Here is a 57,671-nt window from a genome sequence, read left to right as displayed (position 1 = left end):
GCTAACGGCAGGTGCTCGACATCGGCCAATAAATACGATACCCGTTCACCGCAACGTAGCGCAGCTTGCTCCAGCATCGGGGCTGACAAGTCTGCCGCACACACGTCAAACCCGCGTTGGGCGAGCTGCTCACTGAAATATCCGGTTCCGCAACCAACATCCAACACACGGCTTTGGGCCGCCTGTAACGGAGGGAGCTTAGCTAACAAATGCTGCCCCACGGTGCGCTGAAATTCAGCGGCCTGATCGTAACGCTTAGCCGCTTTACCAAACGCTCTGGCAATGGCTTGTTTATCGCAACGCTGTCCGTCTGAAACAGACTGCGTTATCACCCTGTTCTCATTCACGATAAAATACCTCATTGATCGCGATAGCTAACCGTTTTACATCCTGTTGCTGATGCACCGCTGTCAGGGTGATCCGCAATCGCGCGGTGTGCTGCGGCACCGTCGGCGGCCGAATCGCACTCACCCAGAAACCTTGTTCCCGTAATGCATCGGCATAGGTCAGCGCGCGTTGGCTGTCACCCAGCACTAAGGGCTTGATCGGCGTCGTTGTCGCCGTGAAAGGGATCGCCGAATCCAACGTTTCCGCGAAAAGGCCCCCTAACTCACTCAGCGCTTCTCGGCGCCAATCATCTTGCTGAATTAATCGGCATGCATGCGACAGCGCATACGCCTGTGCAGGGGGCATCGCGGTGGAATAAATATAGTGACGGGCGAATTGGATCAAGTATTCAGCCATCGTGTGATCACACAAGATAGCCGCCCCTTGCATGCCAAACGCTTTGCCAAACGTCACCACCAAGATATCCGGTTTGATCCCTGCCAAGTCACAACTGCCCCGACCTTGCTCACCCAACACACCGCAACCGTGCGCATCATCCACCATCAGCAAGGCCTGCGGTGAAGCCACACGATGTATCTCTGCTAACGGAGCAAGATCCCCGTCCATGCTAAAGACCCCTTCCGTCACCACCAGCGTATTCGCTGAAAGGGCAGATTCACTGTCTGTGCGAGAGGCCTGTGCAACTAAGCGTGCTAACGCGACGGGGTCGTTATGGGCAAAGCGTCGCATGGTCGCGTCACTGAGCATGCCCGCTTCCATTAACGATGCATGGTTAAGCTTGTCTTGCAGTAACACATCGCCTTTTTGCAGCAAGGTAAATAACAGTGCCTGATTGGCACTGAACCCACTGTTAAACAGCAACGCACGGTCATACCCTAGCCAATCGGCCAACTGAGCTTCCAGTTCGCGGTGAGGCGAGTGATAACCGGTCACCAATGGCGAGGCACCACTGCCCGCCCCATACCGGCTTAGCCCATCTTGCCATGCCGCCAGTAAGGCCGGCGATTGCGCCAGCCCCAAGTAATCGTTACTGGAAAAATTCACATACGATTGCTGTTGTGCGACGCGCCCCTGCGCCTGCCGTGCTAACGGCGTACGCTGACGGTACAAGCCTTGCTCGGCCCGTGCTGTCAGTGCCTGTTCAATACGGGCGTTAAACGGATGCATCGTAAAACAGATCGTCTTTTGTCGGACGGGCAGCGACACGTTGTGCCACTTGTCCCAACAATTCTTGTGCTTGCACCTCATCGGGCTTGGCGGCTTGCTCTTCGCGGTTAATACCCAACTTGGCAAATAACTGCATGTCTTTGTCTTCACCTGGGTTCGGCGTGGTGAGCAACTTACAGCCATAAAACACCGAGTTTGCCCCCGCCATGAAGCACAAGGCTTGCATTTGCTCATTCATGTCTTCGCGGCCTGCAGATAAACGCACGGCAGATTCAGGCATGATAATGCGGGCAACGGCGATAATACGGACGAAATCAAACGGGTCGACATCATCCACCGCTTCCAGTGGTGTTCCCTTCACTTTCACCAACATGTTGATGGGCACACTTTCTGGATGCGTTGGCAGGTTTGCCAACTCTACCAGCAAACCTGCACGGTCACGGGCACTTTCACCCATACCGATGATCCCACCTGAACAGATTTTCATGCCGGCATCACGCACATGGCTCAAGGTGTCTAAGCGGTCTTGGTAGGTGCGGGTTGTAATGATGTTGCCGTAGAATTCCGGCGAAGTGTCGAGGTTGTGGTTGTAGTAGTCCAAGCCTGCAGTGGCTAATTCACTGGCTTGATCGCCCGTGATCATCCCCAGCGTCATGCAGGTTTCTAGTCCCATGGACTTCACGCCTTTCACCATTTCCAGCAAATACGGCATATCGCGTTCTTTCGGATTTTTCCACGCCGCGCCCATACAGAAACGGGTCGCGCCAGACGACTTGGCTTTTTCCGCCGCATCCAAAACGCGTTCCACTTCCAATAAACGCTCACGCTCAACATCCGTACGGTAGTGCGCACTTTGCGGGCAATATTTGCAATCTTCTGGGCAGGCACCGGTTTTGATCGACAGCAAGGTGCTGACTTGTACCTGATTCGGCTGGTGATACTGACGGTGTACTTGCTGTGCCGCAAAGATCAAATCCATGAACGGCTTTTCAAATAATGCTTGTACTTCCCTGACGGTCCAGTCGTGACGAACTTCCACGTGTCATATCCTCTTTTTCTTTTATTTTTCCTAGCTCACAGCGTTGGGCTGGGCCTTGCTCGTAACACCATTCCCAACAAGCTAAAAGCGTAATATCTGATTTCAGTGACTTGGCTAGTCTACGTAGAGTGAGTAAACTGTCAACCACCAACAAGGAGCGAGGTTTACACTTGTGCAAAAATTGAACACAGCTATCGATCTTGAATTTGACCAGCAACATATCTGGCACCCTTATACATCTACCCTACATCCATTACGTTGCTATCCCGTTACGCGGGCAGAAGGCGTGCATCTGGAACTTGAAGACGGCCGCCAGTTGGTGGACGGCATGTCTTCATGGTGGTCGACCATTCACGGCTATAACCACCCCGCACTCAACGAAGCCGCCAAAGCGCAAATTGATAACATGTCACATGTCATGTTTGGGGGGATCACCCACCAGCCTGCTGTTGAGCTGTGCCGTAAGTTAGTCGCCATGACACCCGATCCGCTGCAACATGTATTTCTGGCTGATTCTGGCTCTGTGGCGGTGGAAGTGGCGCTAAAAATGGCCTTGCAGTATTGGCAGGCCAAAGGGGAAAAACGGCCGAAATTTTTAACCGTGAAACACGGCTATCACGGCGATACGTTTGCAGCGATGTCAGTGACCGATCCGAACAACTCCATGCACAGCCTGTACAAAGGTTTCTTACCTGAGCACATTTTTGCCGAGTCGCCGCAGTGTGGATTCTTTGATGAATGGGATGACGCCGATATGGCGGACTTTGCGCAAAAGATGGGAGAACACCGCGATGACATTGCCGCCGTCATCATTGAGCCGATTGTGCAGGGAGCAGGCGGCATGCGGATCTACCACCCACAGTTCCTTAAACGGGTACGTGAACTGTGTGATCAGCACGGCATTTTGCTCATTGCTGATGAAATTGCCACTGGATTTGGTCGTACTGGCAAATTATTTGCCTGTGAACACGCCAATATCAGCCCTGATATTTTGTGTCTCGGAAAAGCACTGACTGGCGGGTATATGACACTCTCTGCCACATTAGCGACACAGCATGTCGCAAATACGGTATGCGGCGGGGATGCCGGTTGCTTCATGCATGGGCCCACGTTTATGGGTAACCCACTGGCCTGTGCCGTCGCCAATGCGAGCCTTGATATACTGGCGTTGAACCATTGGCAAAATCAAGTAAAAAACATTGAAAATCAATTGGCTGCATCGTTACCTGAACTGGAAAAACTCGACCGCGTCAAGACCGTTCGATGGCTGGGCGCGATCGGTGTGGTGGAGCTGCATGAGCCCGTTGATATGGAAAGTATTCAGCAGACATTTGTCGACAACGGTGTATGGATTCGCCCTTTTGGCACACTTGTATACATAATGCCTCCTTTTATCATTAATCAACAAGAACTTAGCCAACTCACATCCGCCATCCACCTTGCATTGAGCTAGTATCGAAAAGCAGACAACACCCCGACGTTGTCTGCTTATACTTTTCCTGAACGTTATAGCAACTTCCGTTCCGTACCCACCGTATAACGGTATAAAACCGGAACCCACTCATAATCAATAACGTCAGTAAGGCTAGTACTATGCAACTACCATTATTCCCACTCGAGATCTACGTGCTACCCGGCGGGATCAGCAAACTACGGATCTTTGAACCGCGGTATACCCGACTGGTAAAGTTGGCCATGGCGGCCAGTGAAGGCTTTGGCTTGTGCATGAAAGACGGTGACACGCTGTGCCATTTTGGTACCCGTGCCATCATCACCGACTTCGAACAGTTACCCGATGGTTTGCTGGGAGTCACGATTAAAGGCGTGGAGAAGTTTCTGATCAAAAAGCACTGGAAAGAAGACGACGGGCTTCGCTTCGGTGATGTCACCACCATGTCAAATTGGACGCCCACCGATATCAAATTTGTAGATCGTGATATTTCCAATTGCCTGAAAGCCCTGTTTGAGGAATACCCCGAACATGCTTCACAATATCCCCTGCCGGATTACAATGACATGACATGGGTTTGCCAACGCTGGCTCGAGTTACTTCCGCTTGAAACCAATCAAAAACAATGGTTTATGAGCAGAAATGATCATCGCGCTGCACTGTCTTTCCTACACAATGTGATTGATGAACAATTAAATAAAGACCATTAGTTTGCTGCCATCATCATGTCTGTGGATGTTATGTTTAACAAAGGCATGATTTTCTTTTATACCGCAGCACTACCATCACATTACCCGCACACAGCACGTTATCTTGCAGATAATCATTGACGACGGTGTATTCTTACCAATACGTCACTGTCTCGTGTTGATCATCACTAGAGTTAATACAACTAGGACAGCTCATACCCAACGGAGTGCGACTTATCATGCGTTGAGGACGCGAAGAATGAAAAAACTGCTTCTAATTTTAACGTTAAACTGCCTGCCCTTTGTCATTTATGCGGCCGTGGGTTTCCAGCCAGATCATCTGCCAGCATCCTACCGTGATGCCCTGTTTCATTCACTAGGCGGCCACACACAATGCCTCTCGCAAACACCCAATACGCCCACGCCACCTCGCTTAACGCATCAAATAACAGGTCAAATAACGGGTCAAATTGTGCATCTGCCCCACACGCTCACATAAAGAACAGGTTGGACGAATAACTGCGACGAAATCGTCTAGGCTTATGATCAGACAGGGGTAAATAAGGAATGCAGAATGGAACGGCTGCTAGGACCATTAGGATACATCGTTGCCGCACTCGGCTTTACCCTGATCTTTTTATTGATACTGGCCACCAAACGGAAAAAACATCTGCAGAAGCGCCTTTTACAAGGCTTATGTATATTGGGCACAGCATGGTGTGGGATCACAGCCTGGCAACTCCTCTATGCGCAATCTCGGGTGCCATCACTGCTGACAGAAAGCCTGTTCAATTTGTGTTTGATCTTATTGATCACCTCTTCGCTCACCGACAGTCATCGACTTTCTCAGTTACTGAAAAAACGCAGTGATCTGTGGTTTTGTGCTTTTATTTCGGTGACCGCCAGTCTGGAAACACTCCGTCTCTTTCTGCCTCTTTTTCACCAAAAAGTGTATTTTTTTCTCCATCTCGGCCAAGCCATTATCGGTTTATGGTTCATTGAAAACCTCTATCGCAACAGCCAATACACCGCACGCGATGCCATTAAACCCTTAAGCCTCGGGCTGGGGTTAATTTTTGGCTACAACTTTGCCCTGTATGCCGATGCCGTACTCACTAACTCGCTCACTGCCACCTTCTGGCAAGGACGCGGCTGGGTCATCGCCATGGCGATCCCTTTTCTGTTACTGGCCATTAAACGGTTAAACCAATGGGAAAGCCGCGTTTATATCTCTCGTGACATTGTTTATCACAGTACCCTGATCATGGCGGCGGGCATGTATTTGTTAACCATGGCCGCGGTCAGTTACCTGATCAAAATCGCCGGTTTCCACTGGGCAGATACCGCACAAACCCTCTTTTTTGCGTTAAGCGGCGTGGTATTAGCGAGCCTGTTTTTATCTGAATCCTTACGCAAACAACTCAAGGTATTTATTGCCAAACACTTTTTTGCCAACAAATACGAATACCGTCAGGAATGGATGCAGTTTTGCGCCGCGTTAGAAGCACCCAATCGGTCCCCGTATGACAATGCACTCGCGGCGGCCATGCGCCCTTTTGGCTGTGAATACGGCGTGTTAGTCCTTAAGAAAAAAGGCCATTTACGCCCCGTCACCAGCCTGCATTGCTCCTTAAAACACCCGGATATCACCCCAACGCTGGATGCCATTGGTGAGCTCGCCATTGAACATCAATGGATCACGGAACTGAATACCCTAAGCCACGGCATTGAGACACCCCCTTTTTCTGTGCCCCATGTCGATTTAATTTATCCCAACCACTTTTCGTTGCTCATTCCGTTTGACTCATCCGGCCACTATCAAGGGCTGTTGTTGCTATCTAAACCCACCTCAAGCGACAGTGTAAATTGGGAAGACAGGGATTTAATGCGAGCCATTAGCCAACAGCTCGGGGTCTATCTGGCGATGTATGAAGCCAATCAGCAACTGGCAGAAAGCCAACAGTTCGACACGTTTAACCGAATGTCCTCTTTTCTTGTGCACGACATCAAAAATGTCACCGCACAGCTGCAATTACTCAGCCGAAATGCCGAACAACATAAACACAACCCTGCGTTTATTGACGATGCGTTTGAAACGGTCGATCACGCCATTGAGCGGCTCAATAAAATGAGCGCTCAGCTACGTAAAAAACAGATTGAGGTTGAAAGCCCACAATCTTTTGATCTGACCGCCATGCTGGTGCACGTTTGTCAAACCCGCAGTATTCAGCGGCCTATTCCACAATTTTTCCCACCTCACACATCCGCCGTGGCGATCTCCCATGCGGCCTCAAGTGATACCACTGCATCGCGTATATGCTTGCATGCCAGTAAAGAGCGCTTTGAAAATATCCTCTGTCACTTGGTACAAAATGCACAAGACGCGACCCCTGATGACGGACGGGTTGAGATACATCTGACGGTGAATGGCCAACACGCGCATTTGACTATCAGCGATAGTGGCCACGGCATGAGTGAAGCCTTCATTCAAGAGCGGCTATTTAAACCGTTTGATACCACCAAGGGCAATGCTGGTATGGGGATTGGCGCCTATGACGCGAAGAATATGATTGAGCAACTGGGTGGGCATATTGAAGTCCAGTCAATCACAGAACAAGGCACGCAATTTCACTTATCTATCCCACTCAGTAAAAAAACTGCCGATATCAGCTAACGGATATCGGTTGATATAAATAAGCACCGTCACACACAAAGAAGCACCACTATACTCAAATAAACACCACAAAAAAGAGACAATGCATGGACACACTGCTCGTTATTGAAGACGATCTTGGCATTCAAAAACAACTCAAATGGAGCCTTGCAGATTACCACGTCATTTTTGCGGCCAATCGGCAAGATGCCATCAACGCACTGCGCAGACATGAACCGCATGTTGTGACCCTTGATCTTGGTCTTCCTCCCGATCCGACCAATGCCTCTGAAGGCTTGCAGACACTACAAGAAATCATGGCGTTGTCACCCAGTACCAAAGTTATCGTCATCACCGGTAATGACGACAAAGAAAACGCCCTGAAAGCAATTGCCTTGGGGGCGCATGATTTCTACCAAAAGCCGATCGACAGCGACATTTTGAACGTCATTGTCGAGCGGGCCTTTATTCTGACCAAGCTTGAAAAAGAAAATATTCAACTGCGTCAATCCTCAATGGATAACCACGGTTTCATCGGAAACTGCCCTAAAATTCAGCATGTCTGCCGCATGGTAGAGCGCATTGCGGCGACGGAAATTTCAACCCTGATCTTAGGGGAAAGCGGCACGGGTAAAGAGGTAATAGCCCGAGCGATCCATAATCAAAGTCCACGCCGTGACGCGCCTTTTATTGCGATAAACTGTGCATCGATCCCCGAGCACTTGCTGGAAAGTGAACTGTTTGGCTTTGAAAAAGGCGCCTTTACCGGTGCCCATAAAACCACCATAGGGAAAATTGAATTCGCCAATGGCGGTACCCTCTTCCTGGATGAAATTGGCGACATGCCTTACACCTTGCAAGCCAAGATTTTGCGCTTTTTACAAGAGAAAGTCATTGAACGTGTAGGGGGACGAACGGAAATACCGGTGGATGTAAAAATCGTCTGTGCCACCCACCAAAATTTGCAGCAAATGATGGCAGACAAAAGCTTCCGTGAAGATTTATTTTTCCGCGTCAGCGAGATCACCATTGAGAATCCGCCGTTACGTGAACGTGGCAGCGATATTATTCTATTGGCCAAATACTTTTTGCACATCGCCAACCAACAAACACAACGTAACATCAACGGATTCACGGAAGAGGCCTTGCAGGCACTGTGCCATCATCAGTGGCCCGGCAATATTCGTGAACTGCAAAATAAGATCAAATCTGCGGCGATCATGGCGGATGGAAAAATGATCAGCGAGCTTGATCTCGCCCTCATGCCTGTCGACCCAGCCAGTAAAGAAACACTGGCACTCAACCTGCGTCAAGTAAGGGAGTCGGCAGAAAAACAAGCCATTAAACAAGCACTGGCCATATGCAATAACACCATTTCTCAAGCGTCTAATTTATTAGGCATTACTCGTCCCACTCTGTATGCCTTGCTTGAAAAATATTCGATGATGGAGGAATACAAAGCGCAAAGTGAAAGCAGCGCGGAATAACAATACGCCCGTCATTAGGGATGGGGAATTTGATAGCAAATAGCACCGAAGAAGAAAAAAGAAGAACAGCACCCTTAGGTGCTGTTCTTCTTTTTTCTTCTCTATGAATCATCGCATTATTGTTGTTGTCATCCGTTGTTATTCATCAACTGTCTTTCATTAATTGCTTAAACCAATGTTTATTCTTTAACGTACCATTATTTACGATATTTACGGCATTCGCGTTGTCCGAATCCAACGGCGTTTCACATTGTTCTAATGCCCCGTCGGCCACTCTGTCAGCCGCCCCATCATCACCAAGAATACTTTCATCAGCGGCATAACTATCACGAGCGGAAGAGGCAGCCTCAGACGGTGCTGGCGCATTGTACTGGCGCCGCTTTTTAATGAGTTGCGCATCCAAGTAACGAATGGTCGCCACTTTGCGCTCAATCACTTTATCCAGCACCTCAGTCACATCCTCGAGTGTTTTAAATAGCTTTTCCGTTTCATGTTCCGACCATGTTCGCGACGTTTGGAAGCGAGATCCCCCGTCATTCTGATCGTCCCCCTCTACAGGCCCTAATGCGTTAGCCGTAGACAGCGCACCAGAGAACTCCTCCCCCATTTCCGCCAATACCTGTGTGATCGCCATTTCTGTTACCACTGGCATTTCTTCCAAAAAAGCAAACAGCAATACACGATCCATCAATATATTGATCTTACGAGGGATCCCTGCGGTATGATCACAAATAACCGAAAAAATACCGTCCTCTAACGCCGGATTCCCACACCACCCCACTTGCTGTAAACGGTGCAGCACATACTCTTTCGTTTGATCGCTGTCAAAGGACTGCAAATGGCACGAAGCAATCACTCGCTGACGAAATTGCTCCATATCGGGTCGCGCTAAAATGGCTTTCAACTCTTCTTGCCCTAACAAAAAGCTTTGTAGCAACGGTTTGTCATCTTGCTGGAAGTTTGACAGCATCCGCAACTCTTCCACGGTTTCCGCGGGCAAATTTTGGGCTTCATCCACCAGCAGTAAGACTTGTAACCCTTTGGCATGTAGCGATAAAAAGCACTGCTCTAAACGCTTTAAAATGTCCGCTTTTGTCAGCCCTTCGACAGGAATATCAAATTTTGCCGCGACCAATCGCACCAATTCATCAGGGCTCAAACACGTTGTGGCGATTTGAACGGCAACCACCGAATCATCAAGATTGGCTAACAAATGGCGGGCAATCATGGTTTTTCCTGACCCAATCGGCCCTGTCACCACAATGAACCCCTCCCCGGACGACAAGCCATATTGTAAATATGACGCCGCTTTCTCATGATGCGGGCTGGCAAAGAAAAAACGGGGATCAGGGCTCAGCCTAAACGGTTTATCGGATAGTCCAAAATACGCTTCATACATGATTATAAATCCACACTTAATTCGAGATAGATTCGGTTCTCATCATAGCCATCATCCGGTAACGATGATGACCGCGTGTTATGCTCAACACCGGCGGTCAGCACTACCTCAGGGTTGATGGTATAGCTGCCATCAATAGAGAAGGTCCAATAATGATCATCTTGATCGGGTGTATCGAGGTTTTTAAAATGGTAGTCGCTGTAATCAATAAGGGCTGACACAGTAAACCGGCGCGACAAACGATGATCAGCGGCGAAACTTGCACCATAACCAGACTCGTCCCCCTCATTGTTGGTGGTATTCAGCGCATCCAGCTCAAACCGATAGAGGGAAAAAATAAAGGTTGAACGCCGCGCCTCGAGGGTTGATTGCCAAGTAAGACGTCGCTCTAACGTGGCTTCCGCAATATTGGCACCACTGACAAACGTATTACGGTCAAAATTCGTCACCTCTTCTTCATACGTAATTTCGTTGGTCAACCGACGAGAACGGTGTGACAACAAGAAGAAATACGCATCGCCAAAAGTCCGCTTATCATAAGATGCTCTAAGCAAGGTGCGGGGAGAAGGACGCAAGTAAATCGCCCCCGCCCAAAAGTCTGATTGGTTACCGGTTTCCGTAAAGTTATAACTCAATTCAAAGTACGAGGTTTTCGTCCAAAAATAGCGAAACGCGGGCCCCCAACTGAGCATGTCATCGCTATCCGCGTCGGTGATGCCGGAATAGTTTTCATAGTTCAAACGCACAAACGGTACCCAGCGATAAATCGTTTGAAAACCAATTTCTTCTCGCAGAATAACAAACGATGTATTGGGATCGTCACCCTGACTCTGTTTGTAGTCGTAGGTGCCCTCAATCAACCAAAACATGTCACGCACATTCGGCCCATTGGAAAAACTGAGGCTCGCACCGATGCCATCATAGTTACCAATGTCATCTTCGTTATTGATGACAATCCCAAATATACGGGCACTCAGGTTACTGTCGCTTAGCGGGTTACTCTGATAGCTCAACCCAATTTCAGCTTGTCTACTCTCTATGGTGTCACCCGAGAAAATATCTGCATTGGCATTTTCGTCTATTGCCGCCGCAATATTCTCTATCGATGCCAATGCATCCACACGAAAGCCGTTGCCGATGCCTTTATCTGCTTCAAACTGTAACGTTTGATACAAGGAATTTTCATTGCCGTCATGGCTATAAAATAGCTGGCTAAGCCCATAAGTCAGCAGTAACGCATTACCATCAACGCCTATTACATCGATTCCAACATCGGCATTCACAGTGGTAATTAAACTGCCCTGTCGATCAGAAGCCGTTTGATCAACATTATCGGTAAAGACCAGGCCACTTCCGACACTGGACGACACCGAAACATCAGCAGCCAAAGCCAACGGCGCGAGCAAGCACAATGCCGTCAGCGTAACATTAGTCGGTATTGGTCGTTTTCCCATAGCCATATCCATATCCGTATTGGCTATAATTGCCGTGGGTTGCCTTATTGATGATAAATCCCATCGCTATATCCCGATTGAGCATCGAAACAGCCTCATCAATACTCGACAAGCTGGTTTTTGACTGCTCCACCACAATCATGGCTTGTCCCATAAACTTAGACACAGTGATCGTTTCAATCACGCCTAATAACGGCGGGCAATCGAAAATCATCATGCGATCGCTATAACGGGTCGCCAGCTCCTGCGCCAGCGCCGCCATTTTGTCACTGGATAACAATTCATTACTTAAATGGTGTGCAGCACCCGCCGGTAAAATACGCAGATGCGGTATATTGGTGTCATAGATAACATCTGCAATATCATCCACATCCCCCAACAGGTAATCGATCAAGCCTTTACAAGGTTTAATGCCTAACATGGTAGACACACTCGGCTTCAACACATCAGCATCCACCAGCAAGACCGTTTTATCTTTTTCAGATGCGACACTTAACGCTAAATTCACCGATGTAAACGTCTTCCCCTCATTGGGTGAGGTACTCGATACCATGACCATATTACTGTGCGTAATCGTTTCCGCCGCAGGACCAAATGCGTTATATAAAATCTTATGTTTTATCGAACGATATTCATTGGTCATTTCAGGGTTGGCTTGGTCATTGTCGTGCGAAACCATGCCTTTACGCTTGAGTGCGTCAGTATCAATCGTAAACACAACATCATGACTATCGACATCAGACGCAATGCGCGATTTCCGCTTTTTCACTTGCTTCACTGCCGTCGTCAGTGACGACGAATGCACGGGATCCACTGCTGTATCGGTGTGATTGGTATCGGTCTCGGCTTGTCGCTTGGCCTCTTCCGATGCCATCACACGCCCTATCAGGCTTTTTTTCTTCGTCGCTTTCTGTCGCCCTTTATGGAATGCCTTTTGAATGGTATTCATAATAGCTCCTTCGCTTGCAGTACCTGCTCATGAATGGAAGGCGTTATATTGATGACAATGAAGGCCACAAACAGCATGCCTAATGCACCGCACAGCGCGACATAGCGAATAACCTGTTTACGTTTGGCCTGCTTCAATCCAGACACCTCTGTGGCAGAAACCACACCAAAAACAGGCACCTCCGTGTGTTTGAACAGCTGCGTTGGCGAAATAACCACAGGCCAAATTTGGCTGGCTAAAAAGGCCAGACACACACCCGCACCCAATGACAAAATCAGAACAATGGTTAAAAACAAAGGACGCATCGGCCCAGATGGCTCTCTGGGTAACAACGGCGGATCAATGATACGGAACGAAATCTGATCAGCAGAATCACCAATGTTTTGCGAAATCATCGCGGATTCACGGCGTGACAACAGCATGTCATACTGGCTTTTCGTCACGTCATAATTGCGCATCATGTGCGTCAATTGTGCTTCCACTGCCGGCAAGTCACTCAGTTTTTTCTCTATAAACGTAATTTTCGTCACTAAGCCTTCTTCGCGCACCACCAACGAAGCGACTTGGTTTTCTAGCTCGCTGACAATCAACTTCATTTCTTGCAGCACCACATTGTCGTTATCGACATTGGTGCCTTGCGCAATGACCGTACTTTTAAGCTGCTGTAATTCCACAATTTGGCGACGTGTTTCACGCACATCCGGATGCTTTTCAGTAAATCGGAACAGTAAGGCATCAAGGCGAGCCTTCAGCACATCGAGTCGATCATCGTATTCCGTCCGATTATTTCGCCCTTGACGTCTTATCTCCATCATTTCACGATTAAGCTGATCACGCGCAGATGCTAAACGTGATCTCGCCTCTTGCAGCTCTAAACGGGTCGTTTCCAGTGTGCGCTTTAACTCCTCCGCCATGCTGAAATAACCGCTTTCAGAGCCAGGCATATAACCGGCATTGGTACGCTTAAAATTGGCGAGTTTCGCTTCCGCATCGATCAGACGCTCTTCATACACCGTAAGCTGCGTTTCAATGAAGACATTGGCTTGTTCCGTATCGTCCTTTTTCTGCCCCACCGCATTTTCGACAAATACATCCAACGAAGCCTGCACGACATCTCTCACAAATTTGGGGTCTTCTCCTGAATAACTAATTTTGAAAAGGTTTTCCTTCCCTGCTGAACTGATTTTTATTTTAGACTTCAGGTTATCAAGTGCATCTTCGTAATCATCTTGCGTCTTCGCTTTGACATCGGCATCGGTATAACGAGCGATGGTTTCTAAGTTTTTACGGCTAAGCAGCGTTTTTACCATCAAACGCAGTTCTTGAGAGGGATCGTTATCAATGGCGATCCCCTGCAGCAGAGGTTGCAAAATGGTACGGGTATCCGCATATACCCGCGCGTTGGAGGTATATTGGTTGGACATCAATGTCACCGCAATCCAACCTAACGGGCAAAGAAGCCAAGCCGTAATGATAATCCAGCGACGGCGATGCCAAATGCCATAGAGATAATGCAGCAGCAGCTCTAACTGTTCCTTCATGCCTTAGTCTCCTCTAAAACCAAGCTTCCGGAATAATAATGATGTCGCCGGGCAAGATATCGATGTTGGCGTAAATATCACCGTCTCGGACTAAATCGGCCATCTTGAGATTAAACTGCTTTTGCTGGCCGTTGATCACGCGGATGAGGCGTGCATCATTGCCATCGGCATATTCTGTTAGCCCGCCCACTTCGACCATCACATCCAGTAACGTCATATTTTCTCGGTAGTTAATTGCTTGCGGCGAAGAGGCCTCACCAATAACACGCACCTGCTCACTGTAAGGCCCGACAAAACCAGAGATCATCACACTCACAATCGGGTCGCGCACATATTCGGATAATTGCGCTTCAAGGCTACGCGCCAAATCTGTCGGTGTGCGGCCAGAGGCGGGAAGATCATCCACCAAAGACGTTGAAATCATGCCATCGGGACGTACGACGTAACTGCCCGATATTTCAGGGTTACCCCAGACAAAAATGGACAGGCTATCACCAGGGCCAATTAAGTATTTGTAATCATTTATATTTTTTGTAAGTGATGACTGCGGCGTTGCCGATGGCAAAAGCGGTAAATCATTCGAGCTACAGCCTGACATCGCCATCACTAATGCCACGCATGCACATGTTACATACTTCACTTTAACAGCCTGTTCATTCATATCCATATCCACCCTGCGCCGTTACCCTTGAGTTCTCGAGTGCTCACTAATAACCATTTGAAGCATTTACTGTTATATGACTAATTTGTGGTACTAATTTAACTATATATGATTTTTTTATTTTGCAGATTTTTTCTACTCATCAATAATTCAGGAAGTACCTAACGAAATAAAATCAGCATCAATATAAATAGGGATCGTTTATGGCAAACTCGCGTTTTCACGATTTAAACTTGAGTAACGCAACACTCATTGTCACTGATATTGTGATTTTGGCTGCGATCTATTTTTTTGCTTCTCACTATTTATCAAGTATTTACCCGTCACCGCCTGCTGCATTTGATCTGAGAACCGTCGTTCATCTGTTTTTCTTTACCTTTCCAATACAACTGACATTATTGGCGGTCGGGCTCTACAATGAAAAGTTACGTGAGAATTTTCGTGGGGTCACCATACGCATCACCGTGGCGATCATCTTGGCCTATTTACTGACATTCACCCTGGCTATTTTTATTCCGCACCTTACTTTGGCCGGATTCAGTAAAGAAATCATGTACGCCACAGCCTTGCTGGTATTAGTCGTCGCCCGCTATGTGGCCATTACGAACAATTATGAGCACATCGGCCGTCGCCGCGTGGTGCTGCTTGGACACGGCAAAAGGGCGCAACTCATCAACACCAGTATGCGTCGCAAAGCAGACCGCGTGCATTGTGAAATTGTCGGCTATATCAATGTACCGGGCGATCATTGTGAAGCACCAGACAATATCCCGCTTCTCTCGCTGAAACAGCCACTGGAAGAATATGTTCGTGAAGAAAGCATTGATGAAATCGTCATTGCCGTCGACGAACGCCGGGGTAACTTACCCATTGAAAGCTTATTCAAATGCAAAATGCAACGCGTTCTTATCACGGATGTGATTGATTTTATTGAACGAGAAACGGGCCAAATTGCCGTTAATCATATTCATCCCTCGTTTGTTATCTACAACAACAATGCCTCCGGAAACACACTATCCGCATTGTTTAGTTGGCTGTTCAACAGCTTGATTGCCGTTATTATTCTATCTGTCAGTTGGCCGCTGATTATTGCCGCGTTTATTGGTATTAAACTTGAGGATGGCCTATTTGCACCAGTGTTGTACTCACAAAAAAGAGTGGGATTACAAGGCAAAATATTTTCCATTTATAAATTCAGAAGCATGCGGATTGATGCAGAAAAGCATGGTGCGCAAATGGCCGCGAAAGCTGATAACCGTATCACCAAGGTAGGCCACATCCTGCGAAAATACCGCATTGATGAACTCCCTCAATTGGTTAACGTATTGCGCGGCGACATGTGCTTTGTCGGACCTCGTCCGGAACGCCCTTTGTTTTCCGACCAATTTACCAATGACATTCCCTTTTATTCTCACCGCCATGATGTAAAACCGGGCTTAACCGGTTGGGCGCAACTCAAATACCCTTACGGGGATGGATTGGATGATGCCATTGAAAAACTGAAATTTGATCTCTACTACATCAAGCATCGCAGTCTACGATTGGACTTACTGATCCTCATTAGAACATCGGAAATTGTGCTCTTCGGTAAAGGACGCTGATTATGGAAAACCCGGTAACGCCGACACAACCATCGCCAGCCAAGGTGCATGCGATGACCAATGCCATGACCATTGATGTCGAGGACTATTTTCATGTTTCGGCATTATCCTCTGTGGTTAAACGGCAAGATTGGGGCACCACTTATCCTCTGCGGGTAGAAGCCAGCACCTACCGCATCTTGCAAATTCTGGCGCAGCACGACACCAAAGCCACCTTCTTCGTATTGGGTTGGGTGGCAGAAGCGTGTCCACAACTGATCAAAGACATTGCCAAGGCCGGCCATGAGGTGGCCTGTCACGGGTTCGCCCACCAGCGGGCCAACCAACAGACTCAAGCGGTATTTCACGATGATGTCGCCAAATCAAAAGCCTTACTGGAATCCCTGACGGGTCAACGAGTCTATGGATACCGCGCCCCCAGTTTCTCTATCGATGAGTCCAACCCTTGGGCGTTTGAAACGTTAGCTGAACTCGGGTTTGTTTACTCCAGCAGCACCTATCCGGTTAAGCATGATCTCTACGGTGTGCCTGATTGGCCACGTTTTAAATACCGCCGCCCAGAAGGGGTGATAGAGGTACCGATCCCCACGTTGACGCAATGGGGGCGCAACATTCCCATTGGCGGCGGAGGCTATTTTCGGTTCTACCCCTATTTGCTAAGCCGTCACTTAATAAAAACGTATCTCGAGCGAACGGGGCAGCCCTACAGTTTCTATTTTCACCCTTGGGAAATCGACCCTGATCAACCCAGAGTCACGGGAATATCCCGAAAGTCACAATTTAGGCATTACCTCAATTTAGATCGAATGGAGCAGCGCTTAACGCGGTTATTGCAAGATTTCAACTGGCATTCAATGAATCACGTTTATCAACTCTATGGGCATGACAATCATGGACAATCTGACAATACGGAAATTATCAAAGCACCAACACCCAGCGTGGGACACGTACGTTGATCACCATCCGGATGGCAGTTTTTTCCACCTATCGGGTTGGCTTGATGTCATCCATTCGGTCTTCGGCCACCAACACCACTATTTACTGGCCGAACAAGATGATGCGCTTGTCGGTGTACTGCCTTTATTTGAACAAAAAAGTTGGTTATTTGGCCACGCGCTCATTTCTACGCCCTTTTGTGTGTATGGCGGCGCCCTGACAGATAGCCCATCCGTCAGAGAAAAATTAGAAGAAGCCGCTTATGAGTTAGGCTGCAAACTGAACGTTGATTACGTCGAGTTACGCGATAAACATCCAGTCGAGAATACGGGTCCATGGATTACACACAGCCATCACACCGCTTTTCAGTGTGCGCTGCCTGCTGAGTCGGATGCCATTCTCACCACCATAAAGCGTAAACAGCGTGCGGTGATCCGGCATTCACAAAAAAACGATCTGCAATGGGACAACAGCGACAACCCCCAAGGCTGTTTTGATTTATACGCCGAAAGTGTACGTAATCTTGGCACGCCTGTGTTTTCCGATAAATTATTTTCAGCATTGAAAAAGACGTTCGGGGAGCGCTGTGAAACGCTGATCATCCACGACAAAGCGAATCAGCCAGTGTCTGGCGTGTTGAGTTTTTACTACAAGAACCAAGTGTTGCCCTATTACGGCGGTGGGAAGCATGAAGCCCGCGATCTGAAAAGTAATGATTTTATGTACTTTCAACTGATGCACATCGCACAACAGAAAGGCATGACGTCATTCGACTTCGGCCGCAGCAAAGTGGATTCCGGCGCCTACAAGTACAAAAAGCATTGGGGAATGGAAGAAATCCCGCTGCACTACCGCATCGCACTCGTGAAAGCGAAGGCGTTGCCGAACTTGTCACCCAACAATCCTAAATACAAATATTTCATCCAAGCCTGGCAAAAGCTCCCTCTCAGCGTGAGTCGACACCTGGGTCCATTTCTGTCTAAGTACTTAGGATAAGCCTATGAAAGAGCCACTCCTTTACCTTTGTCATCGTATCCCCTTTCCCCCCAATAAAGGGGATAAGATCACGACGTACAATGTCCTGAAATACTTGCAGCAACATTATGACATTCACTTAGGGTGCTTTGTCGATGATGCTTTTGATACGCGCTATCAAGACGATGTGGCCCAATTTTGTGTCAGCAGCCATTGTATCCCCTTGTCACGTGCTTACAGCAAGCTCAAAGGGCTGACAGCCTTACTGAAAGGCGATCCCATTACACTGCCCTTTTACGCGCGGCAAGCCATGCAGCAATGGGTCGATCGCACCTTGGCGCAATACAATATTCGTAAAGCATTTGTGTATTCAGGGTGCATGGCGCAATACGTCATCTCCCACTCTGCCCACCTGCATACGGTGATGCATTTCGCCGATATCGACTCCGATAAATGGCGGCAGTATGCTTTAAAATCACACGGGATCATGAAGGCCATTTACCAGCGTGAACACAAAACGTTGGAAGAGTACGAAATCGCGGTGGCTCATGCCCTCAATGTCAGTTGCTTTGTCACGCAGACAGAAACGGATGCGTTCAAAGCCCTGCTCGAACCGCGGGTACAAGGCAAAATCATGCCGCTGGAAAACGGCCTCGACAGCGACTATTTCTCTCCTTCTGCGAACACCACGCTCGGTGAATCTTACCCGCTGGAAAGCGATAACTACATTGTGTTCACAGGCGCAATGGACTATTGGGCCAATGCCGATGCGGTCACTTGGTTTACCCAACAAGTGTGGCCTTTAGTGACCCAAACATTGCCGGAAGCCAAATTGTATCTGGTGGGCAGCTCCCCAGGGCCAGACGTTGAAGCCTTAGCGCAGCAAGACAGTGTCATCGTGACAGGACGAGTGGAAGACGTTCGACCGTATTTGCAACACGCCAAAGCCGCTATCGCGCCCATGCAAATTGCCCGAGGTGTGCAAAACAAACTGCTGGAAGCCATGGCAATGGCTAAACCCATCATTGTTTCACCGCTCACCATTGAAGGAATGGAAGACTACCCAACGGAACACCTCGCCATTGCCGATGCCCCCGAAGATATCGCTCGCTGGTTGATTAACAAATTACAGGCACCCGCGATTGAGGCGCATTCGTCACGCGAATGGATTGAACAACACTATAGTTGGGAAGCCAAATTGAAACCGCTGCTCGGTTACCTCAATCCCCCGCCCATTGGGGAGGTGACGGTATGATACGAAACAGAACCACGTTAATGTTGATCCCCATGTTCTGTTGGGGATTGATTTTCTACAGCAGTGTGATCGATATGGTCACTGTATGGAGTCAATCCAAAACCTATGAGCACTGCTTTTTGATCTTGCCGATTTTTTTCTGGCTGGTCTGGCAAAAACGTCATGCCTTACAAGAACAACCGCAAGACATTGCTCTGGTTCCCATCATATTGATCCCTCTACCGGGCTTGCTCTGGCTGGTTGGCAAAACGGCGAGTGTCAGCCTGTTTGAACACGCTGCGGCTATATTCAGTTTACAGTTGCTGATTTGGGCACTGCTCGGTACCGCTCGCGCCAAGCAAATTTGGTTTCCCATTTGTTATTTAGTGTTCTGTATTCCCTTTGGTGAAGAACTGGTACCGGCGCTGCAAGATATTACTGCCGATCTGTCCATGATCATGCTGTCATTATCAGGCATTGCCGCTTATCGCGATGGACTCTACATTACTATCCCGAATGGGCAATTTGTGGTGGCAGAAGCCTGTTCAGGCATCCGATTTTTGATTTCCAGTTTGGCGCTGGGCACCCTCTTTGCGTACCTACAGTTCACTAAGCTCTGGAAGCGTGTCGCGTTCGTGGGCTTTTCGTTTATTTTTCCCATCATTGCAAACGGCATTCGCGCCTACGGTATTATTGTCATTGGTTATTTAAGTGACATGAAACATGCGACGGGGGCAGATCACTTAGTATACGGGTGGCTGTTCTTTAGTATCGTGATTGTCTGTATCTTTATGACCGCCAGTTTTTTTGCCGATCCTCCCGAAGCAACGTCTCAACATGCGGTATCTAACAACGCGCAAAGTCAACACAACAGCAAGTCTATCGGGCTCTTGTCGGCCTTGCTTGTGTGTATTGCGCTTTGGGGCCAAAGCATTCAACAGCCTACCGCTCAAGTGGACGATACCTCCGCTTTATTGGCTGAAACGCTGGTCACGAAAGATCACCTTCCTCGTGCCTACTGGGGGATCCAATTCCCCTATTCCAGCCATGATAAACTCGCCACCAATGAAAACGGCGACACCTATTTTTACACCGCTCGCTATGCCCTCAATCAAACCCAGGGCGAGCTAATCAGCAGTGAAAATAGCCTGTATGACAAGGAATCCTGGTCGCTTCATTCTACCCAACATCTTCCTTTGGATAACAATACAGACGCAACAACCCTCTCGCTAATCGACCAAAATGGTCGAACGATGGAAGTGATCTACTGGTATTGCATCAATGATTTTTGTACTAGCGATCCTTTAGCACTAAAACTGTATAAGGCAGGGCATCTTATTACCGGTGGTGATGGGTATGCCGATGTGTTTGCGATTGCGAGCCGAAAAGGCGCACAAGCACAGCATTATGCCAAACGCTGGCAACAAGCCGCGAAACGCACGGCGGAGTAACCGCAACATACGGATCAATGCTATCGGCTATCGCGTCAAGGAGGAATACCATGTGTGGCATTTCAGGCATTTTCAACCTACATTGCTCTCAGCCCATCGATGGTGAGTTACTGAAGCGCATTAACCGACTACAACAACATCGCGGCCCAGACGATGAAGGCTACTATGTGGATCCCCATGTGGCACTCGCCCATCGACGCCTCTCTATTATCGATCTATCCGGCGGCCACCAACCGCTATTTAACGAAGATAACAGCGTGGTCGTGGTGTTTAACGGGGAAATTTACAACTTCCGTGAATTGGCCGATGAACTGAAGGCACTAGGACACCAATTTCGCACCTTAAGTGATACCGAAGTGATTGTGCACGCTTGGGAAGCATGGGGGGAAGACTGTGTCCGCCGCTTCAGGGGGATGTTTGCGTTTGCCGTCTGGGATAGCAATACCCGTACCCTCTTTCTTGGGCGTGATCGGCTGGGCAAGAAGCCCCTGTTTTACACAGTTACCGAACAGGGGCAATGTGTGTTTGCCTCTGAACTAAAAGTGCTTATCGGTCATCCGGCAGTGAATAAACAGCTACGCCCTGAAATGGCGGAAGAGTTTTTCATGTATGGCTATATCCCCGACCCATTCAGTGCTTATCAGCATATTTTCAAACTGGAGGCTGGGCACACTATGACCCTGCACCCCAACAGCACGGTTGCCTCCACACAATATTGGGATTTAACGACGCCCTCTCACATACTCAGTTGGGAAGACACCCAGCAATCACTGGTCGAAAAACTCAGAGAAGCGGTCAACATACGTTTAATGGCGGATGTTCCACTCGGGGCCTTTTTATCTGGCGGGGTAGATTCCAGTGCCATTGTTGCACTGATGGCTGAACTGCAATCCACCCCCGTCAACACCTGCTCGATTGGGTTTGATGAACGTGACTTTGATGAAAGCACCTACGCGCAACAAGTCGCAGAACGCCATCACACGCATCATTGGCAAGAAATAGCCAGTCCGCATGATGTCAGCCTGATTGATAAATTGGCTGACATTTATGATGAACCCTACGCAGACAGTTCAGCCCTGCCAACTTACAAAGTGTGTCAGCTCGCCCGTCAGCAGGTAAAGGTCGCGCTATCTGGGGATGGGGGGGATGAAATTTTCGGCGGCTATCGTCGTCATCGCATGCACCTTGCCGAACAACGATTGCGTAACGCCATCCCGCAGCCTATTCGTAAACCCTTATTCGGCACCCTTGGTTGCCTTTACCCCAAAGCCGATTGGGCACCACAGCCTTTGCGCGCGAAAACGACGTTTCAATCATTAGCGATGGACATGGTGGAAGGCTATGCCAGCAGTGTTTCAAAAATCCGTGCCGCAGAACGGCATAAACTCTTCAGTCCGGCGTATAACCGACAATTAAACGGCTATAACGGCATCGATATTTTACATCAGCATGCCAAACATTTACCAACGGATGACCCACTCAAGCAGATCCAATATTTGGATTTTAAAACCTGGCTGCCTGGCGATATTCTCACGAAAGTCGACCGAGCCAGCATGGCGCATGGCCTCGAGGTTCGCGCCCCTTTGCTCGATCATGAATTCATTGAGTGGGCCTACAGCATCAATAGCCGCAACAACATCAAAGGCAACGAGGGTAAGTACGCCTTCAAAAAATCGCTTGAAGGCCGCGTTAGCGATGACATTCTGTATCGACCCAAAATGGGCTTTGGCATGCCCATTGCGCACTGGTTTCGGACAACGCTACAACCCAGCCTGCACCAAAACGTCCTGTCTGAGGCCATGTGTGACAGCGGATTCTTTAATGTGGATTGGCTAAAAAAAATGGTGCATGACCACCAGCACGGTTATCGCGATCACGGCGTCTCTCTCTGGTGCTTACTGATGTTTTCTCAATTTATGGTGAGGCAATAAGTATGCGATTACTCACAATCACCACGTTATACCCCAATACTAACGATACGAAGCACGGTATCTTTGTGGAAAATCGGCTTCGCCATCTGCAAAAGCACCACCCGGATGTTGAGTGCACCGTCATTGCGCCAGTACCTTGGTTTCCGTCCAGTCACCCGCGCTTTGGGGAATATGCCCGTTATGCCAATGTGCCACAAAAAGAAACCCGGCATGGCATCACGATTTATCACCCTCGTTATTTGGTTATTCCCAAAGTCGGGATGCAATTGCAGCCCATGACACTTCACCATTGCATCCTCAAACAGGTTCGCGCCCTGTTACAACAAGGGGAGCAATTTGACTGTATTGATGGGCACTATTTTTATCCTGAAGGGGTCGCCGTGGAAAAAGTGGCTGCACAGGTCAACCTGCCGTTTACCATGACAGCACGCGGCACCGATATAAATCTTATCCCGTCTTTCCCTCGCCCCCTTCGGCAGATACAGCAGGTATTTAGACACAGTCATCATAATCTGGCGGTGTGCGAAGCCTTACGGCAAACCATGATATTGCACGGCGCCAATCCAGCCTCGACCACCACGGCCCGCAATGGCGTAGATTTAGCGTTATTTCCGTTTGTCGATCACCACCAACAACGCACATTACGCACTGAATTAAACTTGCCCGTTGATCGCCCTCTCTTTATTTCCGTTGGCTGGCTCATTGAACGAAAAGGGCACCATTTGGTGATTGAGGCCATGCAGTCTCACCCTGATGCCATGTTACTGATCGCTGGCACCGGCCCCAATGAAAAAGCCTTGAAACAGCAAGCTCAGCAGCAAGGAATAGACGATCGTATTCGCTTTCTTGGCGGGGTCGACCAACCTACCTTGGCCCGCTATTTTGCCGCGTGCGACCTCTCCATTCTGGCGTCAGACCGAGAAGGCTGGGCCAATGTATTGTTAGAGTCGATGGCCTGTGGCACACCCGTGGTCGCCACCAATATTTGGGGCACACCGGAAGTGGTTAACTGCCCAGAAGCCGGTGTGTTGGTTGAACGTGATGCAGCCAGTTTGGCCAAGGGCATCAAAACACTATTACATCAACGCCCCAATCGCCAAGCGACGCGCCATCATGCAGAACGGTATTCTTGGGAGGATACCGCCCACTTGCTCTATCACCTTTTTGAACAAATCATAGTCTCCAGGACGCCCTCATCATCAGCGGCACCGCACGCCACGGCTCCTTCAACGCATAAGGATATGGCCTCATGAAAATTCTTTATCACCATCGTGTTGCATCACGAGATGGTCAGTTTGTTCACATCGAAGCCATCATTCACGCCTTACGACAACAAGGCCATGAAGTGATCGTGGTTTCACCAGAGATCAGTGAGAATACGGATTTTGGAGATAATGGCGGCTGGGTGTCCACATTGCGCCGTCGGTTACCTGGTGCAGTGGCGGAGCTGTTGGAATTTGGCTATAGCCTGTATGATTTTATTGCGTTATATCGCGCCATTAAACAGCATCAACCTGACGCCATTTACGAGCGTTATAACCTCTTTTTACCCTCCGGCATTTGGGCAAAAACCTGGTTTAATCTCCCCTTAATCCTTGAGGTCAATTCCCCGTTATTCCAAGAGCGTCACGATTACACGGGCATTCATCTACCCATGTTAGCGCGCTGGTCGGAATACTATACGTGGCGTAACGCCGATCATGTTTTGCCCGTCAGCCATGTGCTTGCGGGGTACTTGTATGATGCAGGGGTGCCCACCTCTCGCGTGACCGTGATCCCCAATGGTATTGACACGGCACACTTCCATCCTGACTTAGTGGCCCCTCGGATGGCGGAATTTGACGGAAAAACCGTCATTGGCTTTGTCGGTTTTTGTCGGGAATGGCACCGCTTAGATGCGGTTATGGCGCGTATCGCCGCATTAAATGACCCGACCATCCAGTTACTGATCATTGGTGACGGCCCTGTACTCGACGATCTCAAAGCGCAAGCCAAAGCCCTTCGTATCACCGCACAAACCCATATCACCGGCTTGGTGCCTCGCGATGCCATGCCTCAATGGCTGGCGCAAATTGACATTGCCTTGCAACCGGCAGTCACCCCTTGGTGCTCTCCCTTAAAACTCATCGAATATTTGGCGGCAGGGAAAGCCATTGTGGCGCCGGATGCCGATAACATCAAAGAGCTGCTCACCGATGATCACAACGCCTTGTTGTTTAAAAATGGCGACATGGAAAGCATGCTAGATGCCATCGAGGTGCTGATCACCTCTCTAGCATTGCGCGACCGTCTACGTCAACAAGCCAGCCAAACCATTCAAGATAAGCAGTTAACCTGGGACAGTAACGGCCAAAAGATCGTCCACTTGCTGACACAGGCATGCACGAAATCCGCGATCACGATTGAGCAACGCTCATAAGGATGCATCATGACCCAATCAGTGGTTCACATTGTTCACGGCTTTCACATTGGTGGATTGGAAAAATTAATCGTTAACTGTATCAACAAGATGGGCGAACAGTATCAGCACACCATTATCAGCCTGACGACCGCCGGTGATGATATTGTTCAGCAACTGCTCTACCCTGTCACGGTGATAGCATTGCATAAACCGGCCGGTAACAGTGTGCGGTTATATCCAACGATCTACCGCCACCTCCGCCAAATCCAACCCGATATCGTACAAACTTATAACCTTGCCACTATTGAATACCAATGCGTGGCAGCGGCGGCGCGTGTCCCTGTGCGTATTCATGCCGAACATGGCCGTGACACCTACGACCCTTTTGGTAAAGTCAAAAAATACCGCTACCTCCGCCGACTGTGCGCCAGTGTCATTCATCGCGTGGTGGCCGTCTCTGATGATCTTTACCAATGGCTCGCCCACGATGTGGGCATACCGAAAAAGAAACTCATTCTGATCCGTAATGGGATCAATACCGATCACTTTCAGCCGGCGATGCCGTTAGCCGACCCCGTGCTTGAACATGAGCATGAGCATGAGCATGAGCATGAGCATAAAAATGTCACGACGTTCCCCCCGACATTTACTTTTGGGCATGTCGCCAGGCTGCAAAGTGTTAAAAACCAGCAACTGCTCATTGGCGCTTATCAGGAAGCATGTCGCCACAGCCCTACGTTTGCCCAAGACACCCAATTAGTGTTGGTGGGCGATGGCGATCAACGGCCTTATTTAGAACAACTCGTGGCGCAATCTCCCCCTGGCACGCACATCCATTTCGCCGGTAGCCAAACCGACATGCGAGAGCAATATGCCCGTTTTGATGCCTTTGTGTTGTCCTCTATTGCTGAAGGGATACCACTGACGTTATTGGAGTCAATGTCGATGGGTATTCCTCACATCGTGACCAATGTGGGGGGAATTGGTGAAGTGATCGTCGAAGGCTGCACCGGTACCGGCGTGCCCTCTGAAAACCAAGATGCCCTAACAACGGCACTGTTGGAGTTTTATCATCAGAAAAATCAATTACCAAATATGGGTGCCTCAGCTCGCCGCCGGATAGAGCAAGACTTCAGTGAACGCAACATGGTGGAAGCGTATAAATCGCTTTACCACGCTTAGTATCAATGGGCCCGATGCCCTGCCCTTATTACCCAATATCAAAACCAATAAAAACCAAAGCCAACAACTTGTCGGCTTTGGTTTTTCAGCTTCGGTGATCAATAGCGCTATTATCAATGCCGTTCATGCATCACATTATCGTGTTGCTTGAAATATTCATTCGCCAACATGTAGTCATCAAAGATACCGATATCAATAAAGTAACTGTCTGACTTCTGACTGACTACCTCAAGAGATCGTGCTGCCGCTCCCTCAAGAAACGCTTTTTCAAACGAGAACGTCTGCAATGGGCTCGACGAAAACTCACTGCCACGCAGCAAATAAATCCCCGCATTGATGTAACCCGACGTACTGCGCTTTTTCTCTAAAAAGCCAATCACACGGCCTTCTTGATCCAACTGGGTTGTGCCATAGCGACTGGTGTTATGGAGATATTTAATGACCATCACGATATTGGCATCTGCCAACTGTCGGCGCATCCCGCTCAAATCAAATTCACAGTAACTGTCACCGTTCACGACCAGCAAGGTTTTCTCTTCGAGTTGGCATTGGCGCACCGCATTCACAATCGCGCCCCCCGTCCCTAGTGGTTCATCTTCCACACTATACTCGATGGCAACACCGCGGTATGAGGCACCAAAATAACGCTCAATCACATCCCGCAAGTAGGACACAGCAAGCACAATGCGTGATACATTTTGCTCGACTAAATTATCTAACACGCGCTCAATGAAAGGCCGGCCAGCCACATCCACCATAGGCTTCGGCTGGGATTTCGTCATATCCCCTAACCGCGTGCCGAGCCCACCACAAAGTACGATGGCAACAATGTCATCCTGTGTAGCCATTGAAATACTCCTTCTCCACATAACCACAAATCATGTGGCCAATCAGAATATGGGACTCTTGGATACGAGGCGTATCGGATGATGGCACAGCAATGCACAAATCACTGGCATGTTGTATTTCACCACCTTGTCCCGCTAACCCGACAGCCGTGATCCCATGCTCACGCGCATACGCCATGGCCTTGAGAATGTTAGGTGAATTGCCCGATGTGGTAATACCAATGAAAATATCCCCCGGCTGGCCACTGGCTTGCAACTGCCGTTCAAACAACTTCTCGAACCCGTAGTCGTTCCCTATCGCCGTGAGCACCGAGGTGTCGGTGGTTAATGCCATCGACGGTAAACCGGGGCGGTCAAAGTTAAATCGACTAACAAACTCCGCCGCAATATGTTGCGCATCGGCAGCACTGCCCCCGTTACCCGCCAAAATCACTTTATTTCCACGCTTATAGGCCGCTAAACAGAGATCCGCGACTTCCCCGATGGTCGCCATCACTTCAGGGGATTCCACCAACCGTTGTTTCACCGCAATCGACTGAACAATGCTTTGCTGAAAATACGTTAAACTTTCCATGATTGGGTTCCTTCTTGGGTAAATTTAAACGGATGGACCGTCCCTTCTAAATCCTCTAGCGCATTTTCAACCGCGATACGTTTCAGTGGATCCACAAAAAGCATCATAAATCCGCCGCCACCTGCCCCTGAGATTTTCAGCGACGTCGCCCCCGCACTCATGGCACGATCTTCAATTTGCTCAATCAAAGGCGTTGATATCGCAGGCGATGTGGCTTTTTTGGCCACCCATGACTCCTGAAATAAATGCGACATACCGGATATATCGGAATGCAATAATCGCTCTTTCATCTCAAACGCCAATTGCTTCACCTCATGCATGGCCTGCAAGGGTTTCTCTGTATTCCCCGATGTGGTTTTTACCTGATCATCAATGATTTTCGCTGATGAACGAGACACGCCGGTAAAATATAATAACAACTGGGTTTCCAACTCATTCAAAATGGATCGGCGGATCCGTAACGGATTCACCAACACTTTATTTTCATCGTAAAATTCCATGAAATTGAAGCCACCAAACGTAGTGGCATATTGGTCCTGCTTCCCGCCAGAGAGTTGGCAATCAACCCGTTCAATGTCATACGCCAGACGCGCAATGTCATATTCACCCAACGGTAAATTCAGCAATTTTTGATAAGCGCTGATCATGGTGACAACCATGGTCGATGAGGAGCCCAGTCCACTCCCTGGGGGAGCATCGCAGTGGGTATAGACTTTGAGTGATAACGGGTTGCCATCGTTATATTCAGAAATAACACGGTTATAAACCGCTTTGTGCAATAATAATCGACCGTCTAATGGCAATTGTCCCGTTAAATCAGAATGGAAATGTTCATCAATATCTTGCGCATAAAAGGAGACGCCTTCAATAGTATCATCCATTTCAATGGTACAGTGGGCATACATGTCAATGGTCGCATTGAGCACGCACCCCCCGTATTTATCACAGTAAGGGGACAAATCGGTCCCTCCGCCTGCTAATCCTAATCTCAGTGGTGAACGTGAGCGTACAATCATTGACAAGTCCTCTGTCAGTGTTAAATAAATGACAAGACCACAAAAAATTACAACAACTATTTTAGAGTGGTAGAGCAAATCCATTTATGCAAGAAAATGTCTAGTGATAGCGAGTACGGGTTTATTCATCCTTGAATACAACAAACCCGCCCTTTTATCCCGCATGCTGAGGTTGCTTTAACGCTGGCTTAGATGCCGGGGCGCGATTTTTTTCTTTTTTGATTTCATCGAGTGACTCTCGCATCGATAAATCCAATGCAATCGCGACGGCAATAAACGACCAACACGCTTCCGCATAAGGTAGCGACAACGCGGCGCCTGACACACAATACGCCACAATGGATAATTTCAGCATACCTGCAAGGTTGTATTGCCATCGCAGTCGCTCAAGATCTTTTACTTTTCGCATAATATTACTTAACGTGAAATACGCGACGCTAATGACCCCCAGGAAGAGGCCTAAACCCAAGAAGCCATGATCCCCAAGCACCTGGAAATAGATACTGTGTGCTGCCCACCCTTTTTCGCCGGGTTCAGGGGATTCAATGAAGGATAACTTGTCAAAATCCCCCGCCACCGAACGCCAAACATAGCCAAACTGCATCGAGCGGAATCCGCCCCCTACCATAGGGCGCTCTATGGCCATTAACGTGTACATTTTCCACGCTTTCACCCGAATCATAAACGATCCATCTTCTTCCGCATTTTCTATTGTATTCATGCGGTTGAACCACTTTTCAGGTAAAAATTGTAGGGCAAGAAGCGTTAATACGCCAAACCCGATCAACGTCAGTATTTTCCGTTTACTCTTGATCCAGAAGAACCCACCCACACACGTTAACCCGATAAATCCGCCTCGCGATTGGGTGCCCAATACCGCTAAGACGCACAAAATCAAGATGGTGATAAGACCAATGCGGTACAGTTTCTGCTTGTATTGTCCCAAGAGATAAACCACGACAGGCATCACCATACAAAGGGCTAATGCAAAGTGATTATTGTCAGATAAAATATTATTACTTGGTCCCTTTATGTGGTGTCCCCCTGCCGTGGCCATAAATTTAAGCCCTTCGACAACCCCCATAAATCCCAATGAGAATACATATGCCATCAATAAGTAGTTGAAGTGATTTCTTGATTTAATAATCAAAAACATAAACAACATCATTAATATTGTTTTAGAGAACTTAACCCACTCATTAAACACATAGTCTGGATCGGCCACCGTAAACACCGTTGTCAGTGTAACGTGGGCGAAGAACAGAAAAAATACAATCAATAACGGCGTTGACCGTAACGCACGCTTATCCGGTGAGGCCACGTACATAATAAAGGTCAATAACACAAAGAGGCTATTGAAACTGATACCCGCAGCAAAACCATGCAACCAGTATTTAGGGACAAAAAGTCCCGTCCACAACCATAGCGTTACCGCGACATAAGGCTTACGCAGCGCTAAAATAACCAAACAGACAATGACAAGTACAAATACGAGGTCTCTCATTCGTTATCATCCTTATCATCATCTTTTATCGACAAATAAGTCACTAGGATGAAAGCGATCAAGGCAACTAAAAAGAGAATAGATTCCATTCAATTCTCCTTTTGAAGTTTTATACTGATTTTTTTATGGAGATACGTATAGGTAAAATCACAGCATTCCCAGTAATAGACAAATTTTTTCCGAAACATGTATGCCAATAAACCGAACATGCCAATGTACAATATAATCCCAGCCAGTATCGCAAAGACTAATTGTGCAATGGCGTTATCCATCGACATCACCACTTCATGTGCACCCAAATACATCACGACACTCGCCGCCAATGGAATCGCGAACAGGGATAACAAATCAAACACGGAGATATTCAAGATCCGGTAATTCAGAAACAGTAACCACCCTAAAAAGCCGACCCCGACCCACATTCTTAACTCGGCTAATTCTTGTACGGTGGATGAACGGTGCAGCATAAATACCGTGGCGATCACAACAATGGCGATAATGTCGGATAACATCAAAACGCCCAATTTCTTTTTCACGGTTAACGCGGTATTGATCAATCCGTGCGTGGCCATCACAATCATCAAACATGAGATGCTCACAATCAGGGCCTCAGCATCCTGCCATTCATCGCCCAAAATAATATCGGTAAAAGGTCCGGCGATGGCCATCATGCCAAAAGCGCAGGGAATCACGATCAGCAAATTTAAACTCATCTGCTTCAATAATCGGTACTGAAACATTAATGGGTTGTCATGCAACTTGGCTAAAACGGCAAATAATCCCCGGTTAATTGGGCCAACGATTTCGACATAAGATAGCCAAGCAAATTCCGTCGATACATTGTAGACACCCACACTGCGGGTACCGACAATGTTGCCGAGAATCAACACATCGATACGGGAACGCAAGTAACCAAAAATAGATGAAAAATACAGCCATTTTGAGAAGTTCCACTGCTTGTGCCAATAACGGCATGACAACTTTGGCCAATAGGGGCACATGACATAGCCCAGTATAATCTCCGTGGTATTGAGGGCTATCACCCCAATGATCAGCGCCCAGTAGGACTGTAAATAAATGGCCAAGCTGATAGAAACCACCGTACCCACGGTTTTGGCAATCATGGTATTAACCAGCAGCAATTTAAAATTATAATTTTTTTCCTCTACATCAAGCGCCACATTACGCAGCCCCAATAACAAGGGAATAAAAGAGGTCGCCCGTATCACATCTCCCATCGCCGCATTATTGACATAATCAGCGATGAGATCGGCAGAACAAAATAAGGTAACGGACGCCACACCTTTCAGTACCAACCCTAACGTCCATACACTGTCCAATTCCCGTTTTGACATCTTGCCCTGTGTGATGACAAATTTATTGGTTCCCATGTGGGAAAAGGCTTCAAATAACGACACAAAAAAAGTGGCCAGCGCGGCGATACCGAAATCTTCTGTCCCCAGTAATTTCAGTAAGATAAGCGTATTAACGAGACCGATACCTCGGCTATACCAATTACAGATCAATGCCCATTTAGCACTGTGCATCAGCCCGTCGTGATCGGATATTGCCATTCATCTTCCCTATTGATTGGTGTCATTCATACCGATGGGTAGGGCCACTGATCTCATGCCAGATCCTGCATGGCTTGCGTCGCAATACGCCGATATGTGCCTCTCTGGTATCGACACGTCCCCATAAAATGAATCAGTGATGCTTCATCGTGCGGGTGCTCTGTAGGGGGAAACATAAACGTCTGATATTTCGGCCAAGGCAAGACATGGGCTCCTTTCGCCGACGAGACGATCACATTGGAAGCAACTTGTTCTGATCCCCACGTGTTCCATTTATCTTCGCCTAACGCCTGAGTCATCTGCGCGGAAAATTGCCTCAACATCGGCAAATATTGAGTCCCCGCAGGCAAACCAACAAACGCGGCACACCCCCGAAAATACGAGGCGGTCGTCTGTTGAAAAAGCGGTAGACCCGAAAACTCTTGCTCTGAGCGCCCTTGAATATGGCACTCTCCCCAATGTTTGGCGATCGAGGACATCTCATTGATTGACAGTGCGACAGACCATTCTGGGGATCCCAATAAAAAGGCATCATTGTGCGCAATGGCCACCAGCACTTCAGCCATATCGCCATTCACCACAATGTCAGCATCCAATTGGATCACGTAGTGATCTTCCGCCAAGGTTAACAACGTCACCAGACGCTCCCAACAGTTCCCCCTAGGCAACCCAGTCATATCCACATCGGCATATTCATGAATCACTACGTGCGGCAAGTGATGCTGTAGCGTTGCCCTGTCGCCGGTTGTTAATGATCCATCATTTAAGATGTGCACTTGTGACACAGGACAGCGCAGTAAAAGCGTTTTAACTGCCACCAAATAGTCATTCACTACCCGATGCCCAATCATAGAAAACACCAAGACTGGCGTTTCCGACTGACACGTTGCCGGTTCAGAGTGAAGAATTTTGACCAACTGTTTGTCACAAAATACTTTACCGACTGTGCGCGTTATTTTGTCAATCCAATGGTGCATCATGCCGCCCTCCATGCCACTGACGCACAGATGGAAAACATCAAATTAGCGTCATTTTTAAGCATGGCACAAAACAAAAAAACACCATAATGCAACGCCTCATATTATGGGGCATTGGTATATATTTGTTAGATGGCGTGTAATCCGCGCGCTTGTTTCTTGCAGAGATAAACCAATCAAAAGGCAAAAACATGAAAAAATACGTTAAAAAATATGTCTTTGTCTGTGGTGTGCTGTTTAATATCCTACTGCTCGCTGTCAGCGTAAAAGGCGCTGCGCATGTCGGGAGCCGTGTGAATAATTTAGGCGAGCTATTCCATTATTCGGCAGAATGGGTAAAGCCCTACTCCGCCTCATCCGCCCAATTATTACTGTCGCTGTCAGAGCGCGTCACGACCCATTATGCATTTGAACAGCCCTTTACGCCGCGTACTTGGCCCAATATAGGCCCGGCCACGAACCCGGTTCCCCTTCCGCCTCTTTCAATGATCACGGTGAATACCAGTCAGGCGCTGCTGACTGCCTTGCGTGATGCACTTCCGGGGCAAACCATTGTGATTGAAAATGGCCGTTATGAACTAAAAGGTAAGCGCTTCAACGTCAGCCAAAAAACAGCCAGCGCTTCTGCACCGATTCGGGTTATAGCAGCCACTCGTGGCCAAGTCACCCTCGCACTCAGTAGCCGAGAAGGCATTGTCATTAACCAACCACATTGGCAGATTGAAGGCATTCAGTTTATCGGCGCCTGTGAACAACATAGTCAGTGTGATCATGCCTTACATATCGTCGGCGATGCTGATTACACACAAGTGGCACACAACACGTTTTATGATTTTAATGCTGCCATAAAAATCAACCAGCAAGATGCCCAATATCCGGATAATGGCGTGATCAGTAACAATGTGTTTGGCGCCACCGCCCCACGAAACACTCACCTTTCTGTCACCCCTATCAACCTTGACCATGGCAGTGACTGGGTCATCAAAAAGAACATCATTCATGATTTCATTAAATTGGGTGGCAACCGCGTCAGTTATGGGGCGTACATGAAAGGGGGCATTAAGGGAGGCGTATTTGAACAAAACCTTGTGATCTGCAACACGGGACAAGAAAGCTATCCGGGCAGTCAGGTCGGGATCTCATTTGGTGGTGGGGGGATGCAACAAGATCACCGCAGAGGGAAAGCCGACTATGAAGTAACAGACGCGGTAATGCGTAACAATCTTATTCTACACTGCAATGATGTCGGTATTTATAGCCAGCGCGCATCGTCAATCACGATTAATAACAATATCCTCTATAACACCGCAGGCATCGATGTACGCTTTCCAATATCGAGCGCCACCATATACAACAACATTTTAAACGGACGCATTAAACCACGTGATGCGGCCCATATCGACACCATGAACAACCTTGTGTCGCCGGCGTCCTTTATGCGACAAAGCAATACCCTCAATGCTATTTTTACCGCGCCACAAAATGGGGTGTTTTCTGTTACCAACCCTGATGCGTTATTTGATTACGCGTTAGATGCCAAACCCACTACGCAGACGGTGTATGATTTTTGCGGTAATCGCGTTCATCAGGGCACCGCCTACATAGGGGCGATTTATCAAGATAAAGCCTGCTTTTCGGCTAACTGACCGTCGTGACGGGCTCTACCCCCTCACTGACCCAGCTGCGGCTTTTCAGCAATGTGCGGCAACGCACATACGCATCCTGACATTGCTGCAGTAATTCCTCATCGATATCCAGTGCGGTGCTGTCCCCTTTCTTTTTTAGCACTTTGCCAGAGAGAATGTTCTCTGAACTGTCTCCGGCCGTTTTCTTTCCGGTCTGCGCAAACTGTTTATAGGTGGTTTCAAAAGGGGAATCCAAACCAATATAGCGTTGGATCTCGCCCAATACCGTTTCTGTATCAGAGATCAACGCCTCCGCATCGTAGTACAAATACGTATTGTCCCCTTCAAAGGCCATCGCAAAATCTATGATCCCCTGAATGCGCTCACAATAATACACCGCGGCATTATGCTGCTCTGTGAACGGGTGTTCTGGGTGCTTTGCACGGTACAGCTTCACAATGCTATTAATGGTTGCGACGGGCTCCCTGATTGAAAATAGGCATTTCACATTTTGATGGTCAAGCAGAGCCGGATTAACGCCATGATCATTGTGTAGCAACTTATCAAAATAAATAGGGGTTAACGGTTCTGACTCATTTTGCTCGTGGAATTTAAACTTCTGATTAATAAAACTTTTCCAGCTGTAGTAGCCAATGTGCATTTCATAGTACCCAGAAATATCATCATGGCTGCCGATTAAGTGGGACACAACACTGGTATTGGCCCGCATGTGGCTGATCAAAAAGACATGCTGTGTCGGCAATAACAACCGTGCTTTGGTAACGGCATCTTTTACATCAATCATGTTTATCGTCCCTCTTCAATGGCCGCGGAATGACTTTTATGGGTAAACAATTTTCTTCCCGCTAAGTAATGGCAATACAATAACCACTTGATTGAGAAGCCATCGGCCAGTGCCTGCCAGGCATAGGAAAAGGCGCGGTGATACTCTCCCTGTTCAGCAAATGCTTCCGCAATAAACTTGAACTGAACACTTTTCCCATAGCGACAATGTTGAATGATTTCAGGTCGCACACTGTGCAATATGCCTTTCTCATACACCCTTAATTGATAAAGCCGCTTTTCAAACACAGTGACAGCGGTCGACATGTTTTTATCATCATTTTTGTCGGGGATATTGTGGTATGAAACAAAGGCCGGATCATAAAGAATATAATCCGCGTTATCGATGGCACGGATATAAATATCACGGTCACATTCATAACGAATATTTTCATCCATACCGCCGATATACTGGTAAAAATCACGCTTAAATATGGAGCAATTCAGGTGCGCAAACCCCTGACTATCAAGTAAGGTTTGGGTATCTACGGGGTAAGCACTGTGGTTTTCTTTCGGGATAAACTCTTTCTTTTCAATCAGATCTTCAATCCAGACGTTACTCTCATTCTGCGTACCATCGGAAAAGAACGCCTTTTGATTGGAGTAATACAAATCAATCCGCTTTCCTAACAAATTGCTGTTAGCGCGCGACAAGTAGTCATAGTCGGTCCAGTAGTCATCATCATCCAAGAAGCAGAGATACTCCCCTTTGGCGATTTGTGCACCAAAATTCATTGAATAGCTTTGTCCATGACCATTGGCGCGCTGAACCAACGAGTAGAACGTCACATTGGCATGTTTTTCAATGATCGCTTCGTACTGCGCAACATACTCATCATCACTGCCATCATTCACGACGATAACTTCTTTGTCTTCAAAGTGCTGGTTTAGCACTGAATTTAACGCTAACTCAAATAATACGGGTCGATTACGCGTAGGAATGATCACTGAAAAAAAAGGAGAATGCGATTTAACCATAATGCCCTCCGGTAGCATTGAGATTGGCCGGCGTCACCATTTCCGAATTCGGTACACCCTTAAACCATTTAATGAAGTCAACCGTTGTGTTGGTAAACGCTTGCTGCTCATCCACACTAGAAACATAAGGCGTCATGCCCGGTTTCACCGTGGGAGAATGAAAAGACATAATGAGGTGCTCATGGCCCAGACGAAGTTGATTTTCAACCGCCGTGATCATATCGGCTAACCCCGTTCCCTCTGGCGATAAACGGTACGTTTTGACCCCGAGCAATTTCTTTACTACTCGGCTCGCCAAATCATTGTTATTGAGTAACGTCGGGGTGCTATTGAGTACCTTCGTTAATGGTGGGAAAGCCGAGTACCGACAGCAGGTATGCGGGAGGTAAGTGATCGCACCCTCTTGAAACATTTGATTGTTATAGTGCCGGAAATCAGGCCCCTCTTGATGGGTAAAATCAGTAAACGCACTGATGCTGAGATCGACACGGTAGCCTAATCGCTTCAAAATACCCGCGGTGTTGTAACCAATCCCGTAACGCCCAGCCAAATACGTCACGGGGCGTTGCCCAGTCACCGCTTCTATCGCATCCGTCAGTGTTTTGAGTTTTTCATATTCCAATTCCGCCGTCAGGTTACCCGGATAAGAAAGCACATTGGCCACTTCACCGTTTTTACTGTGTTCATCAAACGGGGGCGTCACCCAAGGGTGTAAATGCGCGGCAAATTCAATGTGTGCTTTGCCGTAACGTTGACAGTGGGCAATCACTTGTTGGCCACCGTCACTGGTAACAAACGGATAATCCATCGCTAACGTCACTTTGGCCCCCACCGCCAGCATGTCATCAATTAACGTGATTAATTCAACATGGTGTGTGACTTGGTCTTGATGTTGTTTAAACCCTCCCGACCAATCAAACTCTTCTTCTGCATGAATAACAACAGCAAGTTTAGCGACCATACACATCCCTCTGATAGCATCTCAACAAGTAGGCAATAGCACGTTCAATTTGGGTATAACAGGTTGTGACGCCCTCCATTCCATGGCCATAAGGGTCTGCAACCTCATGCAGCATAGGCGCGCGCAACGGGATCAAATCGGCCAGGCAAAAGGCATTCGCAATATCGTAACTGGCGGCGATTGTGCTGCCATTTCGCTCATCAAAATAGAAAACAATGTCATCATCAAGCAGATCGCACTGACGCAAACATTTCGACCGATGCTGATCGAGGCGGTAGTTAAAATGCTGTGCCGCCGCTTGGGCTTCCTCAGGACTTTGTCGATTTTCAGGCACATGAAAGCCAAAGGATTCGACATCACACACGGCCCTATCACGTTCAAACAGTGATTTGCACACCTGCTCAGCAAATGGGCTTCGCATAATGTTGCCGTAGCAAATAAACAGTATCCGACGATGGGGATTGGCCTTAAACAGCGCTTTTAATCGCGACTGTGTACGCATACTGCGGTATTTCAATAACAGCGGGAAACGGCGGCATACACCCAATGCAATTTGCGCTGCAATCGCCATCACCTCGCTAAAAAAGGGGGCGGGATCTCGCCACGTAAAACTGTCAATGCGCTCTCGACCTAAGGCGATCCGCCCATATTGCATCAGTCGCTGACTGATCGTCCGTATACCGGATTCACGCCGTAGCTGGTAAAAATCGGCGGTTAACGCACGGGCGTAACGGTGCAAGGGATACGTCATGATCGGTTGGCTTGGCAATTGACCGTTCAGCAGGTATTGCGCATACACCGCAGGGAAATCGACACCGCAGTAAGCCGCTAATGGCAGTGATCCCCAAAAGCGGGCATTCACCTCCACCAAGATCCAGGCGTGCGTGTCCGGGTTGCGCCGAAACTCAAACATGGCGACACCGGTAAAAGCGGTTTCACGACACATCGCCGCCACCGCAGCCAGTTGTTCTGGATCATGCGGGATGCTTTTTCGATAAGAACTCCCGCCCCCATGCTTAGGTTCGGCTTCACGTTGATGCGAAAATGCCATCTGAATTTGGCCATCCACCGAGAACACCGATACCCCTTCGCCGCAACCGGAGAAGAACGCCTCTACCATCACGGTATCCGCCGCCGATGACACCTGATTAAAGTCCTCATCATTGTGAATAATGCTGACATTCTGGCGTTTATTGAGCCCCTCTTCATCAAACGACTGCAGCGGCTTAATCACAAAACTGTCGCCAAATTCATCCGCCAAACGGGAATAATTTTCTTCTGGTAGGGTGACTAATCGGCCTTGTGCAACAGGTACGTCGCATTTCATTGCCAGCTGTTTGGTTTTCCATTTATCAAACAACGCCGTTAATGCGTGATCGTTCGCAATCGCCAGTTTTGTCTTTTCCGGCAAGGTCTCTTTGACTGACCACAAGGGATAAATCGACCGTTCATCACAGGGAATAATCACGTCAAACTGATACCGTTCAATCAGTTGCTGCACGGCGTCTAACCACTGCGATTGAGAATACGCTTGGTAGTTATAAAATTTTGCCATCGTGATATACCGGCTCGCCAGCGCGGGACTGGTGCGGTCGTAACACACAACGTGCACCGCATATCCCGCCTCCCCGAGAGAGCGGATCACACTTAAAAAACTGCGGGTGTCTTCACCGAGTATGAGTACCGTCGGCTTTCGTCCTTGTTCTGTGCTCATGTTTCCACCTTGGCAACGGCGTCGCTTTGCGCTTTGTACTAGTCAGTCAATGACAATCGATGTTTGAGATCGCGGATGGTGTTTTCAACGTGCAGCGCCATCGTCGGCTGCTGAAAGGCATACACCGCCAGTCCTGATTCTGTATTGGCAAACGTGCGTTTATATCGCGTCGCTCCCCCCATAAAATCGTAACGTTCAGCGCCTTGTGATAACGCCTGATTAATCAGTAAATAATGGGCAACCAAGCCTGGCTTCGCGTGTTTAATCGGCAAGTCATAATTCAATGCGCTCAAATAGAAATACACCCGTCCTTGCCAATGAATATTATAAATAATGCCCACGGTGTGCTTGCCTGCCATGATCTTACTCACGGCCATCACATCATGATTTTGTTCATTCATGTGACGATGAAAACGCATAAAATCCGGATTCATAAAGCCGCTTTGCCCGGCCTTATCCCCCCATCGCTTCACATGAAAAGGACGCGCTTCATCAAAATACTGCTCCACCTCTTCCGTAGACTGCGCTGTTGTTACCGTCAGTACGCCCAATGCGGCATATTGACGAATACTGCGATGAATCTGATAACGGGCACTGCGGGAAATGGCGCGATCTAAGGTTCCGTGCTGTGCTTTCAGCCGCTCAAGATCAAGCATATATGTCGTTGTTTCCCACAAGCACTGCCGTGCAAAATGAGGAAGGAATGTCCCATTGAAGACCTCACTGTCGCAAGCTCCGATCACAAAAATGTCTTTTTTAATCAGGGTGCGCATCACCGTTGACATCATTTGTTGCCTAACAACCTCTGTGTACTCCGCATTCAACAAGAAGTCGTTGTATTCAATCCAAATTTGGTCATGTTGGGGGACACCGGTTCGGTGCAAATAATAACGTTTCTTTTGTCCTATGCCTGTTTTCCCGGCGGCTTCGACAATGATACCAAGACCAACAATATTGCTACCTTGCCGTGCTTCTACAAGGTAAAAATTATCAACAAAACACTCAATCCAGCACCCAATCCATTTCCAAGAAAGAAAGAAATTACGCGGCGCTTGCTGCTCCAGTGAATGCCACACCTTTGCGACCCACGCCCGGTCTGGATTAAAAAAAATCTCACATTGAATGTTATTTTTTTGTCTATCCATCATTGTTCCCTGTTTATGACATTCACATGGTCATAGCTACCTGAGTCATCAGTAAGAATAGACAGGATTATGAGTGATGAACAAATCCCCTAACCGAGATGTATAGAATAAATTTATCTCTTCATATGTGATTATTCTTACTAAGATTACTTGAAGTGAACTTTTTTATTATTACGTGAGGTATCTATGGAATGTCGGTTACTTTCGTTTCTAAAAGCAAGCAGCACGGCCATTGCCTTTTCACTTATCCTTACCGCTTGTAATTCAGAAACGCCAGAGCAGCATATTTCTAATGCGAAGGACTACCTTTCAAAAGGGGATATCAATGCCGCCATTCTTGAATTGAAAAATGCCATTCAACAGGCACCAGAAAACATCCAGTCGCGACACCTATTAGCAGAGACCTATCTACGGCTGGGTAATTTCGCAACAGCAGAAAAAGAATTTAGCCGAGCGATACGTAATGGCGGTGACGTCAATCTCCTCACACCATTGCTGGCTCAGGCACTATTTGGTCAAAGCGACATTCACGCGTTGAATCAATTGGTTGCGAAATCGACACTGGATGATCCCACCGCGATGGCCAACGTCTTGGCCATCAAATCCATCGTTCAGCTTCAACATGGCAAAGCCGATGACGCTGAGGCCATGATAAAAAAAGCCCAGACCTTCGATCGTGAAGCTTATTATGTGATACTCGCGCACAGCAGTTTGCTGGCCGAACAGCAACAGTTAGAGCAGGCACGCGCACAATTGAATGCGTTACATCGCACCTATGGCGACAGCAGTGATCTATTGCTGATCATCGGGCACCTTGAGTTGGCCGCGGGTGAGCATGATGAAGCGATAAAAGCGTATAGCAAAGCGGTTGAACTGACCCCGCTCGCGGTGCATTACAACTTGTTTCTGGCACAAGCATTAGTCAGGGATCAACAATACATCAAAGCAGAACCTTATGTGGATCGCCTACTGATTGTTCACCAAGCACATGCACTGGCCAATGAACTGAAGGCCATTATTCTTTATGATCGTGAAGAATACGATGCGGCAAAATCCCATGCCGACGTGGCAATACAAAATGGCTCACAAAACCATGGTGCCATGATCATTTCAGGGGTCACCGCCTATAAACAAGGCAATTATGACGAAGCTAATCGTCACTTTTCACGGGTCGCCCCCTTTGTCGATAGCAACCATTTCGTGAAACGGTTATTCGCTTCGACCCAGTTTCAACTGGGGAATATGGACGGTGCATTATCGACACTGGACGCGTTTGATCTCTCGATTGAAGAGAACAACGATTTCACCACAGAAATGAGCTTAGAGTTTGCCCGCATAGGCCGAAAAACCGATGCCGTCGCATTAGCCGCGAAAGCGAACAGCCATGAAATTGACAATGCCGCATTACGTTTAGGGCTCATTCAATTGGGTAACAATGATGAACGTGGTATTGCGCAACTTAACAAAGTACTGGCCAAGCAGCCCGCCTCTACGGATGCTAATCTTGGGCTTATTTACTACTACCTCAATAATGAGAATAACGCTGAAGCGGCAACAGCCGTGGATAACTGGCTGGCTGCTGCACCCGATGAACCCGTCGCTATTATGTTGAAAGGCCATATGGCGATTCAAAAAAGCGATTACACAAACGCAGAGCAATACTTTAAAAAAGCCGCCAAGCTTTCCCCTGATAACATCACGACGCAATTGTCACTGAGCCAGTTGCTATTCATTCAGGGAGAGAAGGAAAAAGCATTCAACCATACGTTATTACTCGCGCAAGATAACTTAAATAACTATGTCGTCGCTAAATACCTATTCCAATATGCAGAAACAGACGCACAACGCGAACAAGCGGCTGAACTGTACAAAAAGCACGTCAAAGAAAACCCTGACACTATCGATGTTAGAATGATCCTCGCCCGTAGTTACGCCTCACTGGGTAACTATGAGGCAGGGGTCAATTTACTTAAACCGCTTGCGACAAACCAGCAATCCGCGGATACCTGGAGCTTCTTGACGTTACTGTATTTCAAGCAAGACGCCTACCGTAAAGCGTTTCATGCGGCCACCCAATGGTTGGATCGTGATCCTCTCAATCCTGAAGCGTACATCCGCACCATTCAGGTCAGTGAGCTAACGGGCAACTATTCAACCGGTATTAACGTCGCGGATAAAGCAACCCAGCTGTTCAGTGACCGCCCTGAATTTACACTCATGAAAGCGGGGCTACTCATCAAAGATGAACAATTCGCCGCCAGCCAATCGTTATTAGATGCACAACCTGACAGCATGAAAAAAGATGTGTATTTCTTGCGTCTGCAGGGTGAACTCTACACGGCAGAAAAAGAGTACACGAAGGCGATTACCGTTTATAAACAGCGTTACCAGCAACAACCCAGCCTTTCTGCAGCCAAAGACCTCGCTGTCGCTTACGCGCAAAACGATCAATCGTCGAAAGCAGCAGTATTCTTAGAGAAAGTCATCAAAGAGTTTGGACAAGCAGCAGAGCCTCTAACCCTGTTACTGGCACAAATGCAGTTAAAAGATAAGCCGGAAGCCGCCATTTCACATTACCAACGCATATTGGATAAAGAACCCAATAATGTTATTGCTCTCAATAATCTGGCGTGGCTCTACATCGAGAAAAATGACATCACACAAGCGTGTATGTCTGCGACAAAGGCCTATAAACTGGCCGGCGAAGCACCTGAGATCCAAGATACCTATGGCTACTGCTTACTCAAAGCCGGCGATGCGAGAAAGTCACTGTCACCCTTGAAAACCGCCTATGAGAACTTGTCCTCAAATGTGGAAGTTGGGCTGCATTATGCTGAGAGCCTCATCATGAACCACCAGCATGCACAGGCTCAAATCATTCTTGATCAACTTACCCCCACAGAAGAAAAATCACAGAAACAGAAGCAAGATCTCTTACAAGCGATCAATCCTTAACATCCCGTGACAGCAAAAGGTAAATGGAGAGATAGGGATATAGAGAGATAGATAGAGGGCGAGGACGATGAAAGAACGCATGGCAACACGATGGACAAAATACCTCTGCATGTTAGGGGGGATCGGCGTCATGTTACTCTGGGTATTTTCAGCCCGTGCTATCGCAGGTTTACCCGACACCATTGCGAAACTGAAACCCTCTATAGTCGGTATCGGTACCTACAATCGCTTGGCAACGCCCCGCGCCCAACTTCATGGGACGGGGTTTGCCGTTGGCCCTTCACTCATCGCCACCAATGCCCATGTGGTGGATGAGCGTCTAAAAAAATCAAAGAACACGGCATTTGTGGTGTTTATCGGGAAAGGTAACAGTCCCGATGTGCGTCAGGCGACCGTGATCGCCCGCGATACTCGCCATGATTTAGCCCTGTTGAAAATATCAGGCGCCACACTCCCACCGGTGGCCTTATCAACACGCCCTGTTCGTGAAGGGGAAATGTACAGCTTCACAGGCTTTCCCATTGGCGCCATTTTAGGCCTGCACCCCGCGACCCATCGCGGTATTGTGGCCAGTATTACGCCGATTGCCACACCGGCACGCAATGCGAAAGAATTAACCATTCAACAGCTCAAGCAGCTTAAACGCCCTTACAACGTGTACCAGTTTGATGCCACCGCCTATCCCGGTAACAGTGGCAGCCCGGTATATCACCCAGACACGGGAGAAGTCATTGCGGTGATCAACAAAGTCTTTGTGAAATCAAGCCGTGAATCTGCACTGACTGATCCCAGCGCCATCACCTATGCCATACCCGTTAAGCATCTCATTACCTTGCTGAAACAACACCAATAACGCCACAATCACAAGGTCACTAACATGCCTCCCTCGCACTCATCCTCTCTTCCGAGGCGCCGTTTTTGGCAACGCACGCTACGATGGACGGCGTTTATCAGCTACGCCATCTGGGTCGGTATCATCTCACTCGGACCCGCAGCACAAACGGGGGATCTCACGGATCTCAAGCAATACGATATTGCCGCACTCGATAAGATATTGCACTTTGGGGTTTACGGCCTGTTTACCTGTTTGGCCTTTCTCGCCGTCCCCCGTCACCGCTTTTATTTATGCTGCCTGCTGCTCGCTCTTTATGGCGCCGGACTCGAGTACTTACAAGGCATCGACATGGCAGGGCGTGAAGCCTCCTGGGCGGACGGCTTCGCTAATGTGATCGGCGTGATTGCGGGGTATTACAGCTTACGCATCATCGAACGCCTCCTGCAAAAGCAGCGCGCATAAAAGTACCCTGCCAATTCAACCCCTTCCCTTTTTCGCTGTCACACATCACGCGTATTGAGCGAACAATGCCCGCTTTGTACGCCTTATCAGCACACCACGCGCTATCTGAATTTGTGATATTAACCATAAAAAATATTCATCAGCGTTTCTCTCCACGCTTCACCTTACCAATCCTCACAGTAGGCTATTGATATTTTTGTATTTTCACGAATTCCAGTGACGAACCTCACAAAATCGCCCCCTCAACCGCCAAAAAGCAAACGCTTGCGCAATCGTTTATATTCAGTAAAATCGCGTCCAATTCAACACGATGACAGCACGGAAACGGATACCGCTGCTTCACGTCATCACACTAACACCCCATATCTGCTCGTACTGCCACCTTGGTCAGTACCGCGGCTTATGACAACCAAACCTTGTTGTTGATAATTTTCATATCAACATCGCAATCAGTATGAGAGCAGGCAACTGACATGGCGCAGAACGCAGCGACCCCTAGCGTAAACAAGACCGGAAACAACACGGCGCATAACATCGACGAAAAAATCTCGATTCCTCGCTCGCTCTCCCTCGGAGCGCAGCATGTACTGGCAATGGATCTGTATATCGTTCCCATCATTCTTGCCAGCCTTCTATCGTTGACCGTAGCCGATACCTCTTCGTTGATCCAAATGACATTTGTCGTCGCAGGCTTAGCAACCATTATTCAATCTCGTTGCTTGCTCAAGCTACCTGTCATGCAAGGCCCGTCGTACATTCCCATTGGCGCCATTGCTGCCATCGGAAAAAGCATGGGCATGGGTGCGGTCTACGGCGCGCTGATCCCCGTGGCAATTTTTGTCGCGTTACTGGGCAAGCCACTGAATGTTTTCAGTAAAATTGTTCGTAAATTTGTCCCACCGATTGTCGGCGGTACCGTGATCATCGTGGTCGGCATCTCTTTACTGCCAATCGCTTTTAACGGGATCTACAGCGGCGAACACCCAAGCCAAAACATTGTGATCGCCCTTGTCAGCATGGTGTCACTGTGCAGCTTTATCTTACTGGGCTGCATGTGCCAAAAACTGCATTGGTTACGCCTGACCTCCGTACTGGGCGCCATTGTGCTAGGTACAATCACGGCCTCGTTTTATGGCATGACTGACTTTTCATCCGTGGCTAACGCAGCATGGGTACAATTGCCAACATTGCTGCCTTTTGGCGAACTGACGTTTGATCCTATCGCTATCATGACCATGCTGTTTATCTCCATGATTGTCTTAGTTGAAACAACGGGTACATGGTGTGCGGTCAGTGCAGTAACCAGTGTACCGCTTGAAGATGAACGTCTTAATCGCGGCGCGACCGGTGAAGCAGTGGGTCACTTCTTCTGTTCATTGATTGGCGGCAGTCCGGTAACGGGCTATTCAACCAATGCCGGGATTATCGCGGTAACGGGCGTGTCTTCACGCCGTGCGATCATTGCAGGGGGCTTCATTTTGCTTCTGCTCGGCCTGATGCCAAAACTGACCAGCGTGATTGCGTCTATTCCACACGCGGTGATCTCCGGTATTTTCACCGTGATTTGTGTGGTGATTGCCATGAACGGCTTCCGCGTTGTGCAGCACATCGACTTGTCTGAGCGCAATATGTTGGTGATTGGCCTGCCAATCATGCTGTCACTTGGTGCGGTACTGATGCCACGTGAGTTGGTTTATGCATTGCCAGAACTCGTGGGCTACTTGGTGAACTCAGGCATTGCCATTGGTGCATTGGCGGCGGTTATCCTGAACTTTGTGTTGCCTGATGATGCAACGCCAGCAATCGCAAACGAGGCAAACTAATGATGATGTTCCACGATATCCAATTTGCCGTTCAGGCGGACACATTCCATTGCCCAAACAAAGGCGCGTTTGAGTTCCACCCAGACTTTTTACTGCTGATTAATGATGAGGGGGATATCGCGGCCACGTACCCGCAGACACACCCCCATTATGCGGATGTACGCCACGCTCTGGCACAGCAAAACAAACTGAAGGTACTGGAAAAAGGCCAGTACTTGCTGCCGGGATTGGTGGATTTACACTGCCATGCCCCGCAGTGGCCACAAGCCGGTAAAGGCTTGGATTTGCCGCTGTATGACTGGCTGCAAAACTACACATTTCCGCTTGAGCACCGTTATCAGGACATCGCGTTTGCGGAGGCTATCTACCAAGACGTCACCCGCACACTGCTGGCTAATGGCACCACCAGTGCGGTGTACTTTGCTTCCATTGATCGCGCATCCACCGAATTACTGGCTCAGCAATGTTTACACATTGGCCAACGCGCTTATGTCGGCAAAATCAACATGGATAATGCCGAACAGTGCCCGCCTTACTATTGTGAACATGATGTCACTCAGGCTGTAGACGATACCGATGCGTTCATCCATAACGTATTGGCACTCAGCGGCAATGAAAAACGCTTAGTCCAGCCGGTGATCACGCCACGCTTTGTCCCAAGCTGTACGCCCGACATGCTCAATCAACTGGGTAAACGTGTGCAGCAATACGACCTGCACATGCAAACCCATTGCTCAGAAAGCGATTGGGCGCGTGATTATGCCCAGCAACATTTTGGTAAAACCGATGTGCAAATTTATGCCGATGCTGGCTTGCTGAACAATAAATCAGTACTGGCACATTCGATTTTTCTGACGCCCAACGATGTGGCGATGATTAAGCAATTCGATGCGGGTATCGCCCACTGCCCGTTGTCTAACATGTTTTTTGCCAACGCTGCGATGCAAACCCGCGAACTGCTCGATAGCGGCGTGCACATCGGTTTAGGCAGTGATATTGCTGGCGCACCGTCACCGTCCATCTTCCGGGCGGCGTTTGATGCGGTGTGTCATTCCCGTGTGCGTGAAGAAGGCGTGGACGTGATGATACCGACAGGACAACGCGGCACTGCCAATGCGCGTGTTAGCTTTGTTGAAGCGTTCTGGATGGCCACCGCAGGCGGGGCGAATGTTCTGAATGCCAAAACGGGCGTCTTCGCTAAAGACCATCACTTTGATGCCATCGTGATTGAAGCCAAACCGAGCATCGGTAATCTGCGCATTTGGCCAGAGTTTGATTCTCCCCACGATATTTTGGAAAAAATCATCTGTTTAGCCCAGCAAGAAAATGTACAACGTGTTTGGGTTCAAGGTCACGATGTGCATGATAAATCGCGCTAACGCCGTGTTCTAAAAAAGCCCCCTCGTGACAATCACGAGGGGGCTTTTTTATTTGTTCATCGGTTTTATCTGTTCATCAATGCATGATGCTATTGATTCAAGCAACAGTTTTAGCCTTCAATCAGCTTCATCAACAAATGGCCGTCATACATCGCCTGTTTCACCAATGCCGCACCCGGCATGGTGGCTTGGGTATAAAAGCAACTTTGCTCAATCACCAAATCACGGTTATACACCGGCAGTGACTGGGTACGAATACATTCCATGATCGCGGGATACAACACCTCTTTCGCACGGTTAAACTCACCGCCAATCAAGATTTTTTCGGGGTTAAACAAGTTCACCATAATCGCAATGGCTTGCCCTAGGTTGTGCCCCAATTCAACGATGACCTGTCGTGCCAAGGTATCACCAGCCACGGCTGCATCGCAGATTTTCTCAATCGTTAATCGCTGACCATGCAACTGGGAAGGATGCCCTTCGCGTAGACGCTGTTCCACCTGCTCCAGCACCGCCTTCAGGCTCGCCACCGTTTCTAAGCAACCGTGGTTACCGCAGAAACAACGCTTGCCATAAGGCTTAATTTGAATGTGTCCAAGCTCGCCTACATTGCCAATGCGGCCTTGTAAAATCACGTTATCCAACACAATGCCGGCACCGACACCATGATGAATGGAAATCAAAATCGAGTTCGCCACATCTTGTGAGTTACCAAACAATTTCTCGGCCAATGCCCATGAACGGGTATCGTTCCCCACAAACACCGGTACCCCCGTCGCTTGATGAATCGCAGGGCCTAATTCTAAGCGGTGGACATGGTAATGCGGCATTTGCAACACCATCCCCGTATCAGAATGCACCAAGCCCGGCAGAGACACCGCAATGGCGGTAATACGATCCAATTCACTGACATGGTTCGCAAAGAACGTGTGGATCTCGGCAATCAACTTGCTGAGCACTTCATCTTGCTCAAGCACATCCACATCCTGGCGTTCTTCAACCAGAATGTCGCCGCCTAACTCATGCAAGGCGATGGTTAAATACCCACGCCCTAAACGGATAGACATAAACTGCCAGCCTTCATTGGCGGGCACCAAGCCGATCGCAGGGCGTCCACGACTGCTGGTTTCTTGAATCGCCGTTTCTTTGATCAAGTGCGCATCGATCAACTCGCGGGTAATTTTGGTAATACTGGCAGGTGCTAATTGACTACGCTTAGACAGTTCAATTCGAGATATAGGCCCGTAAAGATCAATAAGCTTATAGACGCTGCCTGCATTGTTTCTTTTTATATGGTCGATATGACCAGGCTGAGCGACATACATGCCTACACTCCCGATAAAATCCATCAATGTTATTAGCCAATTGAATTTTTTTACTTTGCGAAGTAATTGTGAAGTCGTTAATTCAAAGGACGTGACCAGAGTCACGGTGCCAGCGAAACTTTACAGAAAAACATGCTCTAAAGCCCACTTTTGAGACGCCAATATAGAAGTTTTTTTGCTCGCAAAATTTAACACGAGCGAGACAGCTCCCCATGATTTTGCGATAATCTCCGGCTGCATGAAACAATGTTAACTCACCACGAGGTTTGCGGTGTATAAAATCAACGAAGTGTTTGAAACCATTCAAGGTGAAGGCGTCTTTACAGGTGTCCCAGCCATTTTTGTTCGTCTGCAAGTCTGCCCGGTAGGGTGCGCATGGTGTGATACCAAACAAACATGGAGCGCCGAACCGCAAGATGAAGTCGCCATCGACACCATCATGGCAAAACGCGGTGACTCTCCCCTTTGGACCACACTGGATGCCGACGGGGTTGTCGCACTGCTGATTGCACAGCAGTATACCGCCAAGCATGTGGTCATCACGGGGGGTGAACCGTGTATTTATGATCTTCGCCCGTTAACCATGGCGTTAGATGCAGCCGGTTTCCAATGTCAAATTGAAACCAGTGGCACGTCAGAGGTGCTGGTAACGGATCGTACATGGGTGACCGTATCGCCAAAAATCAATATGAAGGCGAAATTACCGGTGCTTGCCAGTGCCCTTGAGCGAGCCGATGAAATTAAGCACCCTGTAGGGACTGAAAAAGACATCGAGCAACTGGATGATTTGCTGGCAGGCAAAAACCTGAAAACCAATGTGACCATCGCATTGCAGCCGATCAGCCAAAAACCACGCGCGACTGAGTTGTGCATTGAAACCTGCATCACGCGCAACTGGCGTTTATCGATTCAGACCCACAAATACCTGGCGATAGCCTAACCGCCATTACGTCTCGCGCTATTCTCATCCCCTGCGCGCGTCTCGCGGCTGTCTCAACGTTACGACAGCCGCCCAATCTACAAGACACGTCTCCCTTCTTAACATTGCCTCGGTGTGCACTCTCTATACTGAGCAAAAAAGTTAAGCAAAAAAGCAATAACACATCTTGTTTATTCATTGTGATTGTTTGGGGAATACCTATGCGCCGTTATCTAGGGAAATGCTTTTGGGCTGCCTGCAGCCTGCTCCTTGCTGCCTGCGGAGGCGGCACGGACACACCCACGCCTGTTGCCGGTACACCAACACCGGTGTCCAATACCTTCACAGTATCGGTCGATTTACCGGCCAGCATGGCACTGGCTCAGCGACAATCCACCTTGTTCCCCACCGCCTATGCGGACGCGGTGCAAGATCTCACCGAACAAAACTTTGCCGCCGTGTGGCTGGATAACACCGGCAAGGTATTTGAATCCATCGATATTACTCGCTGGGTTTCTCAGGGCGATGGCCGCTACGAACTTGATGCGGGCACACAATATCGCATCAATGCGGTACTGTTAATGAACCCCGCCGGTGTTCCGGTCTTCACCTTAGGGGAAGCCTTACCGGAAGGGCTTTACATGATCCCCCTCGCCACCGAACGGCTCGCCATTACGCTAGAATCGTCATTGGCCTATTACGCGTTTACTCAACGTGTGGTTCAAGATGGCAGCTGGGGCGTATTCAGTGAAATCTTTAATGATGCCCCGCAAGGTAAAGTGTTGTTTGCCTTGCAAGACATCAACAGCATGGCCACAGACATTAGCGATACCTTGTTTCCGAAAATCAGCGTGCAAGGCCTGACGCTGAAAGAGTTGATGACCTTGTCTATCGTGCAGTCCATGACAACCGGTCGCGTGGAACGTTTCTTTACTGAACAAGCCGCCGCCATTGCTGATATTCAAGCCATTTTAGGTGACGGTTACTGGCAGGTGGGGAGTTTCACCAATAATAGCGGCAGTGGCATTTTGGTCGACAGCACCCAATACGATGGTGTCGAAACCACGGTGAATAAATTTCGCTGGGAAAAGGCCGGGAATACAGACATTGCCCTCAGTGATTTTTTCACCTATTTCAGTGAATCGACCGCTTTCGGCACGGAAGACATTACCCATCAGGTATTAACCAGCGACGGCTGGAAAGGCTTATTCAGTTACCTGCGCGTGGTATTTGCCACCCAAACCACCGCCCTGCTGACGGATGCTGCCCTCTCGGTTGATGACAAAGCGGGGATCACGCTGGACGCCAACGTGTATTCACTGAACGGCAAAAAAATGCATGACTTTTTGTCGAGTAAAAACAATCATTACGTCACGCGTTATATCCAACCCGACGCGACATTCAGTGAAGGGGCCTCCGGCTTCTACTTTACCTGGCGTCCTGAAGGGGAAACCTACCTGCTTTGTGATACCAGTAATGATCAAGATACCTGCCGCGTGTCCCCGATTCAGATGCCCGATGCCGGTTATACCAGTCTGGATGAGGTGACCACCCCGCTAGCCAATATTGGCCCCGACATCACCGACGTCAACGGTTTTCGACTCAGTGACAACATTGTGGTCGAGCTGATTGATGACAATTTCTTTACCCTGCGTTACTGGAACAACATTGCGGGTGACGAATGGGCGGTTCAGGAAGTCGGCGCTTGGGCCCCCACCACCGTAGCAGGCCAATCGATCATTCGGTTTGATGTGCCCGACATCATTAAGCAGCTGGCGTCCAATTACCGCTTTAACAGTACCAATTTGTTCCTGATTGCAGATCGGGGGTTTGTCAATATCGGGGAAACCCTGCTGAAAAACACCGAATACCACTATTCGGGTTTTGATAATGACGCCAAAGCGCAAATCATCAGTGCTGCCAGTCGTGACAACCTGCCCCCCTTTGATAACTGTGACTTCGGCAATACGGCACAAGCCACCGCAGGGCTTTTCCTGAACGCCGTCACCGAATGTGGCGGGGATGAGCGGTTTACGGGAGCGCGCCTTGATGCTCTGATCGGCCATTCTTTAGTGCAAGTTTCAGAAGATGGCGAGATCAGCGCACACATTCTGCGTGACGGTAACACGTGGGAACTGTACCGTCATACCGATCTTGAAGCAGGGTCACGCCAGTGGGCACTCACCGAGGAAGGCTACCTTGCCCTCTTCCCGGATGACAGTGATAGCACCACCGTCAACCGCTGGGCCTTGACCCATTACGAGTACTCCCTGCGGTTATTGGCCATTAAGCAATTCAGCCAGACCGACAATAGCGCCACCATCAATAACGTGATGGCCCGTGAGTATGCCCCAGGCAGTTTAGCAGCCTGCTCGACGCTCGATTCTGGCTGGGATCAAGCGACGACCGCCCCCGTCACCACCCGCACGCTCGAGGAATACCAAAACCAAATCACCCAATGTAAAACCGTATGGTTTGATCGTAATCCCGTGTTGACCGAAACCCTGCTGATCGGCAATACCGGTGATAACAGTGATGATAAAGCCCTGCAATTTGCCAGTGACAGCTCGCGCTTCCTCAAACTGAGTGATGACTTCTCTGGCGATTATTTCCTTGGCCAATACGTGGATTCTGATGGCTGTGGTTTTAATATCGACATTCGCTGGAAAATCGACGATGACGGCACCTTGTATTACGAGGCGCTGGATGGATCCATGAATGAGCGTATTGCTCTCACCGATACCGATGGGCTAAAACTGGCCATCAAAGCGTTTAACCATCAAACCCGTTGGCAAGACGATGAAACATTATCGTTCGCCGCCACTGACGGTGAACTATGGAGTGACATTGTCACGTTAATACCGGCCAGTGACGTGCCTGATGTCACGCCAATTGAGCCGCCGCCAACACCACCAGCGGAAGGTGAAACGCCTACAGAAGGCGAAACCCCCACGGAGGGCGAAACACCTGGTGAAGGCGAGAACACAGAAGCGCCAGCGGGGCCACCTGCAGGAACAATCCTCAATGATGGGCAACAGTGTGCTTTCCTCGAGGAGACACCCTCCCCATAGTGGTACTGTCTCTTTACGACGGGCATCGACACCTGTCTATTGAGCACATACCCACTCACTACGCGCCACTCTCACTCGGGTGGCGCGTTCATAGAGGTGGCACATCTTTTGAGGCCATATCACAGCCCCATACCACCGATGCCCATGTAAATTCGCACAATTCTTGTGCGCCCCTCTCTATATTTCGTGCAATTGCGCCATCAAATTACGTTTTAAGGTCACAACAAGGCTTGAAGCGAAACGTAAGACAGGTAATATGTTGTCTTTGGACTGTGTCTAAGGGAATTCCGCCCTTAGTGAACACAAGTGAAGTGCCTTAACGGAGAATAATTTACACATGACTTACGCGCCTGTAACAGACGTACTTAGCGGTAAGCTCGCGGTAGACAGTGAAGTCACTGTTCGCGGCTGGATCCGTTCACGTCGTGATTCCAAAGCTGGGATCTCTTTCCTTGCCATTTATGACGGCTCTTGTTTCGACCCGATTCAGGCCGTGGTCCCTAATGAGTTAAATAATTACCAGGAAGAAGTGCTTAAGCTGACCACTGGTTGCTCTGTTGAGGTGACGGGTAAAATCGTTGCATCTCCAGCGAAGGGACAAGATTTTGAGCTTGCAGCCACTGACGTTAAAGTCGTGGGCTGGGTTGAAGACCCTGATACGTACCCAATGGCGAAAACTCGCCACTCTATTGAGTACCTTCGTGAAGTCGCACACCTACGTCCGCGTACTAACGTAATTGGTGCGGTTGCGCGTGTGCGTAACTGTCTATCACAAGCGATTCACCGTTTTTACCACGAGCAAGGCTTCTTCTGGATGTCTGCGCCACTGATCACAGCCTCTGACTGTGAAGGTGCGGGTGAGATGTTCCGCGTATCTACATTGGATATGGCGAACACACCAATGACAGCAGCCGGTGAAGTTGACTTTGATAAAGACTTCTTTGGTAAAGAAACCTTCCTAACGGTTTCTGGCCAGCTAAATGCTGAAACTTACGCTTGTGCACTAAGCAAAGTGTACACGTTCGGCCCGACATTCCGTGCTGAAAACTCGAACACTAGCCGCCACCTAGCAGAATTCTGGATGGTTGAGCCTGAAGTGGCTTTCGCTGAGCTGGATGACGTGGCTAAGCTAGCAGAAGACATGCTGAAGTATGTGTTCAAAGCGGTACTTGAAGAGCGTCGCGATGACCTTGAGTTCTTCGCTGATCGTATCAACAAAGACGCAATCACTCGTCTAGAGCAGTTCGTAACGTCTGACTTCGCACAGGTTGACTACACTGACGCTATCCAGATCCTAAAAGATTCTGGTCGTGACTTTGAGTTCGACGTTGAGTGGGGCATCGACATGTCTTCAGAGCACGAGCGCTACCTAGCGGAAGAGCACTTCAAAGCACCGGTTGTTGTGAAGAACTACCCGAAAGACATCAAAGCGTTCTACATGCGCATGAATGACGACGGCAAAACCGTTGCAGCGATGGACGTTCTAGCACCAGGCATCGGTGAAATCATCGGTGGTTCTCAGCGTGAAGAGCGCCTAGAGCTTCTGGATAAGCGTATTGCTGAAATGGGCATCGATGCTAGCCACCTTGACTGGTATCGTGACCTTCGCCGCTACGGTACGGTTCCACACTCTGGTTTCGGCCTAGGCTTCGAGCGTTTGGTAACATACGTAACTGGCATGGCAAACATCCGTGATGTGATCCCATTCCCACGTGCACCACGCTCTGCAAACTTCTAATCTGAAGTTCGCTCAAAAGCAGTAAAAAAGTCACCTTCGGGTGGCTTTTTTTTATACCCAGATTAAACGGGTCAATAGACTTGGTTACAGGGTTAGAATAAGCTTAGGCTATCCGCTTATCGCAGATAAGCAGCAACACTAATTCACATGAGTCAATTATGATCAGAGAAATCACCCTCACGCCAGCAAACCAATGGGCCAAACCCTTCGTATCAGAAGTTGCTGAAATTATTAACCTACTTAAAGAGTACGGTTATGATTCCGCCACCCTTGCCCTTTTAACTGGCCTACAAGAGAAAAAAATCTCTGATTGGATGTCACGTTACAAACGCGAACCTGAAAATCGTTCTGATATTCCCTACCCGTGCTGGTGTTTTCTGACCGCGCTTGTCGGCAGACCCAATATTCAAAATCATGGTCAACCGATTGATGTCGATGCCAGAAAAGTCATGCGTGCGTTCAAACCAACGGCGTTTAAAAATAAAACCGCCTTTGAAATGCCGAGCGAGAAAGAGTTTAAGCGCGTGATCGGTGACAACACGTTTACAGGCATCACCATCGAAAGCCTGTGTGACGCGTTTTTATGGAAGCCTGACCAACTCGCGACAAGCCTAGAGAAAAGCACGCTGCCTTTCTTGAACTGGTGCCTGATCCTTATGTTGTGTGGTTTCAACATTCAAAAAATGTTGCTCACTCAGCATGAAGGCGACATCGTACTGATTAAATAAACCTGTTTTTAATCAGGTCATTATTTCATCACGCTGTTATTCCAGCGATAAAAAAGGCTACCCTTGGGTAGCCTTTTCTTATTTATCGGTTTAATACCGCTTATTCTGCATCCGCCAGTGTTTCAGGGCGATCTTCTGGACGGAAATGGTATTGCACCGCCAGCAAGAAGTTACGCAAAATCTGATCTTTACACTCACGGTAGTGCTTGTTCTCTGGCTTTCTAAAGAACGCACTCAGCTCATGCTTGCTGATCGTGAAATTCACCGATTCCATCAATGCCAATACGTCTTCGGCTTTAAAATCCAACGCAATACGTAACTTCATGAAAATCATGTTATTGGTCAAACGAGACTCAGGCTCAGCCTGCGGACCTTCTTTCTTACCACGTCGGGTATTGATCAGACCATTAAGAAAAATGGCAAGTTCACGGTCGGAACATTTATCAATAAATGCACCATCATCATCTTTCTTCAACCAATCGCAAACTTGCTCTCGTGTTACCTCGTGGTCAGCAGAAGCAAAGATTTCAATCATCGCTGAATCATTAAAATCGAAGGTATAGCGAATACGTCGCAAGATGTCGTTGTTGAGCACAGTAAATCCTAGTAAAAATGCAGCATTGTCGACATGACGTACTGCGAAGTTGTGCTTCATTTTACCAGATATATACCCAATAAGTTTACTTACTGCGATTTAATCAACAGGGCCAAACTGCTATAGTGCGCGTTGACCCTATCAACACAGAAACAACATCCATGGATACCCAACCTAAAAACCCGCTGCATGGCGTAACGCTTCAAACTCTATTGAACGAACTTGTGGATCACTACGGCTGGGAAGAACTGGGTCGCATCGTAAAAGTACGTTGCTTCACCAGTGACCCAAGTATCAAGTCAAGCCTGAAGTTTCTTCGCCGCACCGAGTGGGCCCGAAAAGAAGTTGAGCAACTTTACCTCGACACATTCTTTATCGATTAAGTGGCCGATGCGATAGATAGCGAGACGTTATTTATCGCATCCCCCCTACACTTCCCGCCCATCCACCTTTACACCTCTTCCCCTGCCCACTGGGCGAACATACCATTAAGTGATATTTAGTGCATTTCACTTAAAGAATGGCATTTGTCTGTCATTTATCTATCCTACCCTGCGCTTTATAGGGCAAAAACACCATTATCAATGCTAGATTGACGCATTTTTCATCACAATATCGCCATTCATGTACCACACCATTCCCACCAGACAGCCAGTAAAATCGATCAAAAAATGACGGTTTATTCCCTCGCTTTAGCCCAATTTTAGTGACCCGCCACACAGTCAGATTATTATCTGACCAATTCTGTCGTCATTTTACTGTAACCCCACCCATGCACAGCGATCGCGCCCTCTCACGGCGTGACGTAAAAAACGCAACTACAAGGCATTCTCAAATTTTATTAAGCGTAATTGTTACAACTTCTTGTCAACCCCCTCTGTATAGAGGTATAAATAAGCTAATGACTGTTTATTCTTACCCCCCATGGACGATGACAATGTTTGAGAAAATTACCGCCGCACCGGCAGACCCGATTCTAGGCTTAACGGACGAGTTCAAAAATGACCCACGCGCAGAGAAGATTAACCTGGGCGTTGGCATCTATAAAAATGAAGCGGGCAACACACCAGTATTAGCCACCGTCAAGAAAGCAGAAGCCATTCTGCTAGAGAAAGAGACAACAAAATCTTACCTCAGCATTCCGGGTACCGCGGAATACGGCTTGGCTGTTCAACAACTGTTGTTCGGTGCGGATTCTCCTGTCATCTCATCAACACGTGCATTCACCGCACAAGCACCTGGTGGTACAGGGGCACTGCGTGTTGCCGCTGAATTTATCAAACGCCAGCTCGGTGATGTGAAAGTCTGGATCAGTAACCCAACGTGGGCAAACCATAATGGTGTGTTCGCAGCGGCAGGTCTTGAAACCGCACAATACACTTACTACAACGCTGAAACCAAAGACATGGATTTCGCCAGCACCCTCGCTGATCTGAATCAAGCATCGGAAGGTGATGTCGTTTTGCTTCACGGCTGCTGCCATAACCCAACCGGTATCGACCCAGATGCTGCGCAATGGCAGCAACTGGCTGAT

At 48.4% G+C, this 57,671-nt stretch carries 46 protein-coding genes (2 of these 46 only partly in view); 25 read left to right on the top strand and 21 right to left on the bottom strand.

Going from position 1 to position 57,671, the window contains the following annotated elements; translation table 11 throughout:
- The 3 genes in view from bioC to bioB are tightly spaced (at most 7 nt apart) and all read right to left on the bottom strand, a layout consistent with a single transcriptional unit that may run on beyond the window.
- Positions 1–332 carry the 5' portion of a malonyl-ACP O-methyltransferase BioC gene (bioC, locus tag ACSF8W_RS05695; protein ID WP_500845810.1) on the bottom strand. The gene continues 475 nt to the left of window position 1, outside the view, so only the first 332 of its 807 coding nucleotides appear in the window; it begins with the start codon at positions 330–332; the stop codon falls past the left edge of the window.
- Positions 333–339: 7 nt separating this feature from the next.
- The gene (gene bioF / locus ACSF8W_RS05690; protein WP_500845808.1) at positions 340–1,515 is read right to left on the bottom strand and encodes an 8-amino-7-oxononanoate synthase; all 1,176 of its coding nucleotides are present in this window, start codon (positions 1,513–1,515) and stop codon (positions 340–342) included.
- Positions 1,502–2,554 (bottom strand): biotin synthase BioB, encoded by a 1,053-nt coding sequence (gene bioB / locus ACSF8W_RS05685; protein WP_500845806.1) that lies wholly within the window; start codon positions 2,552–2,554, stop codon positions 1,502–1,504. The genes bioF and bioB overlap by 14 nt, the downstream gene beginning before the upstream one ends.
- 193 nt (positions 2,555–2,747) lie before the next feature.
- On the opposite strand from bioB, the gene bioA reads away from it, so the two are divergent.
- The 4 genes from bioA to prsR all read left to right on the top strand — a co-directional run bounded on the left by bioA (position 2,748) and on the right by prsR (position 8,833).
- Positions 2,748–4,007, top strand: coding sequence for an adenosylmethionine--8-amino-7-oxononanoate transaminase (bioA, locus tag ACSF8W_RS05680; RefSeq protein ID WP_500845931.1), 1,260 nt, complete (start codon positions 2,748–2,750; stop codon positions 4,005–4,007).
- A 140-nt stretch (positions 4,008–4,147) separates the two neighbouring features.
- Entirely contained in the window at positions 4,148–4,714 is a 567-nt protein-coding gene (locus ACSF8W_RS05675) for an LON peptidase substrate-binding domain-containing protein (protein WP_500845805.1), read from the top strand.
- Between the two features lie 553 nt (positions 4,715–5,267).
- A complete protein-coding gene (gene prsK, locus ACSF8W_RS05670) occupies positions 5,268–7,367 on the top strand; it encodes an XrtA/PEP-CTERM system histidine kinase PrsK (protein WP_500845803.1) in 2,100 nt (699 codons plus the stop codon).
- 86 nt (positions 7,368–7,453) lie between these two features.
- Positions 7,454–8,833 carry a PEP-CTERM-box response regulator transcription factor gene (prsR, locus tag ACSF8W_RS05665; RefSeq protein WP_500845801.1) on the top strand — a complete coding sequence of 460 codons (1,380 nt, stop codon included), beginning with the start codon at positions 7,454–7,456 and terminating at the stop codon, positions 8,831–8,833.
- Between the two features lie 145 nt (positions 8,834–8,978).
- Here the strand turns inward: prsR and ACSF8W_RS05660 are convergent, their stop codons facing one another.
- From ACSF8W_RS05660 to ACSF8W_RS05640, 5 genes are read right to left on the bottom strand one after another with little or no spacing between them, the layout of a single operon-like run.
- Positions 8,979–10,232, bottom strand: coding sequence for an XrtA/PEP-CTERM system-associated ATPase (locus tag ACSF8W_RS05660; RefSeq protein ID WP_500845799.1), 1,254 nt, complete (start codon positions 10,230–10,232; stop codon positions 8,979–8,981).
- A gap of 2 nt (positions 10,233–10,234) precedes the next feature.
- Positions 10,235–11,686 carry a TIGR03016 family PEP-CTERM system-associated outer membrane protein gene (locus ACSF8W_RS05655; RefSeq protein WP_500845797.1) on the bottom strand — a complete coding sequence of 484 codons (1,452 nt, stop codon included), beginning with the start codon at positions 11,684–11,686 and terminating at the stop codon, positions 10,235–10,237.
- Positions 11,661–12,635 carry an XrtA-associated tyrosine autokinase gene (locus tag ACSF8W_RS05650; RefSeq protein WP_500845795.1) on the bottom strand — a complete coding sequence of 325 codons (975 nt, stop codon included), beginning with the start codon at positions 12,633–12,635 and terminating at the stop codon, positions 11,661–11,663. Before ACSF8W_RS05650 ends, ACSF8W_RS05655 begins: the two co-directional genes overlap by 26 nt.
- Complete coding sequence (locus ACSF8W_RS05645; protein ID WP_500845793.1) at positions 12,632–14,176, bottom strand: XrtA system polysaccharide chain length determinant; 1,545 nt, start codon at positions 14,174–14,176, stop codon at positions 12,632–12,634. Before ACSF8W_RS05645 ends, ACSF8W_RS05650 begins: the two co-directional genes overlap by 4 nt.
- A gap of 13 nt (positions 14,177–14,189) precedes the next feature.
- Positions 14,190–14,843 (bottom strand): XrtA/PEP-CTERM system exopolysaccharide export protein, encoded by a 654-nt coding sequence (locus ACSF8W_RS05640; protein WP_500845791.1) that lies wholly within the window; start codon positions 14,841–14,843, stop codon positions 14,190–14,192.
- Positions 14,844–15,040: 197 nt separating this feature from the next.
- On the opposite strand from ACSF8W_RS05640, the gene ACSF8W_RS05635 reads away from it, so the two are divergent.
- From ACSF8W_RS05635 to ACSF8W_RS05595, 9 genes are read left to right on the top strand one after another with little or no spacing between them, the layout of a single operon-like run.
- Positions 15,041–16,438 carry a TIGR03013 family XrtA/PEP-CTERM system glycosyltransferase gene (locus ACSF8W_RS05635; protein ID WP_500845789.1) on the top strand — a complete coding sequence of 466 codons (1,398 nt, stop codon included), beginning with the start codon at positions 15,041–15,043 and terminating at the stop codon, positions 16,436–16,438.
- Positions 16,439–16,440: 2 nt separating this feature from the next.
- The gene (locus ACSF8W_RS05630; protein ID WP_500845787.1) at positions 16,441–17,394 is read left to right on the top strand and encodes an XrtA system polysaccharide deacetylase; all 954 of its coding nucleotides are present in this window, start codon (positions 16,441–16,443) and stop codon (positions 17,392–17,394) included.
- Complete coding sequence (locus ACSF8W_RS05625; protein ID WP_500845785.1) at positions 17,330–18,370, top strand: FemAB family XrtA/PEP-CTERM system-associated protein; 1,041 nt, start codon at positions 17,330–17,332, stop codon at positions 18,368–18,370. The genes ACSF8W_RS05630 and ACSF8W_RS05625 overlap by 65 nt, the downstream gene beginning before the upstream one ends.
- 4 nt (positions 18,371–18,374) lie before the next feature.
- On the top strand, positions 18,375–19,604 hold the full coding sequence (locus tag ACSF8W_RS05620) for a TIGR03087 family PEP-CTERM/XrtA system glycosyltransferase (RefSeq protein ID WP_500845783.1): 1,230 nt from the start codon (positions 18,375–18,377) through the stop codon (positions 19,602–19,604).
- Positions 19,601–21,034 (top strand): exosortase A, encoded by a 1,434-nt coding sequence (gene xrtA, locus ACSF8W_RS05615; RefSeq protein ID WP_500845781.1) that lies wholly within the window; start codon positions 19,601–19,603, stop codon positions 21,032–21,034. Before ACSF8W_RS05620 ends, xrtA begins: the two co-directional genes overlap by 4 nt.
- Before the next feature lie 50 nt (positions 21,035–21,084).
- On the top strand, positions 21,085–22,965 hold the full coding sequence (locus tag ACSF8W_RS05610; RefSeq protein ID WP_500845779.1) for an XrtA/PEP-CTERM system amidotransferase: 1,881 nt from the start codon (positions 21,085–21,087) through the stop codon (positions 22,963–22,965).
- A gap of 2 nt (positions 22,966–22,967) precedes the next feature.
- The gene (locus ACSF8W_RS05605) at positions 22,968–24,218 is read left to right on the top strand and encodes a glycosyltransferase (protein ID WP_500845778.1); all 1,251 of its coding nucleotides are present in this window, start codon (positions 22,968–22,970) and stop codon (positions 24,216–24,218) included.
- Positions 24,215–25,384: a glycosyltransferase family 4 protein gene (locus ACSF8W_RS05600; protein ID WP_500845776.1), complete on the top strand. Its 1,170-nt coding sequence runs from the start codon at positions 24,215–24,217 to the stop codon at positions 25,382–25,384. The genes ACSF8W_RS05605 and ACSF8W_RS05600 overlap by 4 nt, the downstream gene beginning before the upstream one ends.
- Positions 25,385–25,393: 9 nt before the next feature.
- On the top strand, positions 25,394–26,548 hold the full coding sequence (locus ACSF8W_RS05595; RefSeq protein ID WP_500845774.1) for a glycosyltransferase: 1,155 nt from the start codon (positions 25,394–25,396) through the stop codon (positions 26,546–26,548).
- Positions 26,549–26,661: 113 nt separating this feature from the next.
- Here the strand turns inward: ACSF8W_RS05595 and ACSF8W_RS05590 are convergent, their stop codons facing one another.
- The 6 genes from ACSF8W_RS05590 to ACSF8W_RS05565 form a co-directional block, all read right to left on the bottom strand.
- On the bottom strand, positions 26,662–27,396 hold the full coding sequence (locus ACSF8W_RS05590) for a nucleotidyltransferase family protein (protein ID WP_500845772.1): 735 nt from the start codon (positions 27,394–27,396) through the stop codon (positions 26,662–26,664).
- Entirely contained in the window at positions 27,380–27,970 is a 591-nt protein-coding gene (locus ACSF8W_RS05585) for a D-sedoheptulose 7-phosphate isomerase (protein WP_500845771.1), read from the bottom strand. Before ACSF8W_RS05585 ends, ACSF8W_RS05590 begins: the two co-directional genes overlap by 17 nt.
- Entirely contained in the window at positions 27,958–28,986 is a 1,029-nt protein-coding gene (locus tag ACSF8W_RS05580) for a GHMP family kinase ATP-binding protein (protein WP_500845769.1), read from the bottom strand. Before ACSF8W_RS05580 ends, ACSF8W_RS05585 begins: the two co-directional genes overlap by 13 nt.
- A 154-nt stretch (positions 28,987–29,140) precedes the next feature.
- Positions 29,141–30,490: a putative O-glycosylation ligase, exosortase A system-associated gene (locus ACSF8W_RS05575; RefSeq protein ID WP_500845767.1), complete on the bottom strand. Its 1,350-nt coding sequence runs from the start codon at positions 30,488–30,490 to the stop codon at positions 29,141–29,143.
- An 89-nt stretch (positions 30,491–30,579) separates the two neighbouring features.
- Positions 30,580–32,064, bottom strand: a complete 1,485-nt coding sequence (locus ACSF8W_RS05570; protein WP_500845765.1) for an oligosaccharide flippase family protein — start codon at positions 32,062–32,064, stop codon at positions 30,580–30,582.
- Between the two features lie 53 nt (positions 32,065–32,117).
- Positions 32,118–33,044, bottom strand: coding sequence for a hypothetical protein (locus tag ACSF8W_RS05565; RefSeq protein WP_500845763.1), 927 nt, complete (start codon positions 33,042–33,044; stop codon positions 32,118–32,120).
- Positions 33,045–33,232: 188 nt separating this feature from the next.
- Between ACSF8W_RS05565 and ACSF8W_RS05560 the strand changes: the two genes are divergently transcribed.
- Entirely contained in the window at positions 33,233–34,687 is a 1,455-nt protein-coding gene (locus ACSF8W_RS05560) for a right-handed parallel beta-helix repeat-containing protein (protein WP_500845761.1), read from the top strand.
- Here ACSF8W_RS05560 and ACSF8W_RS05555 read toward each other — a convergent pair.
- The 5 genes from ACSF8W_RS05555 to ACSF8W_RS05535 are packed head-to-tail and all read right to left on the bottom strand — an operon-like array spanning position 34,680 to position 40,238.
- A complete protein-coding gene (locus ACSF8W_RS05555; protein ID WP_500845759.1) occupies positions 34,680–35,471 on the bottom strand; it encodes a hypothetical protein in 792 nt (263 codons plus the stop codon). The genes ACSF8W_RS05560 and ACSF8W_RS05555 overlap by 8 nt on opposite strands.
- Positions 35,472–35,473: 2 nt before the next feature.
- Positions 35,474–36,487, bottom strand: a complete 1,014-nt coding sequence (locus tag ACSF8W_RS05550; RefSeq protein WP_500845757.1) for a glycosyltransferase family 2 protein — start codon at positions 36,485–36,487, stop codon at positions 35,474–35,476.
- The gene (locus ACSF8W_RS05545; RefSeq protein ID WP_500845756.1) at positions 36,480–37,448 is read right to left on the bottom strand and encodes a polysaccharide deacetylase family protein; all 969 of its coding nucleotides are present in this window, start codon (positions 37,446–37,448) and stop codon (positions 36,480–36,482) included. The genes ACSF8W_RS05550 and ACSF8W_RS05545 overlap by 8 nt, the downstream gene beginning before the upstream one ends.
- The gene (locus tag ACSF8W_RS05540; RefSeq protein WP_500845755.1) at positions 37,438–39,162 is read right to left on the bottom strand and encodes an arsenate reductase/protein-tyrosine-phosphatase family protein; all 1,725 of its coding nucleotides are present in this window, start codon (positions 39,160–39,162) and stop codon (positions 37,438–37,440) included. Before ACSF8W_RS05540 ends, ACSF8W_RS05545 begins: the two co-directional genes overlap by 11 nt.
- 38 nt (positions 39,163–39,200) lie before the next feature.
- Positions 39,201–40,238, bottom strand: a complete 1,038-nt coding sequence (locus tag ACSF8W_RS05535) for a GNAT family N-acetyltransferase (protein ID WP_500845753.1) — start codon at positions 40,236–40,238, stop codon at positions 39,201–39,203.
- A 255-nt stretch (positions 40,239–40,493) separates the two neighbouring features.
- Here ACSF8W_RS05535 and prsT point away from each other — a divergent pair, with 255 nt between their 5' ends.
- The 5 genes from prsT (at position 40,494) to ACSF8W_RS05510 (ending at position 47,761) form a co-directional block, all read left to right on the top strand.
- Positions 40,494–43,262: an XrtA/PEP-CTERM system TPR-repeat protein PrsT gene (gene prsT / locus ACSF8W_RS05530; RefSeq protein ID WP_500845751.1), complete on the top strand. Its 2,769-nt coding sequence runs from the start codon at positions 40,494–40,496 to the stop codon at positions 43,260–43,262.
- A 67-nt stretch (positions 43,263–43,329) separates the two neighbouring features.
- The gene (locus ACSF8W_RS05525) at positions 43,330–44,115 is read left to right on the top strand and encodes a S1 family peptidase (RefSeq protein ID WP_500845749.1); all 786 of its coding nucleotides are present in this window, start codon (positions 43,330–43,332) and stop codon (positions 44,113–44,115) included.
- A gap of 24 nt (positions 44,116–44,139) precedes the next feature.
- A complete protein-coding gene (locus ACSF8W_RS05520) occupies positions 44,140–44,559 on the top strand; it encodes a VanZ family protein (RefSeq protein ID WP_500845747.1) in 420 nt (139 codons plus the stop codon).
- A 473-nt stretch (positions 44,560–45,032) separates the two neighbouring features.
- Complete coding sequence (locus ACSF8W_RS05515; protein WP_500845746.1) at positions 45,033–46,382, top strand: solute carrier family 23 protein; 1,350 nt, start codon at positions 45,033–45,035, stop codon at positions 46,380–46,382.
- Positions 46,382–47,761 carry an amidohydrolase family protein gene (locus ACSF8W_RS05510; RefSeq protein ID WP_500845744.1) on the top strand — a complete coding sequence of 460 codons (1,380 nt, stop codon included), beginning with the start codon at positions 46,382–46,384 and terminating at the stop codon, positions 47,759–47,761. The genes ACSF8W_RS05515 and ACSF8W_RS05510 overlap by 1 nt, the downstream gene beginning before the upstream one ends.
- A gap of 110 nt (positions 47,762–47,871) precedes the next feature.
- Here ACSF8W_RS05510 and mlc read toward each other — a convergent pair whose 3' ends face one another.
- Complete coding sequence (gene mlc / locus ACSF8W_RS05505) at positions 47,872–49,086, bottom strand: sugar metabolism global transcriptional regulator Mlc (protein WP_428476355.1); 1,215 nt, start codon at positions 49,084–49,086, stop codon at positions 47,872–47,874.
- A gap of 271 nt (positions 49,087–49,357) precedes the next feature.
- Between mlc and queE the strand changes: the two genes are divergently transcribed.
- The 4 genes from queE (at position 49,358) to ACSF8W_RS05485 (ending at position 55,542) form a co-directional block, all read left to right on the top strand.
- A complete protein-coding gene (gene queE / locus ACSF8W_RS05500) occupies positions 49,358–50,026 on the top strand; it encodes a 7-carboxy-7-deazaguanine synthase QueE (RefSeq protein ID WP_500845742.1) in 669 nt (222 codons plus the stop codon).
- Positions 50,027–50,226: 200 nt separating this feature from the next.
- Entirely contained in the window at positions 50,227–53,076 is a 2,850-nt protein-coding gene (locus ACSF8W_RS05495) for a hydrogenase expression protein HypA (protein WP_500845740.1), read from the top strand.
- A gap of 337 nt (positions 53,077–53,413) precedes the next feature.
- On the top strand, positions 53,414–54,814 hold the full coding sequence (gene asnS / locus ACSF8W_RS05490; protein ID WP_500845738.1) for an asparagine--tRNA ligase: 1,401 nt from the start codon (positions 53,414–53,416) through the stop codon (positions 54,812–54,814).
- 158 nt (positions 54,815–54,972) lie between these two features.
- Positions 54,973–55,542: a hypothetical protein gene (locus ACSF8W_RS05485; RefSeq protein ID WP_500845736.1), complete on the top strand. Its 570-nt coding sequence runs from the start codon at positions 54,973–54,975 to the stop codon at positions 55,540–55,542.
- A gap of 100 nt (positions 55,543–55,642) precedes the next feature.
- On the opposite strand, the gene ACSF8W_RS05480 is transcribed toward ACSF8W_RS05485, so the two are convergent.
- Positions 55,643–56,137: a YehS family protein gene (locus tag ACSF8W_RS05480; protein ID WP_500845734.1), complete on the bottom strand. Its 495-nt coding sequence runs from the start codon at positions 56,135–56,137 to the stop codon at positions 55,643–55,645.
- A gap of 161 nt (positions 56,138–56,298) precedes the next feature.
- Between ACSF8W_RS05480 and ACSF8W_RS05475 the strand changes: the two genes are divergently transcribed.
- On the top strand, positions 56,299–56,520 hold the full coding sequence (locus ACSF8W_RS05475; protein WP_500845732.1) for a VF530 family protein: 222 nt from the start codon (positions 56,299–56,301) through the stop codon (positions 56,518–56,520).
- Positions 56,521–57,074: 554 nt separating this feature from the next.
- On the top strand, positions 57,075–57,671 hold the 5' portion of the coding sequence (locus ACSF8W_RS05470; protein WP_500845730.1) for an amino acid aminotransferase. Its footprint extends 594 nt past the window's final position; only the first 597 of its 1,191 coding nucleotides appear in the window; the start codon lies at positions 57,075–57,077; its stop codon lies off the right edge, out of view.

It is taken from the genome of Photobacterium sp. 270122K (genome assembly GCF_059941365.1).
The sequence above is the reverse complement of the archived record's forward strand: the minus strand, read 5'-3'. Positions and strand labels throughout refer to the sequence as shown.

Coding starts and splice junctions, on each gene's coding strand:
- ACSF8W_RS05585 (WP_500845771.1), bottom strand. CDS start 27,970: ATGGAAAGTTTAACGTATTTTCAGCAAAGCATTGTTCAGTCGATTGCG.
- ACSF8W_RS05545 (WP_500845756.1), bottom strand. CDS start 37,448: ATGGTCGCTAAACTTGCTGTTGTTATTCATGCAGAAGAAGAGTTTGAT.
- ACSF8W_RS05675 (WP_500845805.1), top strand. CDS start 4,148: ATGCAACTACCATTATTCCCACTCGAGATCTACGTGCTACCCGGCGGG.
- ACSF8W_RS05560 (WP_500845761.1), top strand. CDS start 33,233: ATGAAAAAATACGTTAAAAAATATGTCTTTGTCTGTGGTGTGCTGTTT.
- ACSF8W_RS05610 (WP_500845779.1), top strand. CDS start 21,085: ATGTGTGGCATTTCAGGCATTTTCAACCTACATTGCTCTCAGCCCATC.
- ACSF8W_RS05605 (WP_500845778.1), top strand. CDS start 22,968: ATGCGATTACTCACAATCACCACGTTATACCCCAATACTAACGATACG.
- ACSF8W_RS05485 (WP_500845736.1), top strand. CDS start 54,973: ATGATCAGAGAAATCACCCTCACGCCAGCAAACCAATGGGCCAAACCC.
- ACSF8W_RS05525 (WP_500845749.1), top strand. CDS start 43,330: ATGAAAGAACGCATGGCAACACGATGGACAAAATACCTCTGCATGTTA.
- ACSF8W_RS05660 (WP_500845799.1), bottom strand. CDS start 10,232: ATGTATGAAGCGTATTTTGGACTATCCGATAAACCGTTTAGGCTGAGC.
- prsR (WP_500845801.1), top strand. CDS start 7,454: ATGGACACACTGCTCGTTATTGAAGACGATCTTGGCATTCAAAAACAA.
- ACSF8W_RS05590 (WP_500845772.1), bottom strand. CDS start 27,396: ATGGCTACACAGGATGACATTGTTGCCATCGTACTTTGTGGTGGGCTC.
- ACSF8W_RS05620 (WP_500845783.1), top strand. CDS start 18,375: ATGAAAGAGCCACTCCTTTACCTTTGTCATCGTATCCCCTTTCCCCCC.
- ACSF8W_RS05570 (WP_500845765.1), bottom strand. CDS start 32,064: ATGGCAATATCCGATCACGACGGGCTGATGCACAGTGCTAAATGGGCA.
- ACSF8W_RS05640 (WP_500845791.1), bottom strand. CDS start 14,843: ATGGATATGAATGAACAGGCTGTTAAAGTGAAGTATGTAACATGTGCA.
- ACSF8W_RS05475 (WP_500845732.1), top strand. CDS start 56,299: ATGGATACCCAACCTAAAAACCCGCTGCATGGCGTAACGCTTCAAACT.
- prsT (WP_500845751.1), top strand. CDS start 40,494: ATGGAATGTCGGTTACTTTCGTTTCTAAAAGCAAGCAGCACGGCCATT.
- xrtA (WP_500845781.1), top strand. CDS start 19,601: ATGATACGAAACAGAACCACGTTAATGTTGATCCCCATGTTCTGTTGG.
- ACSF8W_RS05635 (WP_500845789.1), top strand. CDS start 15,041: ATGGCAAACTCGCGTTTTCACGATTTAAACTTGAGTAACGCAACACTC.
- ACSF8W_RS05515 (WP_500845746.1), top strand. CDS start 45,033: ATGGCGCAGAACGCAGCGACCCCTAGCGTAAACAAGACCGGAAACAAC.
- bioF (WP_500845808.1), bottom strand. CDS start 1,515: ATGCATCCGTTTAACGCCCGTATTGAACAGGCACTGACAGCACGGGCC.
- asnS (WP_500845738.1), top strand. CDS start 53,414: ATGACTTACGCGCCTGTAACAGACGTACTTAGCGGTAAGCTCGCGGTA.
- ACSF8W_RS05600 (WP_500845776.1), top strand. CDS start 24,215: ATGAAAATTCTTTATCACCATCGTGTTGCATCACGAGATGGTCAGTTT.
- ACSF8W_RS05550 (WP_500845757.1), bottom strand. CDS start 36,487: ATGGTTAAATCGCATTCTCCTTTTTTTTCAGTGATCATTCCTACGCGT.
- ACSF8W_RS05520 (WP_500845747.1), top strand. CDS start 44,140: ATGCCTCCCTCGCACTCATCCTCTCTTCCGAGGCGCCGTTTTTGGCAA.
- ACSF8W_RS05625 (WP_500845785.1), top strand. CDS start 17,330: ATGGACAATCTGACAATACGGAAATTATCAAAGCACCAACACCCAGCG.
- ACSF8W_RS05630 (WP_500845787.1), top strand. CDS start 16,441: ATGGAAAACCCGGTAACGCCGACACAACCATCGCCAGCCAAGGTGCAT.
- ACSF8W_RS05595 (WP_500845774.1), top strand. CDS start 25,394: ATGACCCAATCAGTGGTTCACATTGTTCACGGCTTTCACATTGGTGGA.
- ACSF8W_RS05650 (WP_500845795.1), bottom strand. CDS start 12,635: ATGAATACCATTCAAAAGGCATTCCATAAAGGGCGACAGAAAGCGACG.
- ACSF8W_RS05510 (WP_500845744.1), top strand. CDS start 46,382: ATGATGATGTTCCACGATATCCAATTTGCCGTTCAGGCGGACACATTC.
- mlc (WP_428476355.1), bottom strand. CDS start 49,086: ATGTATGTCGCTCAGCCTGGTCATATCGACCATATAAAAAGAAACAAT.
- ACSF8W_RS05555 (WP_500845759.1), bottom strand. CDS start 35,471: ATGATTGATGTAAAAGATGCCGTTACCAAAGCACGGTTGTTATTGCCG.
- ACSF8W_RS05575 (WP_500845767.1), bottom strand. CDS start 30,490: ATGAGAGACCTCGTATTTGTACTTGTCATTGTCTGTTTGGTTATTTTA.
- ACSF8W_RS05645 (WP_500845793.1), bottom strand. CDS start 14,176: ATGAAGGAACAGTTAGAGCTGCTGCTGCATTATCTCTATGGCATTTGG.
- ACSF8W_RS05495 (WP_500845740.1), top strand. CDS start 50,227: ATGCGCCGTTATCTAGGGAAATGCTTTTGGGCTGCCTGCAGCCTGCTC.
- ACSF8W_RS05565 (WP_500845763.1), bottom strand. CDS start 33,044: ATGATGCACCATTGGATTGACAAAATAACGCGCACAGTCGGTAAAGTA.
- ACSF8W_RS05540 (WP_500845755.1), bottom strand. CDS start 39,162: ATGAGCACAGAACAAGGACGAAAGCCGACGGTACTCATACTCGGTGAA.
- prsK (WP_500845803.1), top strand. CDS start 5,268: ATGGAACGGCTGCTAGGACCATTAGGATACATCGTTGCCGCACTCGGC.
- ACSF8W_RS05655 (WP_500845797.1), bottom strand. CDS start 11,686: ATGGGAAAACGACCAATACCGACTAATGTTACGCTGACGGCATTGTGC.
- ACSF8W_RS05580 (WP_500845769.1), bottom strand. CDS start 28,986: ATGATTGTACGCTCACGTTCACCACTGAGATTAGGATTAGCAGGCGGA.